The following is a 55,976-nucleotide window of genomic DNA, read 5'->3' on the forward strand; positions in this document are numbered from 1 at the left end:
AACAATAATCGTCACAGTAAAAAGAACTGGATCCTTGCATGCTTTGCCGCTGGACAGGCAATCAGTGTGATTCGAGAAGAACTTCATCAATACTCATCTGTATGGATGTCCAACACGAGCCTTCGTCGAGTGCTGAGCCGCCAACCACACCGTGTCCACTATCGGCTTCAGCGACCTATCGAGGTCAATCGCACGACCTGGAAGCGGGTCCAACAGCGAGTGGCTCAAATGAAAAGCCAATGGGGAAAACGTCCACGCCCTCGCTCGGCAACTGAGAAATGACAACGGATTAGGCAATAGAGTTGGAAGTTTAGGTGGCCTGGCTGTAGAGCTGCACGCAAGCGGCAGCTCTACACTTACTAGTGAGTCGTTCGTCGGCCACGTTGTTTGCGCCTCCTCGAGGCGCGGACCCTTCCCTAGTTCAATACTCACCCATGTAGCCATCCCTTATCAATGAAAGTGGCCACTTCACTTGGCGACCAATAATCATGTACCAGACGAGCTTGAGCCCTGCAGTGAATTACTTTGACGATTCAAAGCTACAGCGCAGTTTTCTGGCAGCGTGTCTTCCACAGTGTCCCTTGCTGAAGAAGTGTCGAGGCGAGGAGATGGACCCCAGTCCATCCCAACCCCTGTCCAAAAAGTTTATGGGCTTCAATGAATGTCAGAAGCTCCTCGTACTCTACGATGGGCGTGGCAGGCAGTACGGTCAGGGACTCAAGAACTTCAGATCGATGTTTGATGTTACCACAGGCTAATTCCCCAATGACGAGCGGGTGACACACAACCAGATCCTCCTCCAGCAAGTGGCGAAGCGCAGGCGAGTCGGTACGAAAATGATGAATCCATACGGACGTATCGACCAGTGTGGGCATGATTAGGAGGACCGGCGACGGCGGACATCTTTGAGATGGGGTTCACCGCCTCCAAGCCGAGCGAGCCGTTTGGCGGCTTCGCGTGAAATGAGGGCCTCAAGTCCTAAGCGCACGAACTGCGTCTTTTCGTGAACGCCGGTGAATTGTGCGCACGTTTGACAAGAGGGTCGTCGATGTTAAGTGCCGTTCACTATGAATGAATATCTATCATCTGTGCATAGTGAATCAAGCCTCATTCTCTCTAGAGGCCGCATGGACCACGGCAATACTATTTGAATAGCCGTTTAGATATCTTTCTTGCCCCGGTTGCGAAGTTCGCCTAGGACACACCATGGCTCCGTTCAATGAACACTGCGCACCAGTAGTGGTCTTCAGCCGTCTCGACACATGCCACCGTCATGGATCTTTGACCCAAATTTACGCGATGAAGTTTGTTCCGGCAGGTAACAGGCTGGCTGCCAACCGCTCCATCAAGCTGGGGGATAAAGTGTGTCTACTCTTTAGCGTGTGAACTCCATGGTCTGTGGCCCTTAAGTTTTACGGGAACCCTCCGACAACCGTAATTAGACAGACCGCGTTGCAGATGATGCAGCTGTCGACTGTAACGACGCATCGTTAGACCGAAACAGGAAGGATGAGGTGACATATGAAGTTTGCGGTATACCATTGGACCATCTGGAATGAAAACAGAGGTTGCGTCGAATGTCAGGTTGAGGCGCTCAACGCATGGCGGCGGGAGCAAGGTATCAGCCTCCACAAAAAGGAGGAAGGTGGTCCGCAACAAGACGGGGCATCCAATCACACCTGCAAATGATCCTTCGGCAAACACCCTCAATGTCTTGGCGTTTTCAAAAACTGCAGGTGAATGTTTGTTCCTGCACGCACAGCACGCTCAAGATGAGGGCATGAGTACTCGATTCAGTAGCTAGTGGTATTCTCTGCAATGAGGGAACAATCGCTTGAGCGGCAGGAGGACTCATCACGGATCGTGAACGGCAACATCTGGTGTGCCAAATAAAAGGAGTGGACGATGGCGAATAACTTCGGCAGTTGGATATGAGGCAGGCTCAAGAGAAGCTGCTGACAAGCTCCGTAATATCTGCATAGATAAATGGCACGAAAACGCTGCTGGTCGTAGCTACTGTGAATCCCCCCGCCGGTGATATTGCTATACCCGTTATCGATGCTGGCTTTGTGAAATGTGTTCGTATACGAGAAATCCATGTACCCACCGAGGATGGCCTTGGGGGCGGAGCCAAAGGGTTTTGCGTACACCAAACGGCCTGATCCCGTGGAGCCGAACGACAGCTGCGCTTCTCCATCTCTGCAGAGCCAAAAACGTCTGCTCATTGGGCCTTAAGGATACGAAAAGTGGCCGACACCCCCATTGTAGAGGCAGGAGCGCGATACGCGCTAGCAACACAAATGGAAAGTAAAGAGGTGACATGATGACTAACTCTTTCGGTTGAGACCTTCGATACCTTGGCATTTTCGAAACATGGAAGGTGAAATTGATCCGTTCATGCTTCACAAGTTGCTGCAGAACCGCGCACACGTTTTTTATATCGTCATCTCACTCACTAGACCGCTGTTGAGCCCGTGTCCACATCTTTTCATCGATGATGGTCGCATTATCCATGCGACTGTTTCCAGGAGATGTATTCATGGTGCCCGATCTGGAGGAAAAGACGAAACCTGCGTGGAGTCCGCTTTCAGTGGCGTCGCTTGGTTGTTTGTGCCTGCCCCGGGTGTTCTCCCTGCATGGCCCTAATTCAGACTCACGGCGCCTAACACGTACCTCGTCGACTCAGCTGCACTCCGTCTTGTGGAACTAGGCGTGCCACTGACGGCTCCGGCTCTTATGACTGTGTGCGACAGGGCCATCTACCGATGCAGTGGTGCAGTGACGTTAGTGGCCAAGCCACCTGTGATGGGAGTTGCCTTTCAGGCAAAAATCAACATGGCGCGATGCGACCATGGTGAAATCACTACTGCTGTTCGCGCTAAGTCCTGCACTGGATGGAGGAGCATTGGTCTTGCCAGCCAGGCATATGAACGGCGATTCACTGGCCTATGTGGTGGTTGGCTCCTCGCAAATGACGTGTAACTTTCGTCTTGGTCTGTCCCTTGGCACCGCGAGAACCTTCAGGAACTCGGGTGAAAGAAATACAAAGTTCGTCCCCACTGTTTGATTCGTATCGGCGACCGATAATACCTAGTGAGGGGTATTCACAAGGAATCACATTTCTTCATGCAGGAGGAACAATGGACGAAGACGAAAGACGGAAACAAATCAAAGAGGGGATGAAGTTGCAGTTTCTGGCAGGCTTTTCCATAGGACAGGTGCCGTTGGGCTATATATCACGCGCTGTGAAGTATCCGGGTTCGGCCTCCATCCGAAAAGGCCAGCCTCGCAAGGTTCGGTATCAAATCACGGTCAACGCTGAAAAGGCGATAATCGTCCAACGGATTTTTCATCTCTATGTCACCGAGCACTCCTTCGCTGGGATTGCGGCTCTTATTAGTAAAGACTTTGTGACGTGTCCGATTACTGAGGGCCGCGTGCGTCGCATTATATGCAACCCTATCTACCACGGCCGAGCTGTTTACAATCGCTTTCGGTATGAGAGAAATCCCGTGACCGGGGTCAAGATCAAGACCGACGCGCCTCCGAAAGACTGGCTGATTTGGGAAGACGATTCATTACGTATTGTCGATGAAGAAACGTGGGGGAAGGCTCAGTTCCGATGGAAGCGAGACCAGCAGCGACGACGACACTATGGGCGCTCGAGCGGGAGTGTTGAAGCCTGACGTAGGTGTGTAGGGTCGGATGTCGACGGGCAGGTGTAGTCCATCCCTACATTGGCGGCGACACGTCTGGGATAAGCCGTCAGGCACTGATCAGACATTATTCGACGACGGCGTAAGCAAGAAAGGAAGGGATATTCACATGAATACAGGGTTGTGTTTGTTCAGCGAGGATCTCAAAATTGTGCTCCACGTCGTTACGCATGACGGCCCCTTAACCGTTCTTTCCTTCTCACATTCGGAAGTAATCCATCTCGCCACGCTCGCTCCTGCCTCTCACCGTATGCGTACCTTCGCCCCATGGGGGACGAGAGATGTACTTTCGTTTGCCCTTAAGGCAGCGCCGAATCCACCGATACACCTGTTAGAGAGGTCGCGGGTATGGCGGCAGCAACTCAACTAAACAGCAAGGAGGTGCTGTTAACTGTCCGGATGCAAACGGCGTAATTGATATTGCAGATGCAACACATCCACAGGATTAACCAAAACCCGCCGCCGCGCCGTTTGCAATTGGATCATTGCTTGAAATAAAAACCTGTAGGTTACAAAGGATGAGTTACTGACATGAACCGAGGATTGTGTTCCTTAATCGCAAGCTACAAGATCCTTTTTCGGCTAGACAGCCCTGGTGGTACGAGACTGATCGTGAGGGCCGGGTGGCACACGTGGTTGGTTGAAGTGAGTGAGCAAAATGTCTCGGTTCGAACTCTCTCCATGGGCAAACGCCGACGGATAGCGGCACCTTCGCGTGCAGCGGGTGAAACCGTACCCTCGCGTGCAATGTTTGCCCAACAGTTAGGGTGTTCGAAGCAATGGCCAAGAAACGGTCTCTCAATGGTAAAGCGACAGCGGGCCCTACCGCTGAAGTGTCCTCTGCAAAACCCCTGTGGCTCTCTGCGTTCGTGCTTTGTTTGCAGCGATTTGTGTCGAATCATCAGGAGCGCTTCATAATACGCGAGATTAAACGTAAAACCAAAATTACGGCGCAGGTCGGTCTTAGAAAGAAGAAGGTGTAATGTGTTGTACTACTTTGCTGCATATTTCCGTTTTAGTGATGCTGAAAATCAAAAAGAAACAAGCATTGAAGACCAGGACAGGGAATGTGAAGGCTGGGTCCGTCGCCATTCAGGATGTATTGTCGCACGGTATGCTGACCGTGGTATTCCAGGCAGGGATGCAGATAACCGGCCAGAGTTACAGAGACTCTTGCAGGAATGCGAAAAGAAAGATCGATCTTTTAACGCATTAATTGTGCATTCGCTGTCTCGACTAGCTCGTAGCATCATAGACACCATGGAGATTTGTGACCTTTTAAACTTTTATAAAATACGCTTGGTCTCAATCAATGATGCCATAGACACGCTCATTCAAAAGCCGGAAATGACGAAGATCCAGGTCATCTTCAAAGCCATGCAGCACGAGGGGCATAACGATGAACTGGGCTCCAATGTGGCGCGTACTCTCAGGGGCGTTTTTTTGAGGGGATACTCGACCGGGCAGAAGCCATACGGATATACATCTGAACCTATTGAGGATCCGTTAGGCGCAAAGGATTCGCGCGGCTACCCTAAACCCTTAGGATACAGAGTCACAATTAAACCCGAACATGCCCTCGTTGTAAGGCGGGTGTTCGAACTGTACGCCAAAGGCAAATGGCCCCGAGAAATTGTAACAAGCGTACGGAGCGAATTTCCTTACTGCAAGATCACGAGTGCTGGAATTAGGTTAATGTTACGCAATGAGACATACATTGGCCGTGTTATCTTCAATCGATTTCACTTCCTAAGGCACCCGACTAGGAAAAAGAAAGTGAAGTTGGAAAGGCCTAAGGACGAATGGCTGGTTCGAAATGACGACTCACTACGGATTATTGACGAGGACACATGGCAGAAGGTGCAAACGCGGTTGGCGCACGAAAGTCGGAACGGAAGGCATACTGGACCGGGCACACCACATCTCCTGTCGGGGTTCTTGAAGTGTGCTGAATGTCGAGGATCATTCGTGATTGTTGCAGAGGGCTATGTCGGTTGCAACGCGAACAAGTACAACGGAGAAAAAGTGTGCACCAATGGCTTATGGATGAAGCAAGAGTCCCTGGAGGAGATCATTGCGCAGCAGTTGGCCGAGCAACTGAGGATATTACTTCCACTCTTTGTCGACCGATTGCGGCACACCATTACCCTAGCCGGCCAGAAGTTGGCCACCGTCAATAAGCGACTTAAGGAGTTAGACCACCAGGTAGAAAAATATCATAAGGTCGTACGGGAGGCGTTGTCAGGACCAGCACATAAGCATGCTTTGGATGCATACAATGCGAAGTGTCAGGAGCTCGCAGCCTTGCAGGAAGAGGCCGCCAAATCAAAAACGTTGCCAAGAGTTAAAGACATTACCTATGACAAGGCAGTGGCCGAGGCTTTCTTGGATAACTTGGCAACGGCCCTGCTAGAAGATGTTGCGAGCGGACGTCAACTCCTTGGCGCTATTGTGAAAGAAATTGTTATCACGGCTGGGGCCAAAATGACGCATCGTTGTCCAATATGTCATCAGATCCTTCATAAAATGACACCGAAACATTTCGACAAGCACAATCTTTCTTTACCAGTTATATGGAAGCGGTTTTCGTATCTTGGATTTAGCCACGAGGCAAAACTCAAAGTACAGCTCAATCCAGCCAGCCTTGCGAAGTTTCCAAAAACCCTCGAACTGAACGTATTGGGATCCCTAGCTTCACAGTTCGAGGATTTGATGTCGTTCAGTTTCCATGTGTCACCAGAAACCTCTTCAGATCTGCCCGATCAACCATTCGATCTCGCTGCCTAGTTCTGCTGGGTTCAAATCCACGGGACTTTACAAATACGATTTTGTTCCTCTATCCGGGAAACGTCTAAGACAGCCGATATACGGGTTAGAGGCAGACGATGGGTACGAGGGATAGTAACGCCGGAGAATGAAATGGCAATGGTAGAAAGTAACGAAAATGACCTACTGCTACCCCAGGAAGTCGCTGAGATGCTGCGCATAGCGTTGTCAACGGTGTACGCTTGGGCCACAAACGGCAAGTTGCCGGCTCACAAGTTGAATGGGGTGGTTCGCTTTTCAAAAACGGAGATACGACGGTGGATCGAAGACAACAGCATTTCTCGGTCGCATAATACGGGCGTATTAGGATCACCGGTTGTGATTGCACATCCGACCAATTTGAGTCGCACCGCCTTAATCGAGTCGGCACATCGAAGTATTCGTCGTCTGTGCCCCAAGAGCCCCTCTAAAGAGCTAAAGCCTCATAACGTTACAAAGTACGGTACTTAACATGGGAATATATACAAGACGTGACAGTCCGCTTTATTGGATGTCGAAGCAAAGGAATGGTAAACGAGCTCGCCTAAGTACAACGACGAGTGACCGAAGGTTAGCGGAGGAGATTTTCTCCGCATGGGAGGTGGAACAGGCGCGTGTTCGTTGGCTGGGGGCGCCGCCGTGCAATCAAGAGCACACCATCGGCGAATTGCTTCAGGAGTATCAGGCAAAGGTTACGCCTCAGAAAGCCCCTGATTCACGACGACGAGATTTGGGAGTGCTAAAACGTTTCAGCCACGAGTGGGGGGACCTTCTCCTCGGCGAACTCAGTCCAAAAACGATTGAGGATCATATAGCTGACCGCTTGGAAGAGGTCACGTTCGCAACAGTTTCTAAAGAGCTTGGCATTGTCAAAGCGGCCTATCACAGAGCGATCCGGTGGGGGTGGGCGCTACGGAACCCTTTTGCGGAAATCCCTCTGAATCAACAGGGGCAGGAACGCCTCCGCTGGTTACAAGACGACGAAGAGCGTGCATTGCTTGGAGTCTGTGCACCCTATCTCCAAGACCTCACTATAGTTGGCGTGGACACCGGGTTGCGGCGAGGCAACTTGGTTGGGCTACAGCGTGAATGGGTCCACAATTCAAGCCAGTTACTGATCATTCCCAGACCGTGCACGAAGACAAAGAAAATGACCCTCACGATTCCTCTGACCGATCGTGCGTCTGCCATAATCAGCCGACGCCTCAATACGTCGAAGAGCGCCTACGTTTTCGTGCAAGAAGATGGCACTCCGTATAGTCCGAATAAAATAGGCATGGATTTTTATCGCGCGACAACATCGGCTGGCCTCGTGGATGTGTGTCTCTATACGCTGCGTCATACCTTCATCAGCCGTTTAGTGCAGTCTGGTCGACCTCTCCCAGAAGTCGCTGCTCTGGCAGGCCATAAGGATATCCGTATGACAATGCGCTATGCGCATCTGGCGCCCAACCATCTCCGTGAAGGTATTAAGGCATTAGAATCACGGATACAGCGCGTCCATCATTCAACGGAGCCTGGCGTCCTGCCTCTTGTGGCCTGACTGACGTGCCCGTCTCGGCATGGGCACGATGACAATGGTATCGCACATGTTGATAGACCGATCTTTCAAAGGAGCCCATGATGACCACGACTTTGTACATCAGAACGGCGAATAGCAGGGATAACGAGGCCGTCTTCCGGCAATTGAGCATTCTGCGAGACTATGCCGAGGGCCACAACTTACTGGTCCAAGGAATCTATACCGATATCTACGTCCGGCTGCGACGAGAAGGCTGGCAGGTCAACCACAAGCAAGTGGAACGGATTTATTATCGCGGCGAAGACGGAAGAAGGCCACAGCCGTCCCACGCGTCGCGTTACCCCGACCCACCCGGCCAGGACTCCGTTATGCGATGGACTTTGTCCATGACCGGCTCGTGACGGGCCGGCGGTTCAAGTGTTTGACGATCACCGATCCCTGTTCCAAAGAGGTGCCGGTGATCGAGGTGGATGTTTCCATTGGCGGCGCGAGTGTGTCGGATTCTGGATCGGCTGTTTACCACGCGTCCGTTGCCGGACACCTTAATCATGGACAACGGTCCAGAATTTGCCGGCACGGCCTTGGATGCCTGGGCAGCACAACATGGCGTGCACCTGCACTTTATTCAACCGGGAAAACCCGTGCAGAACGCATTTAGTACATCACGCATGCCCATAACCTGCACGCATACCGGCAATACGACTCAGTGCTTCTACTGAAGAACGCACTGACTTGGACGAGGGCTGCCTCATGCCTTTGGTTGCGCGGTACGACTGACGTACAATCGATTTGTGCGAACGCTAAGACCCAGGCGTGTCGCCTTGCGCCATCTCCCGGCCTCACTGAGCGGCTACCAAGACCACGAGGCTGTTAGACATTATCTAAAGAGTGGCTGTAAATCGACAATGTTCTACAAGAGGGCGTTGCTAGCTTCGCCAGCGTAACGTCACAGGGCCTTTGAGCGGGTGGTTGAGCGGTCCGCCGTTGCGGCGGGCTACAACATAGGCCGCCTTGAGCTTGAAATACCATTTGGCCGGCGTATCGGCGTCGTCGATCAACATCATAGGCGGTGCATGTTTTAGACCGACCGATTGTTGCTCCATCACGCGCTTGTCCTGATTTAAAAAAATACGCGCGAAGATCCGAAACAGGCTCTTGGAAAAGGGAAACCAGCGTAAGACGTCCCAGGCGGCGCAAAAATCAATGCGACATTCGTCTTGAGTGATTGGTGTCACAGTGGCCCGCGTCGAGATCCACCAGCGGCCGGCCTGGACCAACTCTAAGCGAAGGTTCGGCAAGATGAAATCGATCGTCGTCGTAATCGGCCCCGAGAGGCCGAGCAATTTGTACGGGCCGCTGTTGCGCGACGGGGTATGCGCCTTCATGCGGAATCCGTTCGGGATAGGCTCAAACGTCTTCGCCTTCTCATGAATGCTGTCCCGAGTGCGCCACCACATACTTTGATGGACGAACGGGCCGTGCGCGGGATCCATGAGGCCCACGATCCCATTGTCGATGGTGCAGTTCAGCGTCGTGGCGATGTGGAACAGACTGTACGCCTCCAATAAAAGCGGCAGCCGGGGCACATCAGGCATCGTCTCGGGAAGGCCCTCGCGGTCCGGGATGTATACCCACACGTATCCGTCTTGATCATGACAGGGATAGGTCGTTACGCCGATTTTTTTCGGATCCAGCGGGGAGCCCTCCACCAGCGCCGGAATGTGCCGACAGGTGCCGGTCATGTCGAATTGCCAGCCGTGGTAGGAGCACTCGATCCGCTCTCCATCGAAGCAACCGAATGACAGCGGCATGGCGCGATGCGGACAAATGTCTCGAAGCGCCGCCACGCTTCCATCTTTGCCTCGACAGAGCACAAGCGGTATGCTCAACAGTGTCTGGGCCTTCATGTATTCTGGGATTAAAGTCTTGAACTGGCCATCATGCGACTCTTTGTTTTTGTTGACACCCAAATTTTGTATCTATGTGAAGTCTTGGACTGGGCACAGCTGTAGTTAAGAAACAGAGGCTTTTGTTTGGGATTAAAGTCTTGAACGAGCACGGTTTGGCAAGAAAGGTCGTGACCTTTGATAATTCTGGACCATGCTCGTCGATGTCTTCTCGGCCTAATGACTGAAGTTAGTTGGGGCCTAGCTTCCCTCATACGTTTCTCTGAGGCGGCGACAAACCTTAGCGTGTCACCGATGGATTTTATAGTACGGTCTGTTGATCGTACGACTTCTGTCGCAAGTCGCTCCATTTTCGCGAGGTTCGTATTGTTCGGCAGCTTCATCAAGAAAAATATATTATCGGTATCGGAATGGGAGACCTAGGCAAGGGCCGGGTCAACTGTAAGAAAATTGCAGAAACTGACGCGCGCGCGAATTTGGCTAAGCAAATAGGCATCACTATTCAAAGCACCATGTCGGATCGAGTGTCTCAACGCGCAGGCCAAGTAGAACAGAACATTGAAAGCACACATGAGTCGATGACTAATGAGTTCATGCAAGATGTGCGCGTAGTTCGATACGGTGAGCATTCCGAGAACAGCACCTGCTCCGCCGTTGCCGTGATGCCGAGGGTGGCGGTCACCAAGCCGTATGGTCTCACACAGGCTGTGGTACCGTCCAAGCGGCTGGCCGTCTCCCTATTTTGGCTTCCGGATGCGGATATTGCTGAATATGAGAAACATATCCCACAGAAGTCAGCGTTACTCCAAATCAAAGACCGGATGCAAGCAGAAATTGACCAAGAGCTTTCAAAACTGACATCTATTCTAGATAACAATGAGCGACGGCTTCAGCCCTTAGTATCAGAGCTTGAAACACTTAGGGTTCAAAGCAAGAGTGTCCGGTCCTCGTTGGATAGCGCTGTGGCAGCGCCGCCTGACGTTGTCAACATTGCCAAGGTTGAAGAACTCAGGACTCAATACCATATGGTGCAGGAGAAAGATAAAAAGGCGCAGCAGGATTATGCGACGCTCCACAAACAAACCGAGGCTGATCGCCAGCGAGAAAATGACCTTCGTGAGCGGAAACGTGATTTGGCGCTGGAGATTGAAGACCTGACCGTCATGCTCATTGGGTTAAAAATCACCAAGCCCGTCATTGTCGAAGGCGTAGGAGAGTGTCTCATGCATGATGAGATTACGCCGAAGGCATGTAAAGAGTTGGCCCTCTTAAAGGCAAAGCAGGATGCTGTTGAAAAAGGTGGCGCTACGTTAATTCGTTCGCTCACCGAGGTCCAACTGAACGATCTCAAAAAAGATGAAATTACGAGTGAAAGTTCTGTAAAGATTCCCCAGGTAGAGATTGTTCAGCCACCCACTCGAATTGCCGACGGTGAGCTAGGTCGGTACGTCTGTAGAATACGCGCTACTGTTCAAAATCTTGCACAGATCCCGAATCGGACAGGAGTTCAGCGAGAGCACGCCTATCCGCTTCCGACCGAACCTGCTGTCGCTTCGTCTCCACAGAGTGTCGAAACTCTTAGTCCTGAGAACCGAGCTAGATCAAGATGCCAGCGAATTTGAGGGTATTTCGCTAAATGGCCAGCTGTTACATCTGAAGAGATTATTACTTTATGAAGCAGGCAATGCTTTCAGATCTCGGAAGCTGTCGCGGTTCCTCGCCGGTCATTGGTACAATGCGGGAGGTGCATCAGATTTCCGGTCAGGCACTTAGTCGTTGGGTGAAATTCTCCGGGCTCACCTCTGATACAAACAATCGAAGGCACAAGTCGTATTCAAGTTCAGTTATACGTTTCGCTGTGACTAATATGGGATGGCTGTTTGAACCATAGAAAAGCCCAACTACTTTAGTGCCATCGTTCGAAATTTCCGGCTCAACCGTTTTTGATCCCCACTGCAACAAGAGTCTATCGACCGCTGTCATATCTTCGGCTTCCTTAGGGGGGAAGAGAAAAAGCGTTTTTCTTCCATAGCGATCGTTTCGAATGGTTTCTATTTCCCACATGAGGCCGTGAGACCCCTGAACACCGACAATAATGAAAACACAGTCATTCATAATTCGTAATACGAGGTTGCGCCATTCTGTATCACTCACATATTCTCTAGCAGCACCCGGCGGAGGCGCATGATCAGTGGGATTACCGATACATACCAGTGGACCGATATAATCCAAGGTTTTCAAAATTAGAAACTCTAGGGAGTCGGATGAACTCCCGGGGTCCAGTATCCTCACCAAGAAAGGAGCCATTGCAGAATTCAGGGAGATCCGATCATCCTGGAATGAGCGCAGGAACAGGATGGGCTTGCGACTGTCGTCGCTACGGACAGCATCGAGTGATGCTATCATCCTGATCTGTGCCGAGTGCCTCAGCCACCTAGCGAGCTTCAGAAATAAGTAGATGAAGACGACGCCAAGCAATTCTGCTACACAAATCCATAGAATGACTCCTAAGACAGATTTGCGTTCAAAAAGCTCGCCCAACGGTGCCGCTACAGAGCGATCAAGATCAATCAAAGGCTTCGGAAAATCCCATATCGCAGAATAAACTGCCACCTCTACGGTTAGAGCTAAGAACACAATTCCCCATATCCTTTTTTTGTGCCCCCTTCCATACCTGGATGATGAATAAACTCTAAGAAACCGTGCAATATCAATGAAGCTGTCGCGATATCCTGAAAAGAACCTGTCACTATAATTCCTATCCTTAAAGAACTCCTCGGCAATCTCGTTTTTATGCCGTAAACGTGAACTTAGGCCCCGCACAATAAGGGAAAATGGCATAAGAACCAAAATCAGTACTAGGATGGAAGCACCGGCATGTACAAACCCTGTTGAAACGACTGAATCATTCTGACCTTGAAACCCCTCGTCTTTTTGTTCGATTATGCGTCGCTTAACCTTCTCCCATTCAGGACTCCCAACATCAACCCAATCTGCAGTTACGTTAAATTCATGGCTTGAAGCGTTAATTACTGGAAGGACAGTAAAAAGATCGCTGAGACTGTAATAAAGCCCGAAAGCCGCCATTATCGACCAGAGAACTAGCCACAATACGCAGTAAAGCTTTGATCCTGAAACCAACTTCCGGTAGAAAAAGAAGACGGTATACAAGATAAGCATCGTGCCCATCATAATGCCTGTGCTGACCAAGAACACGACCAGCCCGTCATAAGGGGAGAAATTGCCACCGGTGAAAATCATTGCAAAGAGAGCAAATAAGTAGACAATCAAGGCGACAGGCACCATTGCCACGGCTAATAGGCCAAATCGAGTTATCACCGCTGCGCACCATACTCTTGTCAGTCGCGTCGCAATTATAAAATGCTCGTACTGTCGTGATAGCGCTTCAAGACTGACTACTTGTGGCGCATACGGTCTATCATGACCACTCAACATAGGGATCACGCAATTCTAGATTTGATAGACGGCCATTCGAAGGCATTCACATTACCATCAGTGATTAGATCAGCTTTCAGTATCCTGGATTGATGCCATATCGAAAGAGCCTCGTCCGAGCAACAAGTGCCACAAAGTCTAGCCGCTATATAGTATCCGGCATTGAACGCACATTTGCACATGATGTCACTTTGTTCGAGGTGTCAATGCCATTCAAATCTTGTGCTTGTTAGGGAATGAACAACATTAAAGCAAAGCGGTTTAGGGCTCTAGAGATGAAGATAAAGGCGAAAACCGAATGGGAACGGCCTCTATTCGTTGTATCCGACAAGATAACAAAAAATGGAAGTCGTGCATTATCAACTAGGGTATAATACTTCTATGCTGTGTGTCAGCAGTCGCCCATTGTCCATGGAAGACGCTGACATATAAGCGGCGAGTCGTGCCCATTGTATCGACGTATCTTTTCCTCTCTCAGTCTTTATCCACAAGGATACGGCCTACGGTACGGTTATAAGGTTATAAAAGGATCCGTCCTTCGTGGCGGCGCTTGCTTTAATATCGGGAGATCGGTGCCTTATCTATCCCATCTAGTCGTGGCTGTAGGCGCTTTCTGTTCCATCAGCATGCTTTGGATTCCCCCCTCATGGGTCTCTTCTTTGCATCCTGCCAGTCATAGAAGGCCCAAAGTGCCAGTGTCCGTGGCATACGGCGGCACTTCCCGAAATGGCATCAGGGATGGAAACCATCTGAATTGGTGATGCGGATGGACTCAACGATTGAGAATGATGCACTGACCAAACACACAGGTGAACACGTTGGAGGCATCGTACCAACGACTTGCAACGGTTCAGAGAGGTCTGACATCAGCGAAAGAACTGGACCTTCAGCTGCGCGCATTACGGAGATTGACATCAGTCGGCCGGCGCTTGCTTTGGGCATCCTACGCTGGAGCGACTATATGTTGGTCGTTGTCGGTGGCACTACGGCTCTTGGTATGCTTCAGGAGCTAGTGAAGTCAGTAGGCAATGCTGAGTGGATGGAAGTAATGATTGCCGGGGCGATGGCCGGACTTCTCGCGTTTGCCTCCTATACCGGGTGGCGGCACGTCGGCGTCATTGACCACCGCGTCTGGCGATCCTACCTCTGTGTGTTCGCGCTGCTGGCGATCGTTAGTGTCTGCGGGGCGTTTGTCACGACAATGACCTTATGGTCCCAAGGCAAGCTGCCTGACGACCTGCAGCTTTGGATCGAAGGATGGGCTTGGATTTATGTAGCCGGTGTGTCGATTCTTGGATTCGTATGCGTCCTCTTGCTTGGCAGGACGCGCATCGCCTCGACAGGACTTCGGCTTGAAGACGTCCTAGCGCGACTCGCAAAGCACCGCGGCGTGTCCGCGCTCAGTCTTACCCGGATTCCGCGAAATGGCCTGAAGCGCGGTGTCGGTTACTGCATCGTTGGCGCCATTGTGCTATTGGGCACAACATTCTGGCCTTTGCCTGAAGAGTCGAAACAGTTCGAACGCACACTGAGGATCATACAGAATCTCGACATCTTCGCGTTCTTCTGTCTCGTGCGTGCACGGCGCCATTTTCAGGTCAGCGCCGACTCCCTCCTAGCCGCCGACCAAAGGCAGCCCATCTTGTTTCTAAGATCCTTCTCCGATGACCCGAAGCAAAACTACAATACCTCGCAGAAGGCCCTGCTCGACTTCTCACTCGAAACGCGGCTGGCCACCCATTTTTATCACTTCGGGCCTTTCATCGCGATCGGCTCGCCAAGCGAGTCGGATTCGTCCTGGCGTTGGAATCGCTGCACCCGCGCCTGGGACAAGGGGGAGACGCTCCCGCTACCGGGTGCCGCGAGGGTGTTGCTATCCGACGACCAGTGGCAACTGCGGGTGCAGGACTGGATCAACGCCTCGAGCGTGATCATTATGTATTCGGGAGCGACAGAGTGGGTGAACTGGGAGCTTCGCAAGGTTGTGGAGAGCGGCCGAACGGGCAGCCTCATCCTGATGTTTCCCGAGATCAAGGCCTGGCGACCCTCCCGTCGCAACCGAGACATCGCCACTCGGGTCGAGCGGATCCGTGCTGTTTTCAGGGATACCCCGTGGAGCGAGGAGCTGATGGAGTTCAGTGACTTCTCGTGCCTCCGGGCGATGCTGTTCCGTGCCGACGGCTCCATGGTCATGATCAGGAGTCGCTCGCGGAGCCGGGATGCTTATCACTTGGCTGCACTTATCGCACACCACCAATTGCTTGATCCGATGCCTCCCCAGCAGGACGCCGTTGCGGCTGCCGATGCGCCAAGGATGTCGTGGGCAAAACGGCTGGCCTGGAGCCTCACCGGTCTGGGACTCGTCGTCGCCGTCTACTGCCTGTTCCCCACAAACTCCGATACTCGGCTCACCTTCAAGCAAGGCGAGCTGTACTACAGGGAGCCGGTCACTCAGGCGGATGCCGAGAAAATCGGCGAGTATTTAGTGCGGCAGCAAAGCTTCTCTGACGAGAAAGCCGCTACCGTCCGGCTCAGTCAGGAACGTGAACGCTACCGCGTTGGATTCGTGATCGATCCGCCTATCACCGGTGATCTGAATCTGCGGGCTCTTATCGGCTTCGGGATGATGGGCAGCGGCATTAGTCGGGAAGCGTTGGAGGGCAGGCCTGCCGAAGTAGCGTTTTATGACAATCATTTGGAACCGATCAGAATCGTGCCGATGAGTACAAAACTCAATTTTGGCAAAGGCGAATTGTACTATACAGAGCCGATCACGGTTGATCAGGCTCGCGATGCGAACGAGGTGCTATCGAAGTTGTTCGGAGAGGACACGGCAGCTTCGGTTCATCTCGGCCATGAGCAAGGGACCTATCAGTTACGGTTCGTAATTAAACCGTCAAGTGCTGACGACTCGGAGGTTTTTGATGCTTTCAGTCGAGTGACCCGCACGATTGCCCACCAAGCACTAGGTGGTCAACCCGTTGTGATGCACCTCTGCGACAAAGACTTTCACACTCTGAAAAGCGATCGCATAGAACCTTTGCCCTAAACACGGAGCAAGTAACCGAAGCCTTGAGGGCCGTGTTCGGCACTTGTCGAGCCATTAAAGTTATGAGCAGTATTGAATCTCAAAACGCCCCTCACGTTGTCCACCGTTCCAGTATGCTTTCTCACCAACGTCCGATGAGGCATTTGACCAGATTCGCTTACGCTGAAAGTCTAGGGCCATCCATCCGTTGCGATCATTTTCAGCTGTCCTACATCAGCTCTAGGAGCGTTAATGCTATAAGTCGCTGCGTGGAACGTCAGGTGGGTTTCCGCCATTATTGACTCCGCCTGGCGTGGACCGATGCATGCTTTTGTTGTGTGAATACTCTGCGGCTGCATCAAGCAATACACCACTTGGGTCTCGTTATGCCCAGGTACTTTTTGACCAGTTCTCCATCCTTGGACCCAAATGTCAAACAAGTCGAACACTGAGCATCCGTCAGGAGAGCCTAAAGGGGGCCTCTGGGGCACTTGGCATAACACCCCACTGTATTTACGAATCATAGGTGCCCTGATATGCGGCCTTGTCGTGGGTGTTATTTTTGGAGAGCGCGCATCAAGCCTCAGCATGCCAAGTGAATTGATACTGCGCGTGCTTGGCGCCCTAGCTCCTCCACTGATCCTCCTTGCCGTCATTCATGTGCTAATGAGTACCGAGATAAAGGGTCAGATCGCCGGTCGATTGGCTGGTCTGCTCATCCTGAATACTGTCGTCGCGATTTGTTTGGGTCTATTGGTTGCGAATGTGGTTCGGCCTGGGGAGAGAGCAAATCTCAAGCCTAGAGGCGAGCATCGCGCATCCCAGTTGGCCACGGATCCGCAAGCCCGCTCAATCCTCGAGGCTTTAGAAAAGGAGGGCTATAAGTTACCTGAGAAGCCGAAAGAGCATCCTTCAGCGGTCTCGCAGTTTCTAGATAACGTCCCGCGCAGCATGTTAGGGCCACTTACCGACAAAGGTAGCGTCTTAGGAGTTATATTCATCGCTGTTGCGTTTGGAATCGCGCTGCGCCGAGTGAGAGATCGAGAACTTCATAAAGTGGGCGACTTCATTCAGGTGGCCTATGATTCGATGCTGATAGTTCTCCATTGGATCGTTGACTTAGTCCCAATTGGAGTTTTTGGTATCGTCGCGAGCATCGTCGGAAAGGAAGGCTTTGAACCTTTTAAAGCCCTTGGGGCTTTTGTCGTTGCTGTAATTTTAGCGCTTTTTCTTCAGGCCGGCTACTATCTCATACGTGTTTACTTTGGCTCATGGGTCAGTCCCATGCGTCTCTTGAAAGGCACACGAGATGCTCTTGTGATGGCATTTTCCACTGCGAGCTCCACCATAACTATGCCTGTCACGTATGCTCGGCTTCGCGAACGGGTGGGACTACGTGAAGAGTCAGCAAGTCTTGGTGCTCTCGTTGGCTCTAACTTTAACAATGATGGAACTGCGCTTTACGAAGCCATGTCTGCGTTATTTATTTCCCAGATGCTAGTAATTCAAGGGATTGGGCAACCCCTGTCATACACACAGCAATTATTGATTGTCCTGACATCCATTGTCGCTGCGGTCGGCGCGGCCGGCATCCCAGAGGCCGGCCTGGTGACTATGACCCTGGTCTTTACAGCGGTCGGTTTACCGACCGAGTACATCGTTCTTCTCCTTACGGTAGATTGGTTTCTAGACCGTTGCCGTACTGCGATCAATGTCATGGGCGATATGAACGTAAGTTGCCTGTTGGATGGCAGAGAACCTTCACATAGCACTTCGCGTGCATTAGCCGAACGGTCAGTGGCATAGAAAAAGCGCAGCGACGAGAATGAGATGATAGGAGAGGGCGGTCGTGCCGCGGACCTTGCGGGGCGCAGGATCGTGAAGAAGGCGACAGTGGGCCTCGAGACCAAACGCGGTTGGAAGACATCCAGCCATGGTCTTGAGTAGTCTAACATCGGCGATCATCATCACTCACCTTGAAACAATTGCTAACGACCACCGGCTCGCGGTTGAGGACGACTACTTCTCCTTCTTCCGGGCCCAGAAGTTGCGTGTGTCTCGTTGGAGCATCACATGAAACACCCTGAGTACTGGGGCGGGCTGCGCGACCGCTACGCGGATCCTGAGCGACCACACACAATGCTCGCCATCGATGGTGGAGGGATTCGCGGCCTTGTTGCACTCGGCATCTTGGAACGGATGGAGGCATTGCTCGCGACCGAGACTAAGCGCGGAAGCAGTTTTCGCCTGTGCGACTACTTTGATTACATGGCCGGGACGAGCACGGGCGCCATCATCGCTGCCGCCCTGGCTGTCGGCATGTCGGTCCGCGAAATCATTGCGCTCTATCAAGAAGCGGGCGCCTCGATGTTTCAGAAGGCGAAGCTGTTAGATCGCCTCAAGGTCTTCTATACCGCAGATCCCCTGAAGAGCCTCTTGCAAGAAAAGTTCGGTACAAGCATTGATCTTTTTCCACCTAAGGACAAACGAGAATCCGAGGATCGCAACAGCAAACGTCTGAAGTGCCTGCTCCTCGTCGTGGCCCACAACGTCACCACCGACTCCGCCTGGCCGATCAGCAGCAATCCCGAGGCTAGGTACAACGATCCCGCGCGATCGGACTGCAACCTCAAAATTCCGCTGTGGCAGCTTGTGCGTGCGAGTACCGCCGCCCCGATATATTTCCCACCAGAAACACTCCAATGGGATCCCGCTAGCCCGTCTAAGACGTTCGTCTTCGTCGACGGCGGCATGACGCCGTACAACAATCCGGCCTTCATCCTCTACCGGATTGCGACGCAAGAGCCGTATCGATTGGGATGGGTGACTGGCGAGCGGAAGCTACTCCTGATGTCGGTCGGAACCGGCGCGGCACCCCGATTGGGCATGACCCCGAGTAATTCGATGTCCATCATCCCCGCTACCCTCATAGGCTTGCCCGGCAACCTGATGTACCAGATCAGTGTCGAGCAGGACCTCGTGTGTCGTACAGTCGGTCGGTGCGTGTACGGCACTGTATTGGATCGGGAAAATCTCGATCTCATGGCGCGTGAGGGACACGAGGAACTGTGGATGGAAGAGCGTCTCGGCCGACCGTCCCTCCCTCTGGAGCAGGATCTGGGACGTGCGTTTCTCTATGCGAGATACAACGCCGACCTCACTGAGGGGGGCTTGAAGGCCATGGGGTTTGATGACTTTGATGCCAAAGCCGTACAACAGATGGACGCGGTGGATCACACTGAAGACTTCCTTACCATCGGTCGGCATGTCGGCCTTCAGGTATCCAGGGAACACTTTGGTATGTTCCTGAATCCTCATCCATAAGCAAACCGGGGAGATCAAGAACGGCTCACGCACCGGTCTTTACTGCCGATCGAGTGGATACATGCAGCGCACGGCCGTGGAACTTCACACATACCGATCCTTCCATTGTGAGATGTCCCATGCGAGTGTTTATCATTCGGCCATTTCAGATTAAACGCGGCATTGATTTCGAGCGCGTGCAGCGAGACTTGATTGACCCGATCCTGGCGGATCTCAAGATCGCCGGGGGCACGACCGGGGAGATTTTGGAGGCGGGTAACATTCGAGAAGATATGTTCCAGCATCTGGTCACGGCGGATCTCGTGATTGCTGACATCTCGCTAAACAACCCGAACGTCTTTTATGAACTTGGCATTCGCCATGGAGTTCGCGAAAAGCGAACCTTTCTCTTACGCGCGAAGACCATGATGCCCGGGGTAGAGCGCGCCCCGGAGGATGAGGTGCCCTTTGACCTCCGCACGGATCGATACCTGTTGTACGACCCCGCGGATCCCGCTGGGACACGATCGACCTTCCTCCAGGCCCTGCAGCAGACGCTCGCCTCGGACCGCCACGATAGTCCAGTCTTCGCGGCATTGCCCGCGCTGGAGCCTCCTCCCCCCAGTCACTTGCTGGCCGTGCCACCCGATTTCTATGAAGACATGGACTGCGCGGTCGATGCGAAGCGCAAGGACCTCGTTTCGCTCATGGGCTTCGAAGTTTGCGGGCTGCCCTGGGAGTCCGAGGGATTGCGCGTGGTGGGACACGCACAAATCAGGCTCAAAGAGTTTCAAGGCGCAAGCTTCACATGGGAAGCGCTGCGTCACTTGCATCCAGACGATGTTGAGGCAAGCCTTATGCTTGCTACGGTCTATCAGAGGCTTGGCGATTTCACCAAATCGACGCACGCGGCCCAACGTGTGCTGCGACTCCCAACTTCCACCGCCAAAGGGCGAGCGGAGGCGCGGGGCCTGCTGGGGCGCAACAAGAAGGTGGAATGGCAAACGGCGTGGCGAGACGTCCCCGGCCAACAACGCCGGGCCGCGGCATTTGCGTCCCCCCTGCTCATGGATGCCTATGAAGAGTACTACCAGGCATACGAACAGGACCTGAACCACTACTATCCCGGGCTGAATGCGCTGGGACTGTTAACTATCCTCCTTGATCTCGCCTTGGCCTTCCCCGAGCAGTGGTCAGGGCGGTTTGCCTCGGACACCGAGGCAAAGGTCCGGCTGCAAGACTTAAAGCGACAGCGGGACCAGTTATCGGCGGGAGTTGAATTGGGGCTGGACGTCGCGGAGCGGAAAGAGAAACTCAAGAACGAGAAGGATCAGGATCCCTGGGTAAAGACCAGTCTCGCCGACTTGCTTTTGCTGACCTCCAAACGCCCGGCCCAGGTCGCGTTTGCCTACCAGCAAGCCATCGCGAAGATCCCGCCCTTCAACCACGCCTCCATTCGACAGCAGATCCAACTGTTCGCCGACCTGAATGTACTGAAGGCCAACGCCAGCAAAGCCCTCCAGGTCTTTGGCTCTCCTTTTGAAGCTCCCCGTACCTTGGAGCGGGTCATCCTCTTTACCGGCCACCGCATCGATGGCCCCGGCCGCACCCCGGCACGTTTTCCCGAGCGGTGCGAGTTCGCGGCGCGAGCAGCCATCCGCGGCGTCCTCGAACAGGAGAAAACACATGCGACAGGCCCATTGTTGGGACTGTCGGGAGGAGCGAGTGGCGGCGACATCCTATTCTTGGAGGTCTGCCGAGAGTTAGGGATTGCCACCCGTCTGTGCCTCGCCCTGCCCGAGGATGCTTTTCTCTCTGCCTCCGTGAGTCCGTCTGGCCCGAAGTGGGTTGAGCGCTTTCATTTGAGCAAGAAAGCAGCCGATGCCGTCGTCGTGATGGCAGAGAATCAAACACTTCCGCGGTGGTTACAGCGCCGTCGAGACTATGGCGCATGGCAACGGAACAACCTGTGGCTCCTCAGTCAGGCCGTGACGACCGGGGCCCAGCATATGACAATCCTCGCGCTGTGGGATGGCGAAGAAGGGGATGGACCGGGCGGCACCAAGCATCTTGTCCAATTAGCTACGGAGCAGCACGCCAAGGTCGAAATCCTACGAACTAAAGAGATCTTTCGAGACTGCCTGTGAGCGATGAGGCTCAGCCAGGATGCTGTATCATCCTAACCATCGCGCAGCCTCCAGTTGCCGATAGTACTCAGAACCATGACGCCCAGGGGAATGTCGTTTCCCGGGACACACCAAACACATCGAGCTACCCGAATGAAGAGGCCGCTTCTGATTCAAACATTTGTCTTTATTGTGTCGCTCGGTGCGGCACGGGCCAAAACACGAATTCGTAAGCCGTTCACGAGCGACGGTACCAAACCATCAAGAGATTCCAGCATGTCTAGTGCGAGTCGTCTCTGAGCAATTGCGCGTCGAGATGACTCCTCTAGCTCTTCATGGAAATCATTTTTCTGAGTCTCTAGGGCGTACTACCATTGAATCGAAATGTTTGGAACAAGGAAGAGACTTCAGCGAAGTTGCCTGAAGCTGGGGATACATGGGAGCAAGGCCGAAAATCTGACTAAACCATGTCGTGCGAGATCAGCCGCATACCGTCCCGCTCCTCGAATCTTGACCATCTAGATCTACGGCACGTTTGACAATGTGTCATAGAAAGGCTGTAAAACCCTGCAGCTTCTAGCGCGACGTGGAAACACGTCTCTTAGAAACGAGGTGCTGAGCGTAAATCGGCGAGGACGGCTTCGGCGGGTCTGGTTTTTGTGCTTCGTCTCTACCATTGCTACCACACTACTACCACAATACCCCAAGTGAGCATGATCCATTACGATTCATGACTTTGTCGAATCCTCGTTTTTTCCTTCTGTTAGCTCTTGCTGGGTCGGCTCAGATTGGTCTGATTCAATTTCGTAAACGCAGGTCGCTGCGGTTCAGAGTTCGTCGATGTTGGAAGCGGTTGAGACAGAAGAGTCAGTCCCCTATTTCGGTTGCCACGCAGCATCATGCGCCTCATACTGGTAGGTGACTGGTAGCGGCACTCTTAAACAACTGATTCTCATAGCTATGTTTGGTCCCCCTGATAGCCCATCAGCGAGTCGAAGGAATGGCTAACAAAGAGGCATCTTCGGCTTCTTAGGGCAAGGAGGGCACCAAGTCCAGTGGCCATGAGGACCATCGATGATCGAATAAGACGAATCTAAGATGGCCACACCCTGCGTATCCTATTAGCATGTACAAGTATATGCACCTTAACATGACGACACCTTCCCAGTTTGTACCGTGTGCGCCACATGCGAAGCATCGGCCAGTGATAAAGACAACTAATGTCGATTGACTCACCGCACATCCCAAAGCTATAGCCGGTAGACGGTGCGCCCCGACATACGCTGGTGCCGCTCTAACCTCAGATGGATAAAATGCGCGAACACCTGAAGGCAAGACGTCAATGTTTACGCTATTCGTATGCTGGACTAGATATCTACGATCAAGTCAACCAATTGGTTCTTGTACGTCGGTGCCAACCTTGCGCATTGCTTTCTAAGGCCCATGGCGAAAGATGCTCCTATGACATTCCTCTCAGTATCCATGGCTGATATCCTTGAATTCCCTTCCTGTTCGTTCAATGTTCAGGCGCTCGCGTGATGTCTCATTTTCCCACTTACGTATAGATATCCAAAGGCCATAAGTTTTCCCTTAGATCTTGAGTACTCAGATTGAATTGTCTGCGTTGAAAAAACCGCATCATGATCGTCCTGGTATTGCAATTGCAATCAATTTAAGGAGTAGACTGACGATCGGACCCTTCCGGCGTGCGCTCGCATGTATCTTGAGAACTGTGGTAGGGCTAGACTGAGGTATCAAACAATATTGGCAAGTCCTCCATTCGTTCCTTCATGTGGGATGTCGGCGAAATCTCGCCTTGCTCGTCGGCATGCCGACCGTTCGACATCGACGCCTGGCCACTTCCACCGGCGCAATCCATGTTGGTGTCCTTATTGACGCGTACACGAACCTCGCTGCCGCTGACATCTTGAATCACATAGTCATCTCCTGGACGTTCAGTATTTGGTCTTCCACGACCCGCCGAGCGCCGCCCAACGTAATCTGCGACTGTGAGTCTCGCGCACCTACTAGTTAATGACTTGGGCGAAGCAAGACTACCAGTTATCACTGTCCGATCTCTGGCTTAGATTGATCGTCACAACTACAGCGACATCCAGAGTCTCACTCCCTTCTTCCATTCTGTTGATGAACGTAGCGTTCATCTGCCCACACCTATAGGTCGATCCAACCTTTCAAAAAAAACAGTACCGGTCTGACTTACAGTTTTCGGGTCTGGTTTTATGTTCCCAACAAAAATGATAATCCAGAATGTTCCTCATGGCTTTCTGGCGACCATTAGTAGAACAGTGGTAATAGGGTAAAAGACGTTACCCGACCACATCACCAGACCATGGAACAGAGCATGGAGAAGAGGATTCCTTATGGCCAAACGAATTCCAAAGCGTCCCAAAGCCGCTCTCGGACGGCCAACGGAAGCGGTTTACCTTGAGGAAAGCGGTGCGTATGACCAGTCACTGCGATGGGAGGCTTTGCTCCAGCGGGCTGCAAAAGATCAGACGTTTCGACGAGAGCTCATCGAGGATCCAAAGCGAGCTTTGCTTGACGCCGGCTTTCAGATTCCTGCTGAGGTAAGGGTTGTTGTTCATGACTACAATCCGCAAGAGCAGCATCTCTTTTTGCCGCCCGCTGATGCCCAGCTTGAGGAGCCTGAAATAGATGCTCTGTATCAATATAAGTACCGCGGAAGGGAGGCACGTTAATGGCCAGAGCGGAGCCCGCGTGGCAGGGATTTGTTGTTACTTTGACACATGACGAGGTCCAGTATGCATTGTATGCCGCAGAAGGCGGCCAATGGCTTGGTGGAGTTGCGGGCGGGGCGGTATCGCTCGTCGCTACCCCAGCTATCGGTGCCCTAGTCACGACTGCTGTTACTGGTTATTTTAGCCTCCAAAAGGACCAAATAGGACGAGCTGATAAGGGCAACGGAATTTATTTGACCCTCCCATGGCCAGCCATTTACTACGGGCAATATTGGCTAATTATCGTGGGATCGGTAGCTGTGTTACCCGAGAGCGGATGGGGGAAGGCCGATTCTGGTGAGCTGCGGGATGATGATAATGATGTCATAAGGTTCCAGGTGCAGCATGGAGCTATCGGGACCGACGCTGTTGAATTCATTCTTACCACAGAGCGTCAGTTATGGAAGAAACAGCTGATTCTCGATGATGGCATGGGTGGACGGTGGACGCTTGAGACGGATGGGTCAAAGACAAGGGATGTCAACGGGCTTTACTTAAACCAACTCCCGACTGGTCACTTGGAGTTCTGGAAGGCGAAGGCGTTTGGCGTTATGTGGAAACGAATCGAGGTCCCGATCGCGCACTTGCGCGGAGGCGAACGAGTCACGTTTGCATGGATTACGGACTAGGGAGTTATTTTCTGCTGGCACAGAAGCCGGGTGCGGAGCTTCCTACTGAGGTGAGTTCTTAGGAGGTTGCTTGCTGAGAAGAAATTAGGCCAGGCGTTATCGTAGTCAAGCTAGGCTGGCAAGATAATTACAAGGAGGGCTTATGGCTTGGCAGTTACAGGCGAGCAAGCGAGTTCAGGTCAATGAAGGGGATTATGACGTTGACACGAATATTGACGTGGTCCCCGGCAATACCCTTATCTTCCAGGCTTGGGGGTCGATATGGTCTGGAGTGTGGTTCACAGGGAATAACGGGCCTCGTGGTTGGAACAACCGTGATAACGATCCTAAATTCCCTCTTCCCGGAGCCCATCCCTTCATGCTGTTGGGATTGCTCGATACTGGCTACTTTGAGATAGGATCGTACGTCCGCCTAGATGAGACACCGTTCCAAGGACGCTTGCGCCTGCGGATCAACGATGATGTGCCTGGCAACGGAAGCGGTGCATTTGTGTGCCAAATAATGACATACAGGAATGCGTGATTAACATGGAAGAATTAAGCTGCATCCAGTGCGGTTGGGTTGGTGTGCCAATTCAAACCGAAGACCTTGGCGCTGGTTTGGAGTGGCGCTGTCCAGCATGCCAAATATGGCAGCATGCAGATCCGTATCTATTGGGTGGGTTCGAGGAGTATCAGGAGCAGGGAAACGTAGAGAGAGGATCTACGTCTTAGCTCTTAGGTGGTCTAGGCCATCGGTTGACCGGACCTTGCTTAGCGTGGGTACTTACCTCTTTAGTAGGACCCGCTCCGTTCCAAGTAATATACTAACAATAGGGTTCACAAACTATATCACTACAACTAGTATTTATAATACTAGATGTAACCGGAGTCCCATTGCAGTGCGCCAAAGGAGGACCATCGCCAATGATGAATGCGGATTATCGAGCAAGTAAAGTCCTCTGTTTATGCGGTGTGAAGGAAAGTCCCGCAGGCATTCAAATAACAGCTGCTATCCAATAGCGGCAGTGTCTCTCGACTTGTTGCTGTTATATTCTTCAACCATTCTCTAACTCATCCCATGGTGTCCTCCCCTCAGTTGTGCGGCACGACACACATTAAAGTTTAGAGGCCTGCCCCCTCATTCTGTAGCAAGCTACCGAAGCTCACGTATGCGTGTACATGATAAGAAAAGCACGTCGCTCTCTATTTAGGATCTTGAGGGCCACTGCCAATTGGCGTTTCGATTCCGCCGAACTTCGCGTGGCTCATAACCGTATCGACGATGCTTTTCATTTCCGGGCTCCAAGCCTTTCTACTCCCTATCCTTTGACGCATCCGTGTGAGAGATAGGGTCTGCCCGGCGGCGCGTATAGAGTTGACTGCCCAAATAGCACGGCGATACCAGTATTCCCGCTCGGCCTCTACCGAAGCTGCAAGGGCCTTCCTCGTCAAAGGAAGACGCGAGAGATGGGACGCCATTCGCCTTAACTCTGCAATCTCCCGAACAATGTAGCTAGGAGTCAGCCGGCGAGGTTTACCCGGACGGTTGCGGAGCTTCGCTACCTGCTCAGATACCGCTCGCGCCAGCTCTCGATCGCGCTCCAGCCAATTTATTTGCTTCCGAGGCAGCTCGTTTTTCTTTCTCGAGCGGCCCTTGTTGCTGTTCAGCCATTGCGTATCATGGCGGCGCAACCATCGCAGAAGCCGTCCCTGTTGACGCCGAGTTGTCTCATCACCAGTATAGCCTTTTGTCATTCTTAACCACTCATCGCGACGCTTAGCGAGAAGCGGTGCGGCGACGAGCGGGTCCCCACATCGCCATCGCACGGTCGTATTCATGCTTTGGCACGCCTCAGAGTTCCGCCGCAATGACAACCCCAATCGGCGAACCTGCGCCCGCACTGTTGGAGCGGTCACTCCAAGACGAGCCCTGCAAGTGTCACATTGCCGTCTTTCCACAAAACCTTCAGCGTGCAATCCCAGACATCGCCATAAGTGATGACGCGTGCTGAATAGAAGCGGACCATCGGAGACCAGTCAGGTCCAACGCGACTGTATATGTAACCGCACCGGCACGCATATTCCAACTGGCTTGCCCTCGTTCGAGCTCATCTCAATATGGCACTCAGAAATGACTGTGTCATGAAAATGGGACGCTGCGCGATTCAGGCATGGCGAAGGCCCACTCCCAAAATGCGATGGTTGCTCAAGAGCCTCAAAAAACCTAGCTGCGGTATAGCCCAGGTATCTGATAAGGATGAGATGATGAATGGGGGAAGCGATTCCTCGTGTTTGCCGTACGAGCGACAAAATGCCCTGACCGGATTGAAGGCTGCACCCTTTGCCGTCTAACTCGCGTAGCCATCCAAGGACTCAAGAATGCCTGTTTAAGACGGGACGCTTTCAGATGTCCAGTAAAGGCCGCGAATCCTTGGTCAGCAAGTAGCAGCGACTTGAGATTTACTGGAGAGTACCCCTGAACTCGCGTTCGCCGGGCGGTACGGTAGACCCGTACTGGAGCATGACACCGTCGGTCGTGAATGGGATGGTTTGTTATGCCACGAGTGAGGCGCAAGGGGCGACTGAGGGAGAGGCGACGGCTATGGCAGTGCTCTCGCTTTGAAGGAGATCGCGATGAAAATGAGGCATGCTTACCGCAAGCGTACGACCGAGTTAATAACGCCGTGGAGAAGGCCGCCGTGAAGGAGGACGCGGATTGGGAGGATGATCCGTGCTTTCTTCAAGGGTTGCAATACCTTTGCAGAAAGCGCCAGTAGTTCATCAGGTGGTGAATTAGGTGTATCCGTCCCTAGGGTCAGAGCATTGAATCCAAGATGTTTAAATAAAGACATCCCTCGAACAGCAAAGAGAGCGCCTGGGTCAACTCCAAGTCAACCCCAGAAGCGCCCTGCGCGCGTGACGGTCGTGTAAGGGTGCGCTGGGATGACGGCCGCCGGCCTTTACGAGCAACAAAAGATATCAGCTTGATGATATCCTACGTTTAAGTGAATCCACGTGGCATCTGCGCTTCAAAGTTCCATTGGGTTGTCCGCTCCAAAAAGTATCGGATTGCCAGCTCATATTCGACCTCGGTCACTCGAGTGCCAGCCAAGACCATGGGAGGTTCTCCGGTTGAAAACATAAGAGCAACATAATATGTAGGCTGAGCCGTCTCATAGTGCACTGTCCAATAAGGGATGGCAAGTCTCTTATGCTGTTCTACCGTCTCCTTCGCCCCTAGGGAGGCGCACAAATCTTCCAAGAAATTGTGGTTACTCGCATACTCAGGAGGGACTAAAAATAAAGTCTTCTTTAAAACATTCTGTCGCTGTATCTCCTTGATTTCCCACGCTAGTCCTTGTGAGGGAGCGACACCAACTATAATGAAAGCCGAATCTTGTATGAGTGATGCGGCAACTTCACGCCAACTTTCATCTTCAACATAGGTCCTTGCAGCACCAAGCGGCGGGATACGGTCGGAGGGCTTCCCGATTGATATCACCGGACCGATGTGGTCGCAGTTCTTAACAAGCATCTGTTCCAAATTCATGGTTATGCCGCCTGGATCGACGAATCGCAGCAAGAACGGTGCTTTCGTGGCCTTCAACGACAATTGATCGTCAGAGAAGCTTCGCAGGAAGAGGACAGGGGTCCGCTGATCCTCCAGCCGAAGTTCGTCAAGAGATAACATTATGTCTTTTTGCACCCACTGCCGAAGCCGTTTGCTTGCGCCTAGCAATCCGAAACATAGAATTAACTTGCCTGCAACTGTTATCATTATAGTGAGGAAAACCTCCTGTACCGTCTCTTGTCCTGTCGTCCCCAGCAGTTGCCTGGAGTATGAGTCGGTGGCGTACGTGTTTCTTTCCATGATCAAGGTATTAAGGGTCTTGATACCATAGCCGTCCACTAGCGCGGCAAGTAGTATAACTAGTAGTACCCTGCCTCTCTTTTTGCCCGCATACCGTGATGGCGAAAAGACGCCTAGAAATCTGCCGACAGTTGTCCATAGATGTTTACGCGGAATGAAAAATGATGTGTCCACGCTTTTATCAGAAAATAGGGTCCCAAATGGCTTGTCTCTGTGATCAACAAAAGACTTTACGCCGCTTCGGGACAGCCATGCTATTAACAGCATCCCCAGTGTCAAAACAATAGTGAGTACTATATCGGCTATGGCGGTAGATACGACCGCTTGTTTAGCAGCAAACACGCCCCAAGGCTCGGCTTGGTTTATCTCCTTCAAATCAAGATTATTGAAGCCAATGAACCTTGCGTCTACGTTGAATAGCCCCACCCCATCTACAGCGAAAATCTGCTTCAAGCGGACGATTATGACAAGAATTGGAAGACCTAGTAAGGCAATCAAAATGGCCGCGTAAGCCCTAGAGAAGAAACGACACGCCTTTACCGATCCACTGACTGCGAGACGGTATGCATAGAACATGGAGTACCCGACGGGGATCATAAGGAACGACACAATCCCAACGAATACCACAACAAACAATGACAAACCCGATGGCGGAGGATAGAAAAAGACCACGATCAAGACTTCGAGGGGAAGTAAAAGAGTGTAACCGATGGAGGATATCAGCTGAAGTCGGATCAGCCGCATGGACCGCAGAAACTTTTCGTATGCCACGGATGCATTGCCCAGCGAAATCAGATTGGTACCGCTCATAATGCCTCCGCGCACCTCCACTTCTGTACAGTCGGGCACGCGTCTGGTGGCCCGTGAAGGGGACGGAATTACGCCTTGTCGATATCACTATGATGATAGCCGGTATATCAGTCTTAATGAATCCAACCCTCTGCAGTGGCCCTGACAGTTGTACTGAGGCATGGAGAACGATTTGTTTAGGCAAGTTTGCATTACTACCTGACTGTTACTGTTGAGCGGCTGAGTTAGGAGCTGTCTCGTACCGGAGACAGTGGCCTAAGTCTGGAATAGACCTACAAGACTGAAAAATCTAGAACTTGGATGGCTTGTTGGCGGCTCACGCTGGGAAAGTGATTCAAGAATTCGTCTAATGACATCCCGTCTTCTAGATTGGAGAGCAATGCCTTCACAGGCACTCGAGTCTGTCGAAAGACAGGCGTGCCGCTCACAATGGTGCGATCGATAGTCATGGGAAGTGTACGCCGATCGTGTGGATTCAAGACGAGGTGCATACTATGAGCTCTCGGACGTTGTGATAGGCGGACGAGACACGCAGCATGCGCAGCAGCAGTTAATAAGCCAAACCAAATGTATTATGCAGGACGCGTTGGCGCACTATGGTCAGCAGCGTATGTGGCGTGTCTTCCAGTTCTTCTCCCGATCACGCTTCCACGACATGCGTTCGCCCAGTCACTGTCCGAGCGGCAAGCCACAGCAACATACAGGCCATCTCAGGGCCCCTCGGGGGAGAGGCCACCATTTTCGCTTCAGCGTATTCAGCGCGGCGTACGCAATGGCATGGACGACCGTGTCCGCCTGAACCGGATGAAAGTGATCGATCGTGACCGTTTATGTGGGTGGGGGACGATGTCCATCCAGTGTGATGACGACGACTCGTCTTCTCCGTTGCAATTCCTCCAGGACTTCCGAGGCCTGACGCCAGGATCGGGAGTACGGAGGCGGATTGCCTGCTCGATAACAGCGATGACCAGTCGGACCGGTGTGGTTCCACGTCAACGCTCCTTGTTGTTGATAGGGACCTTCCCACTGATCGCATGGGATAAGTCCCATAAACTCTTCGGCAAGCGCCGATCCAACTCAGGACCGGCCGGAACGGTGGGCGCTGTGATCCGGACGCGTGTGGTCCAATTACGTTCAGCTCATCCCGATACGTCAGGTAAATGGACTTAGCGGCACCAATGAAACCGATACAGGTCCCCACGAGCAATACCCAATCAGGCGGCGTCATGAGCCTCCCCGAAAATGGAGCGGCGCAGGCTGAAAGGCCAGTTTCGCACTCCGCCCGGTCGGATTTCTTCTAAGCTGAATTGATCGTTGCGGCAGTGCAGAATCTAAGAGATTAGGAGCACCTCAAGCGACGATGCACCAAATGCACTGAGTTGGTGAGCATGACTGGTATTGCGAAAAGAAAATGCCCGATGCCGCCCGAAAGGTGCGCTTATGCCATGGCCCGCTACACAATCTATCTGAGCTTGCCGCCGTCCAATGCGGAAGCGCCTTTAGTGCTTCACGTTCCTCACGCGTCCCAATTACCGAGTTGTAAGAGTTACTATCGGGTTATTGAGGTCAATCCAGCAATCGTCCAGTTCAAGACTTTAATCCCAAAAATTTTGGCATACTATTTTCCAGTTCAAGACTTTCGAGTTCGCGTCAAGACTTTAATCCCAAATTACACTTCATGGCGCCTAAAGCGACGTCCGAAGAAAGCAACGCGGGGTACCAAAAGCCGGTTAACGGCGCGTCGGCTGTGGCTTTGGAGCTTGTCTCGGTCGGGGGCAACATCATCGCGCGAACACAGAGTAACGGTTGCGCGGCGAAGGGTCAAGAACGTGTTGTGATTATTGATGCGAACGGAGTTAGGTCATGGTTTCGGACATGGCTTCATTCTGACACCAGCGCCGCCGCAGGCGTTGTTACCTTCCACTGTACGCTGACCTATTCTACACACCAGGCTTTCCGCCTTATCCGTATCGATATGGCCAGGGCTTCGCCCCTCCAATCTATTCGAGCCCGTTCTATTATCCGCCAGCCTTTTTCTCCCCGTATCGTCCATACCAACACCGGTATGGTTGGCATGGGCACCGCCGTTACTATCGCCGCTAGATGGCTCTATGCTTTCCAGCGGCAGAAAATTAAAGTTGCGTTCTTCAAGATGGAATCATACGAGGGGATTCCATGAAAGCTGTACGTTTTACAGTTCTGCCATTCGCGATGCTAATAGTGCAAATGAGTTGGGCCACTCATGCGCTCTATCAGTGCGCAGACGGGACATTCACGAATCGAGTGGAGCGGCAGTGTGCCCCCTACGAGTCAAAAGGCATTGCGCGGGTACAGGGAGGAAGTGCTGAAGCGTCGAAACAGCCGTTTGCTGAAGTGAAGCCCGTGAAGGGGCAAGATAGAGGACGATAATGGCTGGCAATGGAGTCGGATGCCTGGCTTTACCTGGCGGTCTGATTGTGGGCAGAAAGGGACCCTAAGTCTTGATGTCAGGACGGATATCAACCCTGTAGGGACTACGGTGGGTGAGCGCGCTTCTTTTGCCAGCGTTATATGCACGGCACAGCGCGTGGGCTATTTCATCTTTTAACTTCAGCAAGTCGTCAGACCCTTCATCGTCTATAAATCTGTCTATAATGTGTTCTGCTTGCTCTGCCGCCCATCGGATATCTAGCCCATCCTTCGATGTTAAGGGACTAAGAAGTTGTGCCGTTATTGCTTCTGACCTCCGGTGTATTGCCTCTGCTGCGTTGGTATACCAGGTGCGATCAGGCGTAGATACATCATCACGGTTCCGTCGAGTTCGGCTATGTAAGGCCGCACGATTGAGGACTCCATAAAATGCTTCCGCTGTAACTGGTTTGTGAAGGAAGGCATACGCGCCACATCGAGCCGCTTCCTCTTCGAGTTCACGGTCACCATATCCCGTAATCATGACGACGGGCGTTGCGGGTCGAATCCGTCGGCACTCTGCCAACAGCTCCAGACCCTGCATGCCTGGAAGCCGAATATCAGTTACAACGACATCGTAATCACGACGGCTGATCGCCAAAAGGGCAGTCTCGGCATCTGGTGCCGTATCGACTACAAACCCGCTCCTGTGTCTGAGCACAAGTTCACGTGCGGCGTTCAGAAATGCGGTGTTGTCGTCAATAATGAGCAGGTGGAACATGTTGGCCAAGTGTAATGAACGTGACATTGCCGTGGCAGTGGCTATGTGAGAGAGGTGACGTAGGATAAAGAACGACGCAACACGGAGGCAAGTACTACGATTCCTGCCGAGCAATTACTGTTATCGTTCCGCCCATTCCTTCATCTCGTTCATTCACCGTACGATCTCCACTGCTTTGTTTACTTCAGGCGATCCCCGGAAACCAATCCATGAACGGAATCTAAAAATACCTAGTGTTTTAGTACTCATTACAGCATGGGTAGATTTGTCAAGCTCTGCACAGTCTCAAAAAGAAATTATGGAATACCTACGAGCCAGTGAGATCCTAACCGCCCTGTTGAAGACCGGGAAGAAGACATTGTCCGCTGAAGACACCGAATCCACTCGATTTCAATCTGTTCTGAATGTCGGGCAGAACATCGAGACGAGTAATGACTCTCACATCGACTGCGCCATTGAGAAGAGGTAACTGAGTTTCTCTTGAATAGTCACAAATGGCGTGGTGGTTCCTGACCTCTCTTTGCGTCCTCTTTGGCATCCACGCACTGCAATGGCGAGAAGTTTCCCAATTGCCATTTTCGGCTCTTACTGAATGAATCCCACCTACGCCCATTAATTACGACGATAGCGCAGTAGGCAATATAGAGAGGCTACGTTTCTTCCTCGTGGGAGGCTATCCTCATGGCATGAGATGCGGCGCGCCTTTCGCCGGCCCGGCTGGTTTCTGCGGTACCTGTAGGCTCGAAACGAATTCAGCAATGGCTGCGATAGAGCGGACATTATCGATGTGCAGCCTTTCCATTGGAATCCTAATGCCGAAGGTCTCTTCTAGGTGGACGGTTAACTCCACAAATCCAAGGGAGTCAAGCAATCCGCTTTCGATTAAATCCGTGTTCACATCTGGAGCATGCAGATTCAGTTTCTCCAGCAGCAGACTGTTAATGCTCGTGTAGAGAGTTTGATCTGCCGGCATTGTACCTTCCTGATCTACTGACGCCCGAGCAACGTTTTCCAAAAAGAGCACGCCAATGCCGACCGAGAATGGTCTGGATGGCCTCTCTCGCTGTCTAGCATGCCGCATGCCCCGCAGCAAGGCACTGATATTGCGGGCGCAAGTAGGGCCACTGTCAGATCAGACAACGCAGCCTGACTATTTCTTGGTAAGTCATTTTTAGGCGCAGAAAGCCGGAATGCACTCACCTAATGGCGATTTTCGATGCGCTACCCGCTATTAATTAGGGAAAACAGGTGGCAAGTATTTGGATTGGTCACATACCGTGCTTCGGCGGGGAGGAGTTTGCCGAACAGGAATAGCAGGGTGCCATGCTTTTTTCCGCCACATCAAGGCGCGTGATGCCGTTGCAAGTGCAAATAAACCCTCACCCGCACCACGAGACATCGCCGCTGATGTGAATTGTGACGTTCGACGAACTGACGCTCTTGAATCAATGTGAGAGGCAAACTGCGATAACGAATTTGATTGTACCAATGGGCTTCTAAGAATGTTCCTGCAACTGAGACTCTAGATTTTCTTTGATAGCTGCCGTGACCGTTGCGCCAAATTGCTGCAAGCTAAACGGCTTGAGGATAAAACCGTCGGCTCCGGCGGCTGACGCCTCGCGCGCCACTGGTGTACCGGACATTAAGACCACCGGAATTGACGGCCACTGACGCCTCACTTTGTTCAATACAAAGAACCCGTCGTGACCCGGCATATTGATGTCGGACAGGATGAGGTTAAGTGTGTTGATCGAGTAATTTTAAGCCGTGAGAAGCTGAAGGGGCGGTCATCACCTCAACACCTCGAATCATGCGTTGAAGCAATGCTTCAAGGATCATCAGAATGTCAGGCTCATCGTCAATGATTAGTACGCGGTGAGTTGGCATGTCGCGATCATGCCAAGGTCTGACCCTATCTGCTATTCCTCAGTCGTTGTACGTCAAACGTCTATGGTGACGCATAAGACTAGGTAAAGACCGCGCTGTAGACGGTAAAGCCGCCAGCTGCGGGAAGGAGGCCGCATTGGCGTGTTGATCAGCGATATCAGCCTGACGCCCCAAGAATTGTGGCCTGAGAATGCGACGCAAGACGGGGTTCCCCTTGGTGTTGTGGTCGCTCAGCGGGCGCTCCAACTCCTGCCGTCGTTGAAACTCGTCTTATTTACAGGTCACCGACCAGCATCTAAGTCGCTTGGGCTTGAAGACGGATGGCTTTCTTCTTCTCCGAAAGCCCTGTAGCCTGCCAATCCTGGTTGAAATGTGTCGGCAGCTAGTGAAAACGCCGGTGTCGGGTACGAGCTCTGAAACCATGACGTATCCCGTATGAGCGAACGAACCCACCTCCGCTCAGCCTTCAAAAGCTCGCGAAGGCACTAGATAGGCTTCGGTGTCTCCAAGAAAAGATCGAGGGCGTGTGGCAGGATTTTTTTGCTGAAGTACCTGGGACTCTTACCACGAGAAGTCGCCCAAGTGCATTTGCAGCGAGCCAGGGAGGCGCTCAATCAGCAAATCGCAAAGGCGCTGACTCTCGCGTTCGGCGATGACTCGCTTCCACTTCACCAGTTTCAGGGCGTGGGATTTCTTACAGCGTCACCGGTGATCGACCATTATTTAAGTGGCCCAGCAGGCCGGTCCAGACCGACCATCGGGCAAGCGCCTCAACGATACGACGGGCGAAGTTAGTATCATCAACATCAATATCTAGTTCTTATTGACGACCGCTTTCCTTATCAAAAATGGCACCATGCCAAGACCGGTGGCAAGTAAAAGCGATGTGGAGGGTTCGGGGATGACCGCGGATCTGGTGGAGGGGTCAACGAAGGCCACGCCCGGACTCCCCACCTCACCGAACCCAACAAAGCCGAGGTTGAACGATTGACCGAAGCCTGCCACATTGAGTGGGGTAAAGATCCCGAGCATTTCCACGCTGCTCACCTGCTGTTCAAACACTCGGAAACTACCGAATTCGGGATGCCGCGTCAGAAAAATGAAATCGGCATCAGACTCGGGGTTGCCGGTATTGGTGGTTTGAACGAGTGTCAAATTTTCGGTGACCGTTTGCGTGAAAAGGGGATCGCTATTCAGGCCAGTGGTATGCAACCGCATATCAACCGTGTCGATTGTGTTCGTGGTCGAGCTATTTTGAAATTGGAGGAGTCCGAGCACAAAAGGCACGCCCACCGGCACCGAAAATCCTCGTCCAGTGAACGCCAATCCGTTTGGCGGATTTCCAGGATCGGGATTCCCAAAAAAAATCGAGCTCGTTCCCAGGCCGCTACAGGTGGCTGGAGGGCACGCCGGGCTGGGATTGAGAAACTCTCCCCCGCTTGTTCCTGAGCCAATGGTTTGTGCGCGCGCGGCACTGAGAAGCGCACCGAGACTGCAGGCACAGACAGCCATCATCAACAGCAAATGCTTTTTCATAGCGTCCTCCCACAGGTTACGCAATAATCTGCACAGACTGGGGTACGGACGCCCATCCGAAAAGTTAGTATTTTGACTAGGGACGTTACGGTGGTTTGCCTATCGGCAAGATTTTTACGCTATCGAACTGCCGAACTGTATCTTAGGTATAGATTTTACCGCCAGGATGTCTATCGCTTGCTGTGCGGTGAGCCCGGTAGAGATGAGTACGTCGAGCTTATGCGGATCGACGGCGAGCGGATTCTGGGGAGCAGCAGCGCGAGGATTGCGGCGGCAAAGCTCCATCAACATGTCGAGCACTTCACGTTTCGTCGAGGCCCTTCGCGACCAAGACTTCCACAGGGCTTCCAGCTCCCATGCATTCGGCAGAGTCGTCACCAACTCTTTGCCATGAGTTGTTCGGCCATAGGTGAGCCAAGGGCGACTTGGGGTGGTCACCATTTTGGTCACTAGGCTTAATCTATGACTGTTGTCGGGTCTCACGAGTTTTGGCACCATGCACTCTAGCAATATCAATGACTTACAGAAACTCGTCCACATTTATTTGGCACTAGATTTCGGGAATTCTTGGCACTAACCGGAAATTTTCCCGCAGAACTTGGCACTGGCTGCCCATTAGGGGTGTCAAACGAAGCGTGGGAGATCTCTTCTAGGCAGTTTCTGGAGAGTCGGCTATGTCACAGCGTACTCAAACCGTCACTATTCACCAAGCAAAAACGCAGCTCTCTGATCTGCTGAACGACGTTGTTGCGGGCAAGGTCGTGATCATTGCCAAGGCCGGTAAGCCGATGACGAAGCTGATTCCCATCAAATGTCAAAAACGACGCCGGAAGCCCTGATTTTTGAAAAGCAAATTCACCCTAGCGGCCGATTTTGACGGACCTCTTCACGCACTGCAGGAAGATTTTGATGGAAAGACATGAGACTGTGCCAGATTTATCTGTGGTGAGCGCTTGGAACAGGCAAAGTCTCTCTCAGGACTAAGTTCAACTTTTTGAGGTTCTTCAGTAGGAGCTGGTCGGAATTGTCAAAGTAAACGGTACGCTTTTTCTTTGTGGATCTAGTCATCGTTGCGAGGCGGGCCTCGGATTGCGCGATGAGCGCTAAGGATTTGTCAATGCCGCGAACGGTTTTTTGTGTGGCACGGATCACTTGTTTGGCGAATTGATCCAAGAGCTCTAGATCTTCGGGCGCGATATACCATTCTTCGGCTTGGCGAAGCAGTTCGCCCATGGTAAGGTTCGCAGCCTTCGCCTTTCGAGCAAGACGACGTTCTTGTGCCGGGCTCATTAAGACAGTCACCTGGACAGCAGATCTCCGCATACGGAATCCTGAATGCGACGATAAGCGTACGTGCCACGGTCTATCATACAGTATGAAGAAGGAAAGCGGACCAATTTCCTTCAAGTCGGATGACTACGATTGCGTCAATCCTTCTCTTGGCTCGCATGACATGCGCCGAACCTCGTAACGGCGCTGAGTTTCAGCTCTACATGCCATAGGGATTTATCCGTCTTGCTGGCCCCCGTTTCACACGGCAAGATAGAGGGCATGCAGTATCTCTCATTAATCGCCACGATGGTGTGGCTTTGTATGACAACAAGCGGCGTTTTCGCCAAATCGAATCCCCTTATGGGGCCACCTAATTGAGGAGCCCTCGCCACCTGATCCCAAGGCGAAAAGAAACAGTACAACGTAGTAGTGCAGAGAATCACTACCGGGGACTCTGGATTTCTGGGGATCGAGACACTTTGATTTCAGAATTAACAGGGCACCGGATGGCGGTGAATCTCCCACAGTATGTCTGTCAGAAAGGAAGATCATCTCATAGCCGTTTGGCTCTCCAAACTGCCGTTGCACCTCCACCAGCTCCGATCAGATTCATCGTTCCCGTGAGGTCGTTCCCCTATCCTGAAAGAGTTCCTTCAAAAGTGCCGTGCATGCCGATCCCAAGTTCTAGCTTTACCCCATCCCACTTCGTGAAGTCATTCGGGAACCACTGTTGATAGGGAAAGCCGCCCAAAAATTTTCCTTGCCACCCGTAAAATCTCCTTCCATCCGACACAAGGCAAGCATCCGAGGAAAACTACCGGTACTTTTCCAAGAGCCACACAGCCGTACTCGCTTTGCCTGCCATCCCCCGGCCATCGATGAGCCGGCGAAAGTCCCGGTGAGATAACCTCCGTTGGCCATCGCATTACAAGTGACGCGAACGCCGTCTCGCAGTACAAAAGCAAATTCGAGTACTTCGTTTTGCCAACGAGGATCTTCTAACTCAACGTGACCCTCAATTCCTTCGATGTATCGGAGCACACTCCGCAAGGGAAGAAGGCAGCGTGCTTTCTTGGGTTCTGAGAGAACCGGCATGCAATCGGTCACGCGCACGATCCCGTCTTCCGTCTGAAATTCTGTCATCAAGACGGCCGTTGAGCCTTGATAGGAGCGACGGGTAGAAAAGGGACGAAGCGGCGTGATTGAAAAATACCCGCCATGCTTGTGATCGAGCAAACGATTCAACACGGACGGACTGTCGAACTGTGGAAGACAAAGCCAATCCATCGACCCCGTCTTCGAGACCAGTGCGGCGGTTCTGGAATCCCCGATCAGCGCATAGTCCTCAATGTTGCAGATGGGCAACGTCATACCGCGATTCCCCCCGAAAGGATCTTCTTCCGTATTCGTATTATAGACTCCGATCGGGAATACTTCTGAAAACGTATTGAGGTGGCTTCTGCAGTTTGCAAACGCAGATTTTTCACAGCTCTCTGCGGGACAATGGCTAGACTTTCAAGAGGAGTTCCGTGAATTCCTAGATCACGGGCCCCCCTGGGAAACACAGGAATGCTAACGAGAAGTGACTATGTCAGACGATGTCTGATCCACGACATCAAAGCAATTGAGGCCAATTTGACTGAGAAACGACCTTCGTCTTGGTGATGTACCAGACAGAGCGCCATTCTTGTTGTATTGACGCGATGTCACGGGGATAGCTTACTCTGCCCCGCGTGAAATTATTGAAGCAGGGACATACAATGGAAAAGAGCGGAGGTTTTCGGTATCACCGCAGTTTTACTTTAAAACGACTTGTCGCTAACGACTATCCATGGATAAAGCTACCTGTGATGAGAAAGGCGGTTGGCATCCTTTCTGGGATCTTGACTCCCTTGGTACGATTACCTTCTCTGGAACACGGACCTACCCCGTAAGACATCTCCGCTATTGGTTTATGAGTCATTTGCTGAGGCTCGAAGAGCTGCGCCTTCAGCATCCTCTTTCCGTGTTAGAGGTGGGTGTGGGGAACGGTCATCTTTTGTTTTATATCAAGTTCATTGGGAATCGAAGAGCCTTCCTCGTTCGCAAAGGATACGGACCTGGGATGCAGCAAGTCGTCGGTTTGATCCAGTACTAGTGTATATCGGGTACAAGCACTTTGTTGAGATTGACGTGGAACAGTCAGTGGTTTCCTTTACTCAGCCTTATGACGTCCTAATTTTATTGCACTGGAGCACTTACGTGACCCAGAAGGCGCGCTTGAACGTGTGATTCGCTTGCTGAAGCCCGGTGGGATACTGATTGGGGGCGGTCCGACATTACCAGACTGGCTGAGGACGACGCGGGAACGTCAACTCCGGAAAGACGCTGAGCCGTTCGGCCATGTGTCCGTGATCTCCTGCAAAAGGGTCAAAAAGGTAGCGTCTGAACTGAACCTTCAATTGGAATTCCTAACGGGTGCGTATTTTCTGCGTATGAGCGGCCGCCTAATTGAGCGGTCAGCACTGTGGACACGACTCAACCTGTTATTTGTGGCTTGTTGCCTCAGTTGGCCGGGGGAATACTACTGGCAGATGGGCAAAAGGTGATTTCGAGGCTCAGCAAAGACGGTCACGAGCCTTCTTAAACGTCACCGTCCTTCTCCTTCCTCGCTTGCATCCACCCACGCTTTCGCTCGTTCCAATGCAACGGCCTTCGCCCGAGCTTCCGTGACCTGTAATTCTCCGGTGACAATAGGGTATGCGGCGGTCATGTCTTTCGACCATACCATGGCAAGCGCTTCCCATCCCCCGTCGGCATGTTGGATGGCCGAGCTGACTTTGATGGTGTAGCCTTTGTACCTAACGTCCGGCATGAGGCCGTCCCATTCATTTCAAGGCATGGTAGGCTGCAGGAAGAAAAGGTGTCAACGGAGGGCAACATGCCAGACGCGTATGCCGAATCCTATGAGGTCGTGGTCAAGATTCATTTAGATGGGAATCAGTGGGGAGCTGTCGTAGGGCCCGATCCGATTAGTGGCGTGGCGGGATTCGGTTATACGGTGAACGAAGCCATGGTGGAACTGACGAAGCAGATGGACTTCTACCATCGCAACTGGGAAGAGTTCGCCGAACCGGATTAGGGAGCGAAGGTCTCGCATGCGGACCAGAGTAGCTCAATGATCGCTATGGAAAAGGACCCTGCTCGCTAGGGAAGCGCCGCTATTCCAAAATTGATATGCCGTCCTCTCCGACATAGACTGTTGTTCCCGCTGCAGTCACCACCTTCTCTGCAAGCTTCCAGCATTCCAAGATGCCGATGATATCGCCCTTCGTTAGGCTATCGAAAAAGGCCCGCGCTACGGTGATGCGACGAGGGGTGCCGTCATATTCGAAAGCAAAGTCAGTATTGATCTCCGTGGCATGGCTCACCTCTTTTAAGTGAAACGCTTTTTTCAAAAAACGCCGAACCTCCTCAATATGTCCGTTGTGAATGTTTCCCATCCTCTAGACTCCCACTTGACCAAAAGAGGTGAGTGGTGAGTGTAACGTTGGTGACATTACTTACAATGAGCGGGTAAGCAAGCCGGATATAGGCCTATGTCCTTGTAGGATCAAGGATCAGACTGCATGACCGCATGACCGCATGACGGATTCGGATCATTGTCATAGAGCCAAACTACTTACAAAGAATAGCCCAAATTGGTGATTGACTCGTTAGTTATTTTATGGTCTTGTGGCGCAGGGCCGGTCGGCTAAAGGGATCTAGAAAAGGAGGCCGTCATGCCCTATCGCATTTTCATCGATCCGCTTCCCCGTGACTTTACTTCTACTGACCTTGCCGCTTTACTGCAGCCGTTTGGCGGGGTTCTCTCAGCCGAGGTCGCGTATGACTCCTTAGGTTATTCGTTACGATTCGGCCATGCCGGGATGCGGACTGAGGAAGCGGCCAATAACGTCGTGAAACAGCTCGACGGGAGAGTATTTCATAACGCGCCGCTGACCCTAGTTAGGACTGAGGATGGAGGAGGAGCTTTTTGGGATCAACCCGCCGTGCATAGGTTGGCATCATAGGCTTGAAGTAGCACATTCAGTCTACCGCGTATGTTGATGGTGCCTTCGGTGCATACCACAGGAACCCTCCTGCCCAACACCTCCGATGACAGGATAGCCCCATTGGGCGATAGGGTGCTGTCCCTGTATCACATCATCGCCCTCGATGACTTTGCCACACTCAGAGCACACCATGAGATCCTCGCCGTTCTTCAGCCATGATTGCTTCGGCCTTATTGACTTGACGTAGGGCTCACAGAGAAACTTTCCATGGATGTCCGCACGGCCAGCCCATGAGGCCGCTTCGCAGAAGCCGCACGCACGTGCGGTTCTGGTCCAGATTGAAAGGGCATGACGGGATTATAACAGGTGGGAACATCGCACTTCTCCAGACCACGAAGGCTACTAGTCAATGGAGATGATGTTTGCTTGAATCGCGGCCCTCAATAGTGCACCGGTACTCTTGGCGCGAACCTTTGCCATCATCGCGGCGCGATGCGTTTCCACTGTTGTAGAGCTGATCTGTAACCGCTCAGCAATCTGGCGGCCTTTCAAGCCTTTCCAAATGAGCTGCAGAATTTGTCGCTCACGAGGCGTGAAATCTCGCGGGCTGCGGGAAGTGGCAGGCCTAGTCTCTTTCGAGCGCATAGTGCCTCCTCTTTCTCCTCGCCAGCATATGCGGTTCTTCACCCTCTGTCTGTCCATCCACTACGTGCTCATCTTGTCGGCCGTCATGGCAGGCGCCTAAATTTTACCTATGGACTAGCTCTAGAGCTGGGGCCACGTTGAAAACGGAATGGCGGGCTGTATCAGAGGGGATGGCTAGGCCGCGATTTTTGGCACCTACGATGGTACCTACGTTGCTATGTGGCTCTGCCTGTTTCTGTCATTTAACGTAAGCACACGAGTATTGGCTTGTATTTGGTGCGCCCGGCAGGAATTGAACCTGCAACCCCCAGATCCGTAGTCCCTCTCAAATTCTTAACGACTAATGATGATCAAGAGTGAACGACTGTGATGAAGTCCATATTATTTCAACGAACTACGGCCTTAGAAGTGTGATCGGGGACGATTAAGGCAGACTGACACTCGTAACCAAAACCGTGCCTAAACCGTGACCAGAACCGTGCCTGACGGACTTACTATCTGTGACGCTATCGATAAACACTTTGGAGGCGTTGGCGATAACCACGCCTTGCGAGTACGAGCGTCACGAGACCAGAAAGGAGCAGCCATCCGTTGACGGCTCGGGCACTGTCCGCACGAAGGCCGCCCCGATATATTGCGTGCCTGCTCCGTATTGCACGTCGACCGTCAAAACGTCATCGAGGCGCTGTCATTGTGTCCACGAGCCGGACGAGATCGATGTTCTCGTCTTATGGCCGCGTGACGTCGCCATGAAGGATATCTGCGGGAGAGGATGGGCGAGCTTCTCGTGGGTTACGTCTTCGGGCCCACGCCCACGTAGGGGGGCGCCGAACTACAATGGCTCAGGCGGCTCCGTACGGCAGCCTGGTAAATCCTCATGGGATTCACGTCCGCCTGCGCCCCTTCCAGAATGGCGCGCATGGGCCGGCAGTTCCTTCGACTGATCGTACAGCATGGTGGCTAGGCTTGCCAAATACATCTTCGAGACGGTCCAAGAAGCCCGAAGGCGCGCGAGGTTGTTGACGGTGTTGATGATGGCATAGAATTCCACAAGGTGGTCGACCAGAGCGTTCCACGATTCTGCTGATTCCAGCATGGCGTAGCCCCAGGTTTGCGCGTCAAGTCGCTATCGCCCTTGGCCCTACGCCTGAGTTGAGGGAAGCCGTGGCGATTGATTATTAGAATCGTTTCCCAACGGTACGGTCCTCTTGCTGATATTCTAAGGCCATATCAAGCACACCTCTCGCAAAGATCATATCTGGCGGACAGACCGGTGTTGACCGTGCCGCACTCGACCTGGGCAGTTGAGAATGGGATTCCCCATGGCGGCTGGTATCCGAAAGGGCGGTGCGGCGGAAGATGGCACCATCCCTGAGCGGTATCGTCTGGAGGAAACGCCAGAGCATAACTACGAACAGCGGACTATGTGGAATGTCCGTGACGCGGATGCAACGATGATCGTGACCGTCGCAGGGGAACCAACTGGTGGAACGCTTCTAACTCGTCAATCTGCGGAAAGTATCTGTCGGTACTGGCTGCATGCCATGCCGAACGGCGATTGGCGACAAAAGATAAGAGACTTTTTTCGAAAGCATTCAATTCGCGTCCTGAATGTGGCAGGTCCGGCGCCTCTCCGAAGCAGGGGGCATCGAACCCTTGGTGCAAGAGGTATTGAACGAGATGAAGGCCATCAGCCTATTCAGAAAACCCATCCCGAGCCTTCCTGGTAATTGATTGGAATATCAACACCTAAGGAAGCGATATAGGGCTATACGGAAATCATTCGTTTTTTGAAAACCCTTCAAGTGACGCGCTGTGTTAGCTTTGAGCATTCCAAGTCGCAAACAAAAGGTTCTCAATCTCTCTACGTGTCACCGGATTCTTTTGCAACATGGCAGCTAAGCTCTCTCCATCGAGCAGTTGCACATGATTCACATTGGCTTGCGCTCGAGCTACGGCATTGAAACGTTGATTTGTGGCGGCCACCAAGGAGAACTTAACACCGGGATGACGAGCGACGTACCCAGCCGCTCCAGCCACGACGTCTTTGACGGCTTGCCAACCGAGCTCCTGGCCTTCGCGAGAAGAGCTTTTGCACTGAATCAGGATGCCTTTCATACCGTTGATAGCTACCACACCGATCCCGCCGTCTCCCGTCAGTCCGATACACTTTCGTGTAGCCATGTTTGCTCCAGAGGACAGCGCAGAAGGCCTCGAAGGCATCTGGATCCATCGAAGAAATATCATGGGCTTTTAGCGGCTCGCTGCCGAAGGCACTACCTCCATCGACATCCTCTAAGTCTCCAAAATCGGATAAGCTGATGTCACCAGCACCGTTGAGCATGTCCTTGGATAGGTCCCGCTTCCAGTGGAGAAGCTGGTCAAGCTTGGCGTCGAAAGTCGTGAAGTCATCGGCCACCACCACTGGATAATATAAGGATGAGGGGGCCTAGGGCCCCATACACCTTTGCACCCTGGTCGCTCGACAACGATCCAGGCGTTTTTGGATCTGAATCCACACTATGAACCGACAATCCGATGCATATTCTCTGGAGAAAAGAATTCCGGGATCGGTGCTGTGCCGATCATTGTTCCCAAGAATCGGTCAGTTTCAGCCTGATTGTGACGCAGAGCGGCAAACAATTGCTGCATTTCGGGCGAGGGTGGCTCAAGAGCCGCGAATTGGCAGGTGTACTCATACATAGGGAACACGTCCTCGTTGCGTCGTCGCTCATATGTTGCGAGCGCTTCCTCGAACGGTTGCTGTCCGGAAAGCCCGACGTCAATCGCCTCGGCAAGAAGCTCAGCGCCGCGAAAGGCGTCAATGATTCCTTGACCCGTGACCGGGTCCTTGTGATACCCGGCATCTCCTACTAAAGCCCAACCCGGTCCATACGGTTTACGGAAGAAGTTCCGCAGGTCCGCCGTGCCAATGAATGGCTCCTCGCGCCTGCCCCGTCTCACGCGCTCCGCAAATTCGGGGCCGAGTTCAAGCGTCCTCATAAAATTCCCTTCAACATCTTCACGAAAGCGATGAAATTCCTTATTGGTCCAGATCACGGTTATGCAGGCGAGGCCGTCGTTGGTCGGCATGCCACCGAATGCCCGGCCGTGACGAGCATGAAGCGTTGGAGTCTCAACCGACGTGCCGCTCCAGTATGAGTAATACCAACAGGTCAGGGCCGGCTTGTCGTGATAGACCGGGGCTTGAACGGCACGGGCTACAAGTGAGTGCCTGCCGTCTGCTCCAATAACCATGCGGGCGCCTTCGTTCACCGTCGAACCGCGCTTTGTGCGACCGCGGATACCTGTGATGCGGTCTCCCTGTGTAAGCAGTTCTTGCACCGTGATTCCTTCCCGCAATTCTGCACCTGCATTTACGGCCGCATCGACGAGGATATGATCGAGGATTTTACGTCGAGGCATGTAGAATTCGGTGATGCCATCAGCGGGCGGCGGTTGGCCTGTGAGCGTGAATTCACCAATATCGAATGCCAGTCTGGAGAGCGGCGGGCAATTGGACTCAATGATCCTATCCAGCAGTCCCCACCGTTTAAGGTAAGCAACCCCAGGCTGCCAGACAATGTGGGTTGACATGGTATCACTTGGGAAAGTGGCTTTGTCGACAAGCAACACCCTATAGCCCTTCCCGGCGAGGAGCATCGCGGTCGGTGAGCCGGCGCAGCGCGCACCAATGATAATAACATCGTACATGGCAGGCCTCGTAGAGGGATGATCGAGAGGCTGTTTTTTATGTCGAATGTGTCGTCAAGTCAATCCGGGGTTTGCGACAAAGAGGATGAACCGCCGGCTGACGGCGTGGGGGATGTCACGAACGAAGGGGCCCGAGAACAGTCATCAAGTGGTGAGCATAATTCGATTGCTAGTTGACCCATCGCGCCGTCGCGCCCCTCTGCTACCGTGGGAAGGATGATGTGGGGTGGAAGTGTGGGCTGCCAGCGGGAGTGAAGGTCCAAGAAGCAAATCGGGCTTTCCCGCAATGTAAGATGCGAATACCGCCCCTACCACTTCCCGCGCAGGCCTTTTAAGACTGCTGGCGGTTTCTGAGTTTCTGTATTTCGCCTTCCAGTTGCTGTCTGTCCTTTTCACACTCGATCAATTTCAATTCTCTGCCTACAACAGCTTCTTCAAATTGGCGCGACTCGGCAAGCTTCTCTTGCAATTCCTCATTTGCCAACTCCACATGCTTCAGACGCGCACCTAATTGCTGGTTCTGACGCTGCAAGTGGTTCACGGTGATCCGGGCCTGTTGCAAGCGAGTGGACATTCTTAGGATCGTTTTAATCATGGCGAGAAGTTTGGCACTATCTGCTGGTTCATACAGATAGCCATCGGCCCCGGTCGCCAGCCCATTGATATAGTCGTTCTCGCTGGTAAACCACGCGGATGCCATCAGGATAGGCACAGACGAGTCAACGCTCTTGATCTGCTGACACACTCTAAAGCCGTCCATATCGGGAAGCTTCACGTCGAGCAGAAGAAGATGAGGCCGATCAGTCTGGAATGCCTGTAACGCTCCTTGTCCCGTTTCCGCCTCTCGGACCTGATAGCCTGCCTGACGAAGAACACGGCCCCAGACATACCGAGTCGCTGAATCGTCGTTGACGTTCAGAATTGTCGTTTCGGCGGGGGATATAACGGGCATCATCCACCTTATATGAGCGTATATACCGATGGCAGAAGCTAGCCACTCTGTCCGTAAAGGTCAATAGGACCTCCCCATTTGTTTGTGTTATCTACATTACATTTGCCTTACGGATACAGTCATCGGTTCATTGGAGAAGGTAGGACCTAGCAATCTTTCCGGGGTGGTGCTTACGTCTCTCTCTTTCCCGCTTTAAACAAGGATGAAGAATGCCAGGCACACACACACTTCTCGATTTTTGCCAGGTTGAGGCTGTAGCGCGGAGGGTGTCTCTTATTGCTCGCCGGTGGACGGTGAAGCAACCTTTTGGAGTGTCTGACGGAGCCGTTCCTGTATTGCGTGGGACCTTCTGCGGGCCTGTTCAACGGCCTTCGGATACCACGTACTATCGTCGCCCAGCACTTGCTCTGGTCTGCGGCGCATCTCTGCCCGCAGCACCGCCCGATTCACGACAGAGAGAAAGGCATCCGGGTCTACCGGCTTGTGAAGGAAGGCATACGCACCACGCTGAGCGGCGAGGTGTTCTAGTTCTGCGGTCCCGTAGCCGCTAATAAGAACCACAGGCGTATCCGGGCGTACCTCATGGCACTCGTATAGTAACGCAATCCCGTCGAGACAGGGCAGCACAAGGTCGCTTACCACGACATCATAATCCTGCGTCCGTATCGCCTTTAATGCGGTTTCAGCATCGAATGCCATTTCAACGATGAAGGTCGGACAGTGACGCAATAGCAGTTGCCGTGAGGCATAGAGGAACGTCTGGTTATCGTCTACGAGGAGGATGTGTGCCACATCGGAGGTGTAATATACATTAAAGAAAAAGCGCGTCGGGCCATCCAGCAGGTTGGTAGTTATGTTTTCCTTACATCCTACCTCTATGACCGCACCGGCTCGCCCTTGACTTATCCCTTTGCAATGATTTTCGGTCAGCGCACTGAACTTAGCGACCAAATACTTACATTTCTTAGGGCGTGTAAGAGGTCTACGGACTATGTCAAACGCTGATGTCTGCTTATTGCTACGGCGCAAATAGCTTACTGTGCAGACGACAGTTAAACGTTCCTTACTCGTTAGAGGCATACAATGGCGGGCGAGCATGACCGGCCAGAAAACGTGGCTGAGCGAGTGCGAGCGGATGAACGCCATCGCCTTAGTCTCTACCTGCACGATCACGTCGCGCAAGTTCTCACGCTTGCCAAGTTGCAAGTTGGCCGTATTCAACAGGCTCTCGGAGAACCTCTAGATCCGGCGAAGCAAGCCCGGCTTCAAACCATCGTGGATTCGTTGATCCCCGAGCTTGATGCGGCTATGCGAGCCGTAGAAGAAGAGATGTTTCTTCTCAACCCGACTGGTCTCACCGAAGTCGGTCTCACTCCCGTGCTAGAACAGGAATGTGTGACGTTTAGTCGGCGTACAGGGATTCCGTGTACACAACGCTGTGAACCTCTCGACGTGGACGCTGAGCGCGGCGCTTTAGTCGTGCTCATTGTACGGGAGGCGTTGGCGAACATTGCCCGACATTCCCGGGCCGCGAATGTTGAAGTGACACTGCAACAATCCGGGGAACACGGCATCCTGTCAGTCCGAGATGATGGCATCGGGATTGACTCGATTCGCATAACAGCCGCCGAGAGCTTTGGTGTACGGGCAATGAAAGAGCGAGCGGGAACACTACGAGGGGAGTTGACTGTCACAAGCAGACTCAATGAAGGCTGTCACATCACATTATCGTTTCCACTGGCCCTGCATTCGGGAAATACTGCCCTCCCTGACTGAGGACCTTCACGGCCTCAAAAAGTTCGGTGCTCAGCGTGGCCTTTGAGACAAACCCGGAGGCCCCCGCGTCTTGCCAACACTTGGCGGGGATATCAGTCGCAAAGGAAATCGCCAGGATAGGAAGATTGGGATAGCGGCCATGCACCTCTCGCACGCTTTGGAGTTTGGTGCGTTGAGGGAGGCAGAGATCAAGAATCAGAACATCCCATTCGTGGAGCCGTAGTTGGTCCCATAATTCTTCCACGCTTGCCGCTTCGCCGCATAAGACCTTGCCCTCTCCGCAGTATTCCAGTAAAGCGGCACGAAGGAGTTGATGCATGACGGCGAGGAGGACACGGAGCATAGGAGATCGCTCTCCCTAGATGATGTCATATTTACCTATACGCTGGCTGCGTGGATGTCGGTGAGGCAATCAAAAGAGAAGACTAAAATTATTACTGCTGTGGCTCTAGCACAATCTGGTAGGGCCGTTAGGTCCTATACGGTATGAGTGTCAGATACGCATTGGGTTGCGTTAGGAATGAACGGAACCTTTATGGATGAGAGCGGAGAATGGGATTTGATTCAGGGCTTCTCAACGACAATGCGCTTCAAGAAAGATTCACGGGACTGTTGTTGCATCAGAAGCAGTCGTTGTTGAGCCACGTCCAGACGAGCTTCGGCCATGTTGACATGCTGCCAGAGCCTGTCGAGCGAGGTCTCTAAAGCTGCGACGCTCTTGGCATTGAGTTGCCGCGATACGGAGACTATCTCTTGAATGCGCGTATGCTGGTTAGGCTGTTGCTGACTGTCCGCGATCAGCCGCTTCAAATCTTCCACGCGCCTCTTGAGACGTTCGGTCATTAACCGACGTATCCGTACCTCTCTCGCTAGATCATAGATGTTTAAGGCGAGCGTGAGGGCAGTTACCAGCTCTTCACGGTGAAACGGCTTCCGCAGCACATCATCTGCCCCCATATTGATGGCCTGCGACGCCAGAGCGGCATCGATATGGCCGCTAAAGAGAATGACCGGCACATGGGGACGGAGCGCCTTCGCTTCCCGTAACACGGCAAAGCCGTCCAGCTCGTTCATTTTGAGGTCAGTTACCATCGTCGAGACGTCGTGCTTCTCCAAATGGTACAGGGCCAAGCGAGGCGACTCAAACGGATGGACGCGGACATCCGGCAAATGTAACTTCATCAGGCCGCACACGGCTGTCAGCAGAGCCAAATCATCATCGACGACGATAATGGATGGATGTGGCATGTAGGGGTTTAAGCTAAAACGATCTGTTTTTGATAGCAATGGATGAAAAGCTTACTTGTTAAGGGGGAGTGGAGGGCTGCTTCGTAGTCCTCTTACGGATAGCCCCCTTCAACTCTGCTAGTGCCTGAGGCCGGCCAGGATATGTCATGATGAGGGATGGCACAGAGCCTGCCGCCCATCAAAGTAAACTGCCCGGACTGCTCCGGCGTCATTTCCGTGGATCGAGACGACCAGAGCGGCCACCTTCGCTACGTCTGCCAAATCGGCCATGCCTACTCCGTCCAAGAGATCGCGGAGGCGAAGGAGAAGCAGATTGAGAATGCCGTCTGGACGGTGCTGAATCTGCTGGAACACGCCGAACTGATCTATGGTGACCTCTTGCAGGAAGCCGGACGAGGGAAACTGACACTCTCAGAGGAACCATTGGAGGCCAGGATCAGACAGTCGGAAGAGCAACGGCGTGAGCTCAGAAGTCTTCTAGAGCAAACGCGCCGCCCGACGGTGGGCGACGTGGAACCCATACCTGGCACGTCTACCCCATGACTAAGACGATCAATGCCGACCTAATTAAGCGCGATATCGTTGTGATTGGGGCATCAACAGGCGGCGTGCAAGCACTTATCAACCTCTTTCAGAAGCTCCCGTGTCCACTCCCCGGAGCCATTGCCGTGGTCCTGCATCGACACCCGTTATACAATGTCGCTCTACGACAAGTGTTAGGGCGAGCCACCTCACTACCAGTCATCGAAGCGTCTGACGAAGGCCGGTTCGAGTCGGGGGGTATTTACCTGGCACCGCCTGACGCGCATATGGAGCTAACGGAACAGGGTCTCCGGGTACATCGCGGCCCGAAGGAGCATTTTACTCGACCCGCCATTGATCCCTTGTTCCGTAGCGCGGCGGCAGTCTACGGCCCGCGTGTCACTGGGCTTCTGCTGTCGGGTGCTGGAGACGACGGCGTTCGGGGCCTGATCCATATCAAGGGCGGCGGTGGCCTTTCGCTAGTTCAAGACCCTTCCGAAGCGATGATGCCCTCCATGCCGATCAACGCCTTGCTCTACGATCATGTGGACCTCGTGCTGCCGGTGACCGAGCTGGCGTCTATACTTATTCCACTGATGGGCGGAGAACAAGTTGTCTCCCCGGCGGTGTCTTGGCATTGAGCTACAGGGTCGTCTTGGGCTGGATGTGAGGTCAGATAAGGATGCTGTTCACGATATTGTATTACCGTCGAATCGGCTCGCGAGATGGTGACAATGGTGACGTGAAAATTAATAACCTTGGAGTTTTTTGGAGTCGAGTTAGTGTAATAGACACTTTTGTCAAAAGACGCTCTCCATCCTCACCGTCCTTACCGTTTGACGTGGCTTAAAGCGTAGACGCCACTGCGACAAAACTTTCGTGGTTCGTTTGATGGTCTAGAAATACGGTTGTGTTACCGTTGTCACGAGGCCAAAGCCGGGTTGGCAGGAGAATTCTAAACGTCCTGAAGTCAAAGCTTCAGGATGGGAGAAGGCTCAAACTGACAAGACTTTGACCTCTTTTTTTTGCCCCTAGCGCGATAAATACTTTTCCACGATAGCGAGGACGGGCGCCTGCGTAACTGTCTAAACACCTCCCGTTGAAGCTGGAAGTGTAGAAGAGCATGAAACACCACTGGGCTCATTAACTTCCGTGCATTCGTCGTCACCGTCCCCTTGAGAATCACTTGGTTCAATGACCTCTTCTACCTGGCCGTTAGCTTTAACGATTTGCTTGCGTTTCTTCTTTGCCTTACGAATCTTCAAATCCTCAGTTAAGACCTCGGGGTTAAGCAGGCGTCGTAGAGAGGTAGCTACATCTTCCAAATCCAACCGCACGTCGGACTTCCTGCGTAATTCCCGCTTTATTCGGTTCAATACTTCCTCGGTGAACAAAGCCTTGACCAATGACACCGGGCTCAAGGTCTTCTTTTGAAGCCAGAACGATTCGAGCGTCCCATCCAACACGCTTTGCCTCGATAGAAGACTAAGGCACCGCCACACTTCTTCGAGATTGGATTCAGGCGTCAGATTCACCTCGAAGGCTAGATCATGCTCTATACCATTTGTCTCGAAGGTCAGATGGTATAGACGCCAAAAGATGCCGGTAGTTAGGACGACCCAGCGAATACCGGCACGAGAAGCATAATTCTCAGCCTGCTCAATGTGCTTGTCGGACAAACCAATCGGCATTGCCTTGGCCTCAACTGAGAATTTCACTTCTCCCTTTACCTTGATGGCGACATCGCAATACCTATCCCGGACTTGAAACTCTTTCGTTATCTCGGAGAACAAGTCGTATTCCAAGACATCCGTAAAGAATTTCGTCAAATACATCACTGTATCTGCCTCATTGATATTCCTATGGCGTCCGTCCTCAAATAATGCTGCGTATTGCAGTAATGTCTTCTTCAAGGCCTTTCCATGGCGTCCTCCAACAATATCAAAGAATGCGATTGTTGCTTCAATCTGCCAAATAGCAAATGCTTCTAAGTATGCCGATGGGACGGAAGGCGTTATGGAGTTGTCCACCACGGGGGTGACAATGGTGACATGGAAACTAATAAGTTTGGAGGAAGGAAGGAATAGCTATAAAGAGAAATTCTTCAGTTCTCATCATGCTCACACCCATATCCTTGAACACAAGTCATGCAACAAGCCTAGCCCCTTGAAATGCCCGAGTCAAACTACCTGGTACGTGTATCCATACTCCAGCCACTAAAGTACACCTCCAGAAGCATACCAGCTTTTTCACGTAGGGTAGAAGCACAAAGTAGGCGATGCCGGCGAGAAGAACCTGGACTAAGGCGGTCAGCACCACGCCTTTCACGACGGCCGTCATCGTCTGATCGAGCTAGGTAAAAAACTGCTGCTTATGTTTCGGTTGCAGAGGCAGTAAACGATACCCGCCCTGATAGAGTCGTGCGCCATCACGAAGGAGAAAAAACAGTGTGAAGAGCATGATGAAGAAATCCATCGCAAATGCAGCGGCATTTAACGCAAACCCGGACAGCCTCGTCAAGACGAACCCGCCCATGCCCTGGACCCCTTGGACAATAGATTCCTCGATGGCCCCCCCTTCGGCGATATACGGGCCGATCTGCTCCTGAATCACGTCCCCGCCCACGGGCAACGCCCCCAAGTACTGCGGCACTTGTTTGAGCCCCCGTGCCCAATCCACGTGCTTGCCGCCATATACGCCACGATGCTTTGCTGTAGAGGAGGAACACAAAGACCACAGGCAGCACGCCGAGCAGCATGATGCCGCTTGTCACGAGAGCGGCTGCCAGGGACGCCCGCCCGTTGAGGAGTTGGTGCACTCGCCGATAGAGTGGATAGGCGATCCGGGTCAACATAACGGCCCACAGCACGGGCACGAGGAATGGCGTGAAGATGAGAGCGATTTGATAGAGGAGAAGGACTAAGATGGTAAAGAAGGCAAGGCCGAAAATGTGTGCGGGTTTCATTGAAGGCTCCTCTTGTGGCCTACGCTAAAACACAGCCTCCGGCCCAACTCCGCACATGTAGGCAGCGCCGCGTATTCGATCCATCTGTGATGGGTGAGCCGCTTTCCTCAGGGGGGAGAGGAGAGCGCCGCGCTGCGGCGGCGCTCCCCCGGTCCTTTTCCCCTCCCGTTGTTGAGGCGGCCTCTGCGGCCACCGCTTCGCGGCTTAGCTTACAGCCGCGTTTCAGATTAGGAGGCCTGCTCGACGTCTACGTCTTTACGGCGCACGGTGTCGCGCACCGTTTCCGTCCGTTCCGTATCCGTCTTGTTCACGACCACTTCTTCGACCACTTTCGCCTGCTTACTCACGATGGGCTCTTCCGCAGTCTCCGTAATCTCGATCGGCGTCTCTGAGGCTCTGAAATCGGAGGCGGTAGCGGCGCGATTGGCCGGCCGGCGCGTGACTTCGACCTGCTCTTCATGGAGGGTCACCGATTCCTCCACCGGCTGTTCCGTCACGGCGGTATAGATCCGAACGCCGCCGCGCCGTACGACACGCTTCCCAATGGCTAACTCTTCCTCCACGACCGGGATGGCGATCTGCTCCGTCGGATTCCATCCGGCACTCCTCCATTCATGCGCTCGCGTATCAATGTCGACCGCGTTGTGATCGGCGAAGATACCCGCGACCTCGTCGACGCGACTGTCGTCGGCTTGCGCCGACAGGAGTGTGCCGCCCCGCCGAAGGCCCTCGTGATAATACGGGGGATCCTCCTGGTCCACGCCCATCCCGAACATCTCTTTGAGCCGGTCCCACCAGTTCCCCCCACGGTTCGACGTCATCTCGGCGTCGGCTGAGCGCGTAAAGTGGATCTGGGGCGGTGCAATACCGATTCTCTCCAGTGCCGCCTGCGCCCGCACGGCTTCCTGCTGTTCATCAAATAGTCCTGTGACGATCGTTGCCATTTCCGAACCTCCAATTAGCTCAGGTTCGATGTGGTACTACGATCCGCCATCCTATCAATGCCGGGTGGCCGACGCCTATCGGAGCCGTTCTGTGTTTCCCTGATTGGTTCGATGACGTGGCGGGTGATACACGTGCCTACGTACGACCGCTTCAGCGGCCTGGCCGAGCGGTCTTCCTCCTCGTTGTCGCCTAGGGGTGTGAACGCAGGATAGTCTGTCGCCTCTTCGACAGCATTTCCCGCCACTGAGTGGCCCACACCCGCTGATACTCAAAGCGCAGGACCGGATGCTATCGTGAGGGTGTCGCAGTTCAGGTCTGAATACGAGCGGATGAAACCGGCCTACCCACACGGTTATGACCAGGCAAAGAGTGGCCGGGGGTCGAGCTGGAGTGGTAGAGCCACAAGCCGAACATTCCTGCGAGCAGCGGCATAAAGGCGACGGGGTTCAGTATCGCGATGCCGTGCGGTAGGGTGGGAACGGGCGCACAGCGAGGAAAGGGTGAGGCCGATACGGCCCGTCCTGACACCCCTCTCGCTGTTGCTCGCGGCCCCCCATGGGAGGCAAGCTGCAGCGAGACGTCCGCATCCAAGCCGATCAGGAGGAAAGTGGGATGACGGTATCAAAAGACATCGACACGGCCGGGGCGTCGCCCGATCGCAAGCCGTCGGACGAGACAGTGGTGCCAGTTGTGCAGGAAAAGCTGCATGTCGATACACAACGTGTGGAGACCGGACGTGTTCGGCTCACGAAAACCGTCCATGAGCGTGAGGTGGTGGTGGAGGAGCCGTCCGTTCAGGAGGAGGTTCAGATCGAGCGCGTGCCCGTGAATCGGTTTGTGGCCGAACCGGTCGGCGTGCGCTATGAAGGCGATACCACGATCATCCCGGTCATCGAAGAAGTCGTCGTCGTTGAAACGCGATTGCGGCTAAAAGAAGAGGTGCGTGTCACGAAGCGCCAAATCACGACGCCGTTCAGTCAGCCTGTGCGCTTGCGTACCGAAGAGGTGGCCGTCGAGCGGCTCCCACCTCGCCGCAACGGGCCCGGCACAGAGGAAGGATCGCCATGAAACGCCCAAGGCATCTAACACCATGGAGGAGACGAGACATGACGACGGAGACTTCGGTAGCTCAAATGGAAGCGACACTCCAACAGGCGGCCTCCACGCTCGCCAATAAAGCAGAACAAGTCACTCAGACGCTCGGGGCCAACGTCGAAGCGGCCGCTGAGGTGGTCCGTGACCGTCTCCCCCAAGAAGGGCGGATGGGTCAGGCCTCCGCAGTACTCAGTGATCAACTCTCTGCGGCGGGCCGGTATCTCCAGCAGCAGCGGTTACGGGACATGATGGCGACCATGGAAAACACGGTCCGGCAGTATCTCGTTCAAGCCCTCTTACTC

The 55,976-nt window shown here is 52.9% G+C and carries 59 protein-coding genes (2 of these 59 running past the window's edge); 29 read left to right on the forward strand and 30 right to left on the reverse strand.

All coding sequences use genetic code 11. The annotated features are described in order from the left end of the window. Window positions 1–282 carry the 3' portion of a recombinase family protein gene (locus ACWHYZ_RS03080; RefSeq protein ID WP_447985824.1) on the forward strand. The gene continues 462 nt to the left of window position 1, outside the view, so 282 of the gene's 744 nt are visible here — the last part of the coding sequence; its start codon lies beyond the left edge, outside the window; the stop codon is at window positions 280–282. A gap of 257 nt (window positions 283–539) precedes the next feature. Here the strand turns inward: ACWHYZ_RS03080 and ACWHYZ_RS03085 are convergent, their stop codons facing one another. Next, entirely contained in the window at window positions 540–875 is a 336-nt protein-coding gene (locus ACWHYZ_RS03085) for a type II toxin-antitoxin system VapC family toxin (RefSeq protein ID WP_447985825.1), read from the reverse strand. A 918-nt stretch (window positions 876–1,793) separates the two neighbouring features. Continuing rightward, window positions 1,794–2,225, reverse strand: coding sequence for a hypothetical protein (locus ACWHYZ_RS03090; protein WP_447985826.1), 432 nt, complete (start codon window positions 2,223–2,225; stop codon window positions 1,794–1,796). A 915-nt stretch (window positions 2,226–3,140) separates the two neighbouring features. Between ACWHYZ_RS03090 and ACWHYZ_RS03095 the strand changes: the two genes are divergently transcribed. The 6 genes from ACWHYZ_RS03095 (at window position 3,141) to ACWHYZ_RS03120 (ending at window position 8,762) form a co-directional block, all read left to right on the forward strand. Continuing rightward, window positions 3,141–3,686, forward strand: coding sequence for a recombinase family protein (locus ACWHYZ_RS03095; RefSeq protein WP_447985827.1), 546 nt, complete (start codon window positions 3,141–3,143; stop codon window positions 3,684–3,686). A gap of 1,014 nt (window positions 3,687–4,700) precedes the next feature. Then, entirely contained in the window at window positions 4,701–6,503 is a 1,803-nt protein-coding gene (locus tag ACWHYZ_RS03100) for a recombinase family protein (RefSeq protein ID WP_447985828.1), read from the forward strand. A gap of 138 nt (window positions 6,504–6,641) precedes the next feature. After that, window positions 6,642–6,992: a helix-turn-helix domain-containing protein gene (locus ACWHYZ_RS03105; protein ID WP_447987509.1), complete on the forward strand. Its 351-nt coding sequence runs from the start codon at window positions 6,642–6,644 to the stop codon at window positions 6,990–6,992. A 130-nt stretch (window positions 6,993–7,122) separates the two neighbouring features. Further along, window positions 7,123–8,064 (forward strand): tyrosine-type recombinase/integrase, encoded by a 942-nt coding sequence (locus ACWHYZ_RS03110; RefSeq protein WP_447985829.1) that lies wholly within the window; start codon window positions 7,123–7,125, stop codon window positions 8,062–8,064. 77 nt (window positions 8,065–8,141) lie between these two features. Next, complete coding sequence (locus ACWHYZ_RS03115) at window positions 8,142–8,444, forward strand: hypothetical protein (RefSeq protein WP_447985830.1); 303 nt, start codon at window positions 8,142–8,144, stop codon at window positions 8,442–8,444. A 69-nt stretch (window positions 8,445–8,513) separates the two neighbouring features. Then, window positions 8,514–8,762: a DDE-type integrase/transposase/recombinase gene (locus tag ACWHYZ_RS03120; RefSeq protein WP_447985831.1), complete on the forward strand. Its 249-nt coding sequence runs from the start codon at window positions 8,514–8,516 to the stop codon at window positions 8,760–8,762. Window positions 8,763–8,969: 207 nt separating this feature from the next. On the opposite strand, the gene ACWHYZ_RS03125 is transcribed toward ACWHYZ_RS03120, so the two are convergent. Continuing rightward, window positions 8,970–9,950 (reverse strand): Rieske 2Fe-2S domain-containing protein, encoded by a 981-nt coding sequence (locus ACWHYZ_RS03125; RefSeq protein WP_447985832.1) that lies wholly within the window; start codon window positions 9,948–9,950, stop codon window positions 8,970–8,972. Between the two features lie 578 nt (window positions 9,951–10,528). On the opposite strand from ACWHYZ_RS03125, the gene ACWHYZ_RS03130 reads away from it, so the two are divergent. After that, window positions 10,529–11,572: a hypothetical protein gene (locus ACWHYZ_RS03130; RefSeq protein ID WP_447985833.1), complete on the forward strand. Its 1,044-nt coding sequence runs from the start codon at window positions 10,529–10,531 to the stop codon at window positions 11,570–11,572. Window positions 11,573–11,711: 139 nt separating this feature from the next. Here ACWHYZ_RS03130 and ACWHYZ_RS03135 read toward each other — a convergent pair whose 3' ends face one another. Next, on the reverse strand, window positions 11,712–13,289 hold the full coding sequence (locus ACWHYZ_RS03135; protein ID WP_447985834.1) for a hypothetical protein: 1,578 nt from the start codon (window positions 13,287–13,289) through the stop codon (window positions 11,712–11,714). Window positions 13,290–14,367: 1,078 nt separating this feature from the next. On the opposite strand from ACWHYZ_RS03135, the gene ACWHYZ_RS03140 reads away from it, so the two are divergent. The 4 genes from ACWHYZ_RS03140 (at window position 14,368) to ACWHYZ_RS03155 (ending at window position 21,884) form a co-directional block, all read left to right on the forward strand. Continuing rightward, window positions 14,368–16,455 (forward strand): hypothetical protein, encoded by a 2,088-nt coding sequence (locus tag ACWHYZ_RS03140; RefSeq protein WP_447985835.1) that lies wholly within the window; start codon window positions 14,368–14,370, stop codon window positions 16,453–16,455. A gap of 408 nt (window positions 16,456–16,863) precedes the next feature. Next, window positions 16,864–18,240 carry a dicarboxylate/amino acid:cation symporter gene (locus tag ACWHYZ_RS03145; protein ID WP_447985836.1) on the forward strand — a complete coding sequence of 459 codons (1,377 nt, stop codon included), beginning with the start codon at window positions 16,864–16,866 and terminating at the stop codon, window positions 18,238–18,240. A gap of 267 nt (window positions 18,241–18,507) precedes the next feature. Then, the gene (locus ACWHYZ_RS03150; RefSeq protein WP_447985837.1) at window positions 18,508–19,758 is read left to right on the forward strand and encodes a patatin-like phospholipase family protein; all 1,251 of its coding nucleotides are present in this window, start codon (window positions 18,508–18,510) and stop codon (window positions 19,756–19,758) included. A 119-nt stretch (window positions 19,759–19,877) separates the two neighbouring features. Next, entirely contained in the window at window positions 19,878–21,884 is a 2,007-nt protein-coding gene (locus ACWHYZ_RS03155) for a tetratricopeptide repeat-containing protein (protein ID WP_447985838.1), read from the forward strand. Between the two features lie 1,720 nt (window positions 21,885–23,604). Here the strand turns inward: ACWHYZ_RS03155 and ACWHYZ_RS03160 are convergent. Then, window positions 23,605–23,799, reverse strand: coding sequence for a hypothetical protein (locus ACWHYZ_RS03160; protein ID WP_447985839.1), 195 nt, complete (start codon window positions 23,797–23,799; stop codon window positions 23,605–23,607). A 445-nt stretch (window positions 23,800–24,244) separates the two neighbouring features. Between ACWHYZ_RS03160 and ACWHYZ_RS03165 the strand changes: the two genes are divergently transcribed. The 3 genes from ACWHYZ_RS03165 (at window position 24,245) to ACWHYZ_RS03175 (ending at window position 25,774) form a co-directional block, all read left to right on the forward strand. Beyond that, window positions 24,245–24,583 (forward strand): hypothetical protein, encoded by a 339-nt coding sequence (locus tag ACWHYZ_RS03165; protein WP_447985840.1) that lies wholly within the window; start codon window positions 24,245–24,247, stop codon window positions 24,581–24,583. Further along, window positions 24,583–25,251, forward strand: a complete 669-nt coding sequence (locus ACWHYZ_RS03170) for a hypothetical protein (protein ID WP_447985841.1) — start codon at window positions 24,583–24,585, stop codon at window positions 25,249–25,251. Before ACWHYZ_RS03165 ends, ACWHYZ_RS03170 begins: the two co-directional genes overlap by 1 nt. A 142-nt stretch (window positions 25,252–25,393) precedes the next feature. Next, window positions 25,394–25,774: a hypothetical protein gene (locus ACWHYZ_RS03175; protein ID WP_447985842.1), complete on the forward strand. Its 381-nt coding sequence runs from the start codon at window positions 25,394–25,396 to the stop codon at window positions 25,772–25,774. Between the two features lie 662 nt (window positions 25,775–26,436). Here ACWHYZ_RS03175 and ACWHYZ_RS03180 read toward each other — a convergent pair. The 5 genes from ACWHYZ_RS03180 to ACWHYZ_RS03200 form a co-directional block, all read right to left on the reverse strand. After that, window positions 26,437–27,192 (reverse strand): TnsD family Tn7-like transposition protein, encoded by a 756-nt coding sequence (locus ACWHYZ_RS03180; RefSeq protein ID WP_447985843.1) that lies wholly within the window; start codon window positions 27,190–27,192, stop codon window positions 26,437–26,439. A 78-nt stretch (window positions 27,193–27,270) separates the two neighbouring features. Then, window positions 27,271–27,543, reverse strand: coding sequence for a TnsD family Tn7-like transposition protein (locus tag ACWHYZ_RS03185; protein WP_447985844.1), 273 nt, complete (start codon window positions 27,541–27,543; stop codon window positions 27,271–27,273). 691 nt (window positions 27,544–28,234) lie between these two features. Continuing rightward, on the reverse strand, window positions 28,235–29,914 hold the full coding sequence (locus ACWHYZ_RS03190; protein ID WP_447985845.1) for a hypothetical protein: 1,680 nt from the start codon (window positions 29,912–29,914) through the stop codon (window positions 28,235–28,237). 272 nt (window positions 29,915–30,186) lie between these two features. Further along, window positions 30,187–30,405 carry a DUF433 domain-containing protein gene (locus tag ACWHYZ_RS03195; protein WP_447985846.1) on the reverse strand — a complete coding sequence of 73 codons (219 nt, stop codon included), beginning with the start codon at window positions 30,403–30,405 and terminating at the stop codon, window positions 30,187–30,189. Between the two features lie 337 nt (window positions 30,406–30,742). Further along, complete coding sequence (locus ACWHYZ_RS03200; RefSeq protein WP_447985847.1) at window positions 30,743–30,964, reverse strand: hypothetical protein; 222 nt, start codon at window positions 30,962–30,964, stop codon at window positions 30,743–30,745. A 628-nt stretch (window positions 30,965–31,592) separates the two neighbouring features. Between ACWHYZ_RS03200 and ACWHYZ_RS03205 the strand changes: the two genes are divergently transcribed. Together ACWHYZ_RS03205 and ACWHYZ_RS03210 are read left to right on the forward strand one after the other, a co-directional pair. Beyond that, entirely contained in the window at window positions 31,593–32,093 is a 501-nt protein-coding gene (locus ACWHYZ_RS03205; RefSeq protein ID WP_447985848.1) for a hypothetical protein, read from the forward strand. Further along, a complete protein-coding gene (locus tag ACWHYZ_RS03210) occupies window positions 32,090–32,323 on the forward strand; it encodes a hypothetical protein (protein WP_447985849.1) in 234 nt (77 codons plus the stop codon). Before ACWHYZ_RS03205 ends, ACWHYZ_RS03210 begins: the two co-directional genes overlap by 4 nt. A 64-nt stretch (window positions 32,324–32,387) precedes the next feature. Here the strand turns inward: ACWHYZ_RS03210 and ACWHYZ_RS03215 are convergent, their stop codons facing one another. Continuing rightward, window positions 32,388–33,083 carry a response regulator gene (locus ACWHYZ_RS03215; RefSeq protein WP_447985850.1) on the reverse strand — a complete coding sequence of 232 codons (696 nt, stop codon included), beginning with the start codon at window positions 33,081–33,083 and terminating at the stop codon, window positions 32,388–32,390. Between the two features lie 298 nt (window positions 33,084–33,381). Here ACWHYZ_RS03215 and ACWHYZ_RS03220 point away from each other — a divergent pair, with 298 nt between their 5' ends. Next, the gene (locus ACWHYZ_RS03220; RefSeq protein WP_447985851.1) at window positions 33,382–33,552 is read left to right on the forward strand and encodes a hypothetical protein; all 171 of its coding nucleotides are present in this window, start codon (window positions 33,382–33,384) and stop codon (window positions 33,550–33,552) included. A gap of 210 nt (window positions 33,553–33,762) precedes the next feature. Here ACWHYZ_RS03220 and ACWHYZ_RS03225 read toward each other — a convergent pair whose 3' ends face one another. Together ACWHYZ_RS03225 and ACWHYZ_RS03230 are read right to left on the reverse strand one after the other, a co-directional pair. Beyond that, a complete protein-coding gene (locus tag ACWHYZ_RS03225) occupies window positions 33,763–34,056 on the reverse strand; it encodes an acyl carrier protein (RefSeq protein ID WP_447985852.1) in 294 nt (97 codons plus the stop codon). 523 nt (window positions 34,057–34,579) lie between these two features. After that, window positions 34,580–34,834, reverse strand: coding sequence for a response regulator (locus ACWHYZ_RS03230; protein ID WP_447987510.1), 255 nt, complete (start codon window positions 34,832–34,834; stop codon window positions 34,580–34,582). 277 nt (window positions 34,835–35,111) lie between these two features. Here ACWHYZ_RS03230 and ACWHYZ_RS03235 point away from each other — a divergent pair, with 277 nt between their 5' ends. Together ACWHYZ_RS03235 and ACWHYZ_RS03240 are read left to right on the forward strand one after the other, a co-directional pair. Next, complete coding sequence (locus tag ACWHYZ_RS03235; RefSeq protein ID WP_447985853.1) at window positions 35,112–35,321, forward strand: hypothetical protein; 210 nt, start codon at window positions 35,112–35,114, stop codon at window positions 35,319–35,321. Between the two features lie 189 nt (window positions 35,322–35,510). Next, entirely contained in the window at window positions 35,511–35,765 is a 255-nt protein-coding gene (locus tag ACWHYZ_RS03240) for a hypothetical protein (protein WP_447985854.1), read from the forward strand. An 18-nt stretch (window positions 35,766–35,783) separates the two neighbouring features. Here ACWHYZ_RS03240 and ACWHYZ_RS03245 read toward each other — a convergent pair whose 3' ends face one another. Together ACWHYZ_RS03245 and ACWHYZ_RS03250 are read right to left on the reverse strand one after the other, a co-directional pair. After that, window positions 35,784–36,506, reverse strand: coding sequence for a choice-of-anchor K domain-containing protein (locus ACWHYZ_RS03245; protein WP_447985855.1), 723 nt, complete (start codon window positions 36,504–36,506; stop codon window positions 35,784–35,786). Between the two features lie 114 nt (window positions 36,507–36,620). Then, window positions 36,621–36,956, reverse strand: coding sequence for a hypothetical protein (locus ACWHYZ_RS03250; RefSeq protein WP_447985856.1), 336 nt, complete (start codon window positions 36,954–36,956; stop codon window positions 36,621–36,623). A gap of 224 nt (window positions 36,957–37,180) precedes the next feature. Here ACWHYZ_RS03250 and ACWHYZ_RS03255 point away from each other — a divergent pair, with 224 nt between their 5' ends. Further along, the gene (locus ACWHYZ_RS03255; RefSeq protein WP_447985857.1) at window positions 37,181–37,345 is read left to right on the forward strand and encodes a type II toxin-antitoxin system Phd/YefM family antitoxin; all 165 of its coding nucleotides are present in this window, start codon (window positions 37,181–37,183) and stop codon (window positions 37,343–37,345) included. A gap of 97 nt (window positions 37,346–37,442) precedes the next feature. Here ACWHYZ_RS03255 and ACWHYZ_RS03260 read toward each other — a convergent pair whose 3' ends face one another. From ACWHYZ_RS03260 to ACWHYZ_RS03270, 3 genes are all read right to left on the reverse strand, one after another. Then, window positions 37,443–37,829, reverse strand: a complete 387-nt coding sequence (locus tag ACWHYZ_RS03260; RefSeq protein ID WP_447985858.1) for a hypothetical protein — start codon at window positions 37,827–37,829, stop codon at window positions 37,443–37,445. 639 nt (window positions 37,830–38,468) lie between these two features. After that, complete coding sequence (locus ACWHYZ_RS03265) at window positions 38,469–39,149, reverse strand: trehalase-like domain-containing protein (protein ID WP_447985859.1); 681 nt, start codon at window positions 39,147–39,149, stop codon at window positions 38,469–38,471. Window positions 39,150–40,407: 1,258 nt separating this feature from the next. Then, entirely contained in the window at window positions 40,408–40,632 is a 225-nt protein-coding gene (locus ACWHYZ_RS03270) for a hypothetical protein (protein WP_447985860.1), read from the reverse strand. A gap of 66 nt (window positions 40,633–40,698) precedes the next feature. Between ACWHYZ_RS03270 and ACWHYZ_RS03275 the strand changes: the two genes are divergently transcribed. Continuing rightward, window positions 40,699–40,899 (forward strand): hypothetical protein, encoded by a 201-nt coding sequence (locus ACWHYZ_RS03275; RefSeq protein WP_447985861.1) that lies wholly within the window; start codon window positions 40,699–40,701, stop codon window positions 40,897–40,899. Window positions 40,900–40,978: 79 nt separating this feature from the next. Here ACWHYZ_RS03275 and ACWHYZ_RS03280 read toward each other — a convergent pair whose 3' ends face one another. Continuing rightward, window positions 40,979–41,260, reverse strand: coding sequence for a hypothetical protein (locus tag ACWHYZ_RS03280; RefSeq protein ID WP_447985862.1), 282 nt, complete (start codon window positions 41,258–41,260; stop codon window positions 40,979–40,981). 279 nt (window positions 41,261–41,539) lie between these two features. Between ACWHYZ_RS03280 and ACWHYZ_RS03285 the strand changes: the two genes are divergently transcribed. Beyond that, window positions 41,540–41,830 carry an RNA recognition motif domain-containing protein gene (locus ACWHYZ_RS03285; RefSeq protein ID WP_447985863.1) on the forward strand — a complete coding sequence of 97 codons (291 nt, stop codon included), beginning with the start codon at window positions 41,540–41,542 and terminating at the stop codon, window positions 41,828–41,830. A 384-nt stretch (window positions 41,831–42,214) separates the two neighbouring features. Here the strand turns inward: ACWHYZ_RS03285 and ACWHYZ_RS03290 are convergent, their stop codons facing one another. Together ACWHYZ_RS03290 and ACWHYZ_RS03295 are read right to left on the reverse strand one after the other, a co-directional pair. Beyond that, window positions 42,215–42,457: a LuxR C-terminal-related transcriptional regulator gene (locus ACWHYZ_RS03290; protein WP_447985864.1), complete on the reverse strand. Its 243-nt coding sequence runs from the start codon at window positions 42,455–42,457 to the stop codon at window positions 42,215–42,217. A gap of 832 nt (window positions 42,458–43,289) precedes the next feature. Further along, window positions 43,290–43,553 carry a hypothetical protein gene (locus ACWHYZ_RS03295; protein WP_447985865.1) on the reverse strand — a complete coding sequence of 88 codons (264 nt, stop codon included), beginning with the start codon at window positions 43,551–43,553 and terminating at the stop codon, window positions 43,290–43,292. Between the two features lie 226 nt (window positions 43,554–43,779). Here ACWHYZ_RS03295 and ACWHYZ_RS03300 point away from each other — a divergent pair, with 226 nt between their 5' ends. Beyond that, on the forward strand, window positions 43,780–44,187 hold the full coding sequence (locus tag ACWHYZ_RS03300; protein ID WP_447985866.1) for a YpsA SLOG family protein: 408 nt from the start codon (window positions 43,780–43,782) through the stop codon (window positions 44,185–44,187). Between the two features lie 88 nt (window positions 44,188–44,275). Here ACWHYZ_RS03300 and ACWHYZ_RS03305 read toward each other — a convergent pair whose 3' ends face one another. The 4 genes from ACWHYZ_RS03305 to ACWHYZ_RS03320 all read right to left on the reverse strand — a co-directional run bounded on the left by ACWHYZ_RS03305 (window position 44,276) and on the right by ACWHYZ_RS03320 (window position 47,915). Beyond that, window positions 44,276–44,641: a restriction endonuclease gene (locus tag ACWHYZ_RS03305; protein ID WP_447985867.1), complete on the reverse strand. Its 366-nt coding sequence runs from the start codon at window positions 44,639–44,641 to the stop codon at window positions 44,276–44,278. A 336-nt stretch (window positions 44,642–44,977) separates the two neighbouring features. Beyond that, complete coding sequence (locus ACWHYZ_RS03310; protein ID WP_447985868.1) at window positions 44,978–46,171, reverse strand: NAD(P)/FAD-dependent oxidoreductase; 1,194 nt, start codon at window positions 46,169–46,171, stop codon at window positions 44,978–44,980. 331 nt (window positions 46,172–46,502) lie between these two features. Then, window positions 46,503–47,126: a response regulator gene (locus tag ACWHYZ_RS03315; RefSeq protein WP_447985869.1), complete on the reverse strand. Its 624-nt coding sequence runs from the start codon at window positions 47,124–47,126 to the stop codon at window positions 46,503–46,505. A 270-nt stretch (window positions 47,127–47,396) separates the two neighbouring features. Continuing rightward, complete coding sequence (locus ACWHYZ_RS03320) at window positions 47,397–47,915, reverse strand: response regulator (protein ID WP_447985870.1); 519 nt, start codon at window positions 47,913–47,915, stop codon at window positions 47,397–47,399. Between the two features lie 291 nt (window positions 47,916–48,206). Here ACWHYZ_RS03320 and ACWHYZ_RS03325 point away from each other — a divergent pair, with 291 nt between their 5' ends. Continuing rightward, window positions 48,207–48,899: a sensor histidine kinase gene (locus tag ACWHYZ_RS03325; RefSeq protein WP_447985871.1), complete on the forward strand. Its 693-nt coding sequence runs from the start codon at window positions 48,207–48,209 to the stop codon at window positions 48,897–48,899. Here the strand turns inward: ACWHYZ_RS03325 and ACWHYZ_RS03330 are convergent. Both ACWHYZ_RS03330 and ACWHYZ_RS03335 read right to left on the reverse strand, forming a co-directional pair. Then, complete coding sequence (locus tag ACWHYZ_RS03330; RefSeq protein WP_447985872.1) at window positions 48,844–49,242, reverse strand: response regulator; 399 nt, start codon at window positions 49,240–49,242, stop codon at window positions 48,844–48,846. The genes ACWHYZ_RS03325 and ACWHYZ_RS03330 overlap by 56 nt on opposite strands. Before the next feature lie 221 nt (window positions 49,243–49,463). Further along, complete coding sequence (locus ACWHYZ_RS03335) at window positions 49,464–50,147, reverse strand: response regulator (RefSeq protein WP_447985873.1); 684 nt, start codon at window positions 50,145–50,147, stop codon at window positions 49,464–49,466. Window positions 50,148–50,303: 156 nt separating this feature from the next. Between ACWHYZ_RS03335 and ACWHYZ_RS03340 the strand changes: the two genes are divergently transcribed. Further along, window positions 50,304–50,690: a hypothetical protein gene (locus tag ACWHYZ_RS03340; protein ID WP_447985874.1), complete on the forward strand. Its 387-nt coding sequence runs from the start codon at window positions 50,304–50,306 to the stop codon at window positions 50,688–50,690. Beyond that, window positions 50,687–51,310, forward strand: a complete 624-nt coding sequence (locus ACWHYZ_RS03345; RefSeq protein WP_447985875.1) for a chemotaxis protein CheB — start codon at window positions 50,687–50,689, stop codon at window positions 51,308–51,310. The genes ACWHYZ_RS03340 and ACWHYZ_RS03345 overlap by 4 nt, the downstream gene beginning before the upstream one ends. A gap of 444 nt (window positions 51,311–51,754) precedes the next feature. On the opposite strand, the gene ACWHYZ_RS03350 is transcribed toward ACWHYZ_RS03345, so the two are convergent. From ACWHYZ_RS03350 to ACWHYZ_RS03360, 3 genes are all read right to left on the reverse strand, one after another. Beyond that, window positions 51,755–52,702 (reverse strand): type I restriction enzyme HsdR N-terminal domain-containing protein, encoded by a 948-nt coding sequence (locus tag ACWHYZ_RS03350; protein ID WP_447985876.1) that lies wholly within the window; start codon window positions 52,700–52,702, stop codon window positions 51,755–51,757. 319 nt (window positions 52,703–53,021) lie between these two features. Continuing rightward, window positions 53,022–53,348 (reverse strand): AI-2E family transporter, encoded by a 327-nt coding sequence (locus ACWHYZ_RS03355; protein ID WP_447985877.1) that lies wholly within the window; start codon window positions 53,346–53,348, stop codon window positions 53,022–53,024. 513 nt (window positions 53,349–53,861) lie between these two features. Next, window positions 53,862–54,578, reverse strand: a complete 717-nt coding sequence (locus tag ACWHYZ_RS03360; RefSeq protein WP_447985878.1) for a YsnF/AvaK domain-containing protein — start codon at window positions 54,576–54,578, stop codon at window positions 53,862–53,864. A gap of 556 nt (window positions 54,579–55,134) precedes the next feature. On the opposite strand from ACWHYZ_RS03360, the gene ACWHYZ_RS03365 reads away from it, so the two are divergent. Next, window positions 55,135–55,647, forward strand: coding sequence for a DUF2382 domain-containing protein (locus ACWHYZ_RS03365; protein ID WP_447985879.1), 513 nt, complete (start codon window positions 55,135–55,137; stop codon window positions 55,645–55,647). Window positions 55,648–55,685: 38 nt separating this feature from the next. Further along, window positions 55,686–55,976, forward strand: partial view of a hypothetical protein gene (locus ACWHYZ_RS03370; protein WP_447985880.1) — the 5' portion only. Its footprint extends 45 nt past the window's final position; 291 of the gene's 336 nt are visible here — the first part of the coding sequence; the start codon lies at window positions 55,686–55,688; the stop codon falls past the right edge of the window.

Source organism: Nitrospira sp. Nam74 (genome assembly GCF_965152615.1).

What these genes read in the sequence shown, in the direction of transcription:
- ACWHYZ_RS03085 (WP_447985825.1), bottom strand. Translation starts at nt 875, where the DNA reads ATGCCCACACTGGTCGATACGTCCGTATGGATTCATCATTTTCGTACC.
- ACWHYZ_RS03090 (WP_447985826.1), bottom strand. Translation starts at nt 2,225, where the DNA reads ATGAGCAGACGTTTTTGGCTCTGCAGAGATGGAGAAGCGCAGCTGTCG.
- ACWHYZ_RS03095 (WP_447985827.1), top strand. Translation starts at nt 3,141, where the DNA reads ATGGACGAAGACGAAAGACGGAAACAAATCAAAGAGGGGATGAAGTTG.
- ACWHYZ_RS03105 (WP_447987509.1), top strand. Translation starts at nt 6,642, where the DNA reads ATGGTAGAAAGTAACGAAAATGACCTACTGCTACCCCAGGAAGTCGCT.
- ACWHYZ_RS03115 (WP_447985830.1), top strand. Translation starts at nt 8,142, where the DNA reads ATGATGACCACGACTTTGTACATCAGAACGGCGAATAGCAGGGATAAC.
- ACWHYZ_RS03120 (WP_447985831.1), top strand. Translation starts at nt 8,514, where the DNA reads ATGTTTCCATTGGCGGCGCGAGTGTGTCGGATTCTGGATCGGCTGTTT.
- ACWHYZ_RS03125 (WP_447985832.1), bottom strand. Translation starts at nt 9,950, where the DNA reads ATGAAGGCCCAGACACTGTTGAGCATACCGCTTGTGCTCTGTCGAGGC.
- ACWHYZ_RS03130 (WP_447985833.1), top strand. Translation starts at nt 10,529, where the DNA reads ATGACTAATGAGTTCATGCAAGATGTGCGCGTAGTTCGATACGGTGAG.
- ACWHYZ_RS03140 (WP_447985835.1), top strand. Translation starts at nt 14,368, where the DNA reads ATGTTGGTCGTTGTCGGTGGCACTACGGCTCTTGGTATGCTTCAGGAG.
- ACWHYZ_RS03145 (WP_447985836.1), top strand. Translation starts at nt 16,864, where the DNA reads ATGTCAAACAAGTCGAACACTGAGCATCCGTCAGGAGAGCCTAAAGGG.
- ACWHYZ_RS03150 (WP_447985837.1), top strand. Translation starts at nt 18,508, where the DNA reads ATGAAACACCCTGAGTACTGGGGCGGGCTGCGCGACCGCTACGCGGAT.
- ACWHYZ_RS03155 (WP_447985838.1), top strand. Translation starts at nt 19,878, where the DNA reads ATGCGAGTGTTTATCATTCGGCCATTTCAGATTAAACGCGGCATTGAT.
- ACWHYZ_RS03165 (WP_447985840.1), top strand. Translation starts at nt 24,245, where the DNA reads ATGGCCAAACGAATTCCAAAGCGTCCCAAAGCCGCTCTCGGACGGCCA.
- ACWHYZ_RS03170 (WP_447985841.1), top strand. Translation starts at nt 24,583, where the DNA reads ATGGCCAGAGCGGAGCCCGCGTGGCAGGGATTTGTTGTTACTTTGACA.
- ACWHYZ_RS03175 (WP_447985842.1), top strand. Translation starts at nt 25,394, where the DNA reads ATGGCTTGGCAGTTACAGGCGAGCAAGCGAGTTCAGGTCAATGAAGGG.
- ACWHYZ_RS03190 (WP_447985845.1), bottom strand. Translation starts at nt 29,914, where the DNA reads ATGAGCGGTACCAATCTGATTTCGCTGGGCAATGCATCCGTGGCATAC.
- ACWHYZ_RS03195 (WP_447985846.1), bottom strand. Translation starts at nt 30,405, where the DNA reads ATGCACCTCGTCTTGAATCCACACGATCGGCGTACACTTCCCATGACT.
- ACWHYZ_RS03200 (WP_447985847.1), bottom strand. Translation starts at nt 30,964, where the DNA reads ATGGGACTTATCCCATGCGATCAGTGGGAAGGTCCCTATCAACAACAA.
- ACWHYZ_RS03205 (WP_447985848.1), top strand. Translation starts at nt 31,593, where the DNA reads ATGGCGCCTAAAGCGACGTCCGAAGAAAGCAACGCGGGGTACCAAAAG.
- ACWHYZ_RS03210 (WP_447985849.1), top strand. Translation starts at nt 32,090, where the DNA reads ATGAAAGCTGTACGTTTTACAGTTCTGCCATTCGCGATGCTAATAGTG.
- ACWHYZ_RS03215 (WP_447985850.1), bottom strand. Translation starts at nt 33,083, where the DNA reads ATGTTCCACCTGCTCATTATTGACGACAACACCGCATTTCTGAACGCC.
- ACWHYZ_RS03220 (WP_447985851.1), top strand. Translation starts at nt 33,382, where the DNA reads ATGGAATACCTACGAGCCAGTGAGATCCTAACCGCCCTGTTGAAGACC.
- ACWHYZ_RS03225 (WP_447985852.1), bottom strand. Translation starts at nt 34,056, where the DNA reads ATGCCGGCAGATCAAACTCTCTACACGAGCATTAACAGTCTGCTGCTG.
- ACWHYZ_RS03245 (WP_447985855.1), bottom strand. Translation starts at nt 36,506, where the DNA reads ATGAAAAAGCATTTGCTGTTGATGATGGCTGTCTGTGCCTGCAGTCTC.
- ACWHYZ_RS03255 (WP_447985857.1), top strand. Translation starts at nt 37,181, where the DNA reads ATGTCACAGCGTACTCAAACCGTCACTATTCACCAAGCAAAAACGCAG.
- ACWHYZ_RS03260 (WP_447985858.1), bottom strand. Translation starts at nt 37,829, where the DNA reads ATGCGGAGATCTGCTGTCCAGGTGACTGTCTTAATGAGCCCGGCACAA.
- ACWHYZ_RS03265 (WP_447985859.1), bottom strand. Translation starts at nt 39,149, where the DNA reads ATGACGTTGCCCATCTGCAACATTGAGGACTATGCGCTGATCGGGGAT.
- ACWHYZ_RS03270 (WP_447985860.1), bottom strand. Translation starts at nt 40,632, where the DNA reads ATGCCGGACGTTAGGTACAAAGGCTACACCATCAAAGTCAGCTCGGCC.
- ACWHYZ_RS03275 (WP_447985861.1), top strand. Translation starts at nt 40,699, where the DNA reads ATGCCAGACGCGTATGCCGAATCCTATGAGGTCGTGGTCAAGATTCAT.
- ACWHYZ_RS03280 (WP_447985862.1), bottom strand. Translation starts at nt 41,260, where the DNA reads ATGGGAAACATTCACAACGGACATATTGAGGAGGTTCGGCGTTTTTTG.
- ACWHYZ_RS03285 (WP_447985863.1), top strand. Translation starts at nt 41,540, where the DNA reads ATGCCCTATCGCATTTTCATCGATCCGCTTCCCCGTGACTTTACTTCT.
- ACWHYZ_RS03290 (WP_447985864.1), bottom strand. Translation starts at nt 42,457, where the DNA reads ATGCGCTCGAAAGAGACTAGGCCTGCCACTTCCCGCAGCCCGCGAGAT.
- ACWHYZ_RS03295 (WP_447985865.1), bottom strand. Translation starts at nt 43,553, where the DNA reads ATGCTGGAATCAGCAGAATCGTGGAACGCTCTGGTCGACCACCTTGTG.
- ACWHYZ_RS03300 (WP_447985866.1), top strand. Translation starts at nt 43,780, where the DNA reads ATGGCGGCTGGTATCCGAAAGGGCGGTGCGGCGGAAGATGGCACCATC.
- ACWHYZ_RS03305 (WP_447985867.1), bottom strand. Translation starts at nt 44,641, where the DNA reads ATGGCTACACGAAAGTGTATCGGACTGACGGGAGACGGCGGGATCGGT.
- ACWHYZ_RS03310 (WP_447985868.1), bottom strand. Translation starts at nt 46,171, where the DNA reads ATGTACGATGTTATTATCATTGGTGCGCGCTGCGCCGGCTCACCGACC.
- ACWHYZ_RS03315 (WP_447985869.1), bottom strand. Translation starts at nt 47,126, where the DNA reads ATGATGCCCGTTATATCCCCCGCCGAAACGACAATTCTGAACGTCAAC.
- ACWHYZ_RS03325 (WP_447985871.1), top strand. Translation starts at nt 48,207, where the DNA reads ATGGCGGGCGAGCATGACCGGCCAGAAAACGTGGCTGAGCGAGTGCGA.
- ACWHYZ_RS03330 (WP_447985872.1), bottom strand. Translation starts at nt 49,242, where the DNA reads ATGCTCCGTGTCCTCCTCGCCGTCATGCATCAACTCCTTCGTGCCGCT.
- ACWHYZ_RS03335 (WP_447985873.1), bottom strand. Translation starts at nt 50,147, where the DNA reads ATGCCACATCCATCCATTATCGTCGTCGATGATGATTTGGCTCTGCTG.
- ACWHYZ_RS03340 (WP_447985874.1), top strand. Translation starts at nt 50,304, where the DNA reads ATGGCACAGAGCCTGCCGCCCATCAAAGTAAACTGCCCGGACTGCTCC.
- ACWHYZ_RS03345 (WP_447985875.1), top strand. Translation starts at nt 50,687, where the DNA reads ATGACTAAGACGATCAATGCCGACCTAATTAAGCGCGATATCGTTGTG.
- ACWHYZ_RS03360 (WP_447985878.1), bottom strand. Translation starts at nt 54,578, where the DNA reads ATGGCAACGATCGTCACAGGACTATTTGATGAACAGCAGGAAGCCGTG.
- ACWHYZ_RS03365 (WP_447985879.1), top strand. Translation starts at nt 55,135, where the DNA reads ATGGGAGGCAAGCTGCAGCGAGACGTCCGCATCCAAGCCGATCAGGAG.